At 46.7% G+C, this 57671-nt stretch carries 55 protein-coding genes (1 of these 55 running past the window's edge); 37 read left to right on the plus strand and 18 right to left on the minus strand.

Translation table 11 applies throughout. The features are described 5' to 3' along the window. Positions 1 to 233 precede the first annotated feature (233 nt). From ACFVQB_RS00005 to ACFVQB_RS00030, 6 genes are all read left to right on the plus strand, one after another. Positions 234 to 1238 (plus strand): protoglobin domain-containing protein, encoded by a 1005-nt coding sequence (locus tag ACFVQB_RS00005; protein WP_379434290.1) that lies wholly within the window; start codon positions 234 to 236, stop codon positions 1236 to 1238. 129 nt (positions 1239 to 1367) lie between these two features. After that, complete coding sequence (locus ACFVQB_RS00010) at positions 1368 to 2372, plus strand: LacI family DNA-binding transcriptional regulator (RefSeq protein ID WP_379434291.1); 1005 nt, start codon at positions 1368 to 1370, stop codon at positions 2370 to 2372. A 235-nt stretch (positions 2373 to 2607) separates the two neighbouring features. Beyond that, positions 2608 to 4224 carry a response regulator gene (locus ACFVQB_RS00015; RefSeq protein WP_379434293.1) on the plus strand — a complete coding sequence of 539 codons (1617 nt, stop codon included), beginning with the start codon at positions 2608 to 2610 and terminating at the stop codon, positions 4222 to 4224. Between the two features lie 12 nt (positions 4225 to 4236). Then, positions 4237 to 6006 carry a sensor histidine kinase gene (locus ACFVQB_RS00020; protein WP_379434294.1) on the plus strand — a complete coding sequence of 590 codons (1770 nt, stop codon included), beginning with the start codon at positions 4237 to 4239 and terminating at the stop codon, positions 6004 to 6006. A 118-nt stretch (positions 6007 to 6124) separates the two neighbouring features. Beyond that, positions 6125 to 7786, plus strand: coding sequence for an ABC transporter substrate-binding protein (locus ACFVQB_RS00025; RefSeq protein ID WP_379436189.1), 1662 nt, complete (start codon positions 6125 to 6127; stop codon positions 7784 to 7786). Positions 7787 to 8092: 306 nt separating this feature from the next. Next, positions 8093 to 10564, plus strand: coding sequence for an EAL domain-containing protein (locus ACFVQB_RS00030; RefSeq protein ID WP_379434295.1), 2472 nt, complete (start codon positions 8093 to 8095; stop codon positions 10562 to 10564). Between the two features lie 107 nt (positions 10565 to 10671). On the opposite strand, the gene ACFVQB_RS00035 is transcribed toward ACFVQB_RS00030, so the two are convergent. Together ACFVQB_RS00035 and yhbH are read right to left on the minus strand one after the other, a co-directional pair. Next, positions 10672 to 12108: a SpoVR family protein gene (locus tag ACFVQB_RS00035; RefSeq protein ID WP_379434296.1), complete on the minus strand. Its 1437-nt coding sequence runs from the start codon at positions 12106 to 12108 to the stop codon at positions 10672 to 10674. Beyond that, a complete protein-coding gene (gene yhbH, locus ACFVQB_RS00040) occupies positions 12105 to 13271 on the minus strand; it encodes a sporulation protein YhbH (RefSeq protein WP_379434297.1) in 1167 nt (388 codons plus the stop codon). The genes ACFVQB_RS00035 and yhbH overlap by 4 nt, the downstream gene beginning before the upstream one ends. A 262-nt stretch (positions 13272 to 13533) precedes the next feature. Here yhbH and ACFVQB_RS00045 point away from each other — a divergent pair, with 262 nt between their 5' ends. The 9 genes from ACFVQB_RS00045 to ACFVQB_RS00085 all read left to right on the plus strand — a co-directional run bounded on the left by ACFVQB_RS00045 (position 13534) and on the right by ACFVQB_RS00085 (position 23616). Beyond that, entirely contained in the window at positions 13534 to 14874 is a 1341-nt protein-coding gene (locus ACFVQB_RS00045) for an MFS transporter (protein WP_379434298.1), read from the plus strand. Positions 14875 to 15256: 382 nt separating this feature from the next. Then, entirely contained in the window at positions 15257 to 16525 is a 1269-nt protein-coding gene (locus tag ACFVQB_RS00050) for a sulfotransferase family protein (RefSeq protein ID WP_379434299.1), read from the plus strand. Beyond that, entirely contained in the window at positions 16522 to 18453 is a 1932-nt protein-coding gene (locus tag ACFVQB_RS00055; protein ID WP_379434300.1) for an asparagine synthase-related protein, read from the plus strand. The genes ACFVQB_RS00050 and ACFVQB_RS00055 overlap by 4 nt, the downstream gene beginning before the upstream one ends. A gap of 70 nt (positions 18454 to 18523) precedes the next feature. Next, positions 18524 to 18655: a paeninodin family lasso peptide gene (locus ACFVQB_RS00060; protein ID WP_143805395.1), complete on the plus strand. Its 132-nt coding sequence runs from the start codon at positions 18524 to 18526 to the stop codon at positions 18653 to 18655. Between the two features lie 145 nt (positions 18656 to 18800). Beyond that, positions 18801 to 19748, plus strand: coding sequence for an aldolase (locus ACFVQB_RS00065; protein WP_379434301.1), 948 nt, complete (start codon positions 18801 to 18803; stop codon positions 19746 to 19748). Then, complete coding sequence (locus tag ACFVQB_RS00070) at positions 19745 to 20044, plus strand: lasso peptide biosynthesis PqqD family chaperone (protein WP_379434302.1); 300 nt, start codon at positions 19745 to 19747, stop codon at positions 20042 to 20044. Before ACFVQB_RS00065 ends, ACFVQB_RS00070 begins: the two co-directional genes overlap by 4 nt. A gap of 4 nt (positions 20045 to 20048) precedes the next feature. Further along, positions 20049 to 20531, plus strand: coding sequence for a lasso peptide biosynthesis B2 protein (locus ACFVQB_RS00075; RefSeq protein ID WP_379434304.1), 483 nt, complete (start codon positions 20049 to 20051; stop codon positions 20529 to 20531). Continuing rightward, positions 20515 to 21711, plus strand: a complete 1197-nt coding sequence (locus ACFVQB_RS00080; RefSeq protein WP_379434306.1) for a nucleotidyltransferase domain-containing protein — start codon at positions 20515 to 20517, stop codon at positions 21709 to 21711. Before ACFVQB_RS00075 ends, ACFVQB_RS00080 begins: the two co-directional genes overlap by 17 nt. A 3-nt stretch (positions 21712 to 21714) precedes the next feature. After that, positions 21715 to 23616: an ABC transporter ATP-binding protein gene (locus ACFVQB_RS00085; RefSeq protein WP_379434307.1), complete on the plus strand. Its 1902-nt coding sequence runs from the start codon at positions 21715 to 21717 to the stop codon at positions 23614 to 23616. Between the two features lie 104 nt (positions 23617 to 23720). Here ACFVQB_RS00085 and cysC read toward each other — a convergent pair whose 3' ends face one another. Further along, complete coding sequence (cysC, locus tag ACFVQB_RS00090) at positions 23721 to 24359, minus strand: adenylyl-sulfate kinase (RefSeq protein WP_379434309.1); 639 nt, start codon at positions 24357 to 24359, stop codon at positions 23721 to 23723. A gap of 148 nt (positions 24360 to 24507) precedes the next feature. Between cysC and ACFVQB_RS00095 the strand changes: the two genes are divergently transcribed. Continuing rightward, on the plus strand, positions 24508 to 24906 hold the full coding sequence (locus ACFVQB_RS00095; protein ID WP_379434310.1) for a hypothetical protein: 399 nt from the start codon (positions 24508 to 24510) through the stop codon (positions 24904 to 24906). Positions 24907 to 25062: 156 nt separating this feature from the next. Next, entirely contained in the window at positions 25063 to 25842 is a 780-nt protein-coding gene (gene pdaA / locus ACFVQB_RS00100; RefSeq protein ID WP_379434311.1) for a delta-lactam-biosynthetic de-N-acetylase, read from the plus strand. A gap of 135 nt (positions 25843 to 25977) precedes the next feature. On the opposite strand, the gene ACFVQB_RS00105 is transcribed toward pdaA, so the two are convergent. Continuing rightward, on the minus strand, positions 25978 to 26826 hold the full coding sequence (locus tag ACFVQB_RS00105) for a DegV family protein (protein ID WP_379434313.1): 849 nt from the start codon (positions 26824 to 26826) through the stop codon (positions 25978 to 25980). A 118-nt stretch (positions 26827 to 26944) separates the two neighbouring features. Then, positions 26945 to 27421 (minus strand): hypothetical protein, encoded by a 477-nt coding sequence (locus ACFVQB_RS00110; RefSeq protein ID WP_379434315.1) that lies wholly within the window; start codon positions 27419 to 27421, stop codon positions 26945 to 26947. A gap of 280 nt (positions 27422 to 27701) precedes the next feature. Between ACFVQB_RS00110 and ACFVQB_RS00115 the strand changes: the two genes are divergently transcribed. Beyond that, positions 27702 to 28088 (plus strand): DUF423 domain-containing protein, encoded by a 387-nt coding sequence (locus ACFVQB_RS00115; RefSeq protein WP_379434317.1) that lies wholly within the window; start codon positions 27702 to 27704, stop codon positions 28086 to 28088. Between the two features lie 148 nt (positions 28089 to 28236). Here ACFVQB_RS00115 and ACFVQB_RS00120 read toward each other — a convergent pair whose 3' ends face one another. Next, complete coding sequence (locus tag ACFVQB_RS00120; RefSeq protein WP_379434318.1) at positions 28237 to 28815, minus strand: hypothetical protein; 579 nt, start codon at positions 28813 to 28815, stop codon at positions 28237 to 28239. Positions 28816 to 29046: 231 nt separating this feature from the next. Between ACFVQB_RS00120 and ACFVQB_RS00125 the strand changes: the two genes are divergently transcribed. Continuing rightward, complete coding sequence (locus ACFVQB_RS00125; RefSeq protein WP_047842299.1) at positions 29047 to 29349, plus strand: YunC family protein; 303 nt, start codon at positions 29047 to 29049, stop codon at positions 29347 to 29349. 106 nt (positions 29350 to 29455) lie between these two features. Here ACFVQB_RS00125 and mtnA read toward each other — a convergent pair whose 3' ends face one another. Together mtnA and mtnK are read right to left on the minus strand one after the other, a co-directional pair. Further along, the gene (gene mtnA, locus ACFVQB_RS00130; RefSeq protein WP_379434320.1) at positions 29456 to 30529 is read right to left on the minus strand and encodes an S-methyl-5-thioribose-1-phosphate isomerase; all 1074 of its coding nucleotides are present in this window, start codon (positions 30527 to 30529) and stop codon (positions 29456 to 29458) included. 45 nt (positions 30530 to 30574) lie between these two features. Beyond that, complete coding sequence (mtnK, locus tag ACFVQB_RS00135; protein ID WP_379434322.1) at positions 30575 to 31792, minus strand: S-methyl-5-thioribose kinase; 1218 nt, start codon at positions 31790 to 31792, stop codon at positions 30575 to 30577. A 297-nt stretch (positions 31793 to 32089) separates the two neighbouring features. On the opposite strand from mtnK, the gene ACFVQB_RS00140 reads away from it, so the two are divergent. The 9 genes from ACFVQB_RS00140 (at position 32090) to ACFVQB_RS00180 (ending at position 40040) form a co-directional block, all read left to right on the plus strand. Continuing rightward, entirely contained in the window at positions 32090 to 32551 is a 462-nt protein-coding gene (locus ACFVQB_RS00140; protein WP_053780517.1) for a Dps family protein, read from the plus strand. 127 nt (positions 32552 to 32678) lie between these two features. Further along, entirely contained in the window at positions 32679 to 33254 is a 576-nt protein-coding gene (locus tag ACFVQB_RS00145) for a DUF1802 family protein (RefSeq protein WP_379434324.1), read from the plus strand. Positions 33255 to 33626: 372 nt separating this feature from the next. Continuing rightward, positions 33627 to 34406 carry a Fe-S cluster assembly ATPase SufC gene (sufC, locus tag ACFVQB_RS00150; protein WP_379434326.1) on the plus strand — a complete coding sequence of 260 codons (780 nt, stop codon included), beginning with the start codon at positions 33627 to 33629 and terminating at the stop codon, positions 34404 to 34406. Positions 34407 to 34430: 24 nt separating this feature from the next. Next, entirely contained in the window at positions 34431 to 35735 is a 1305-nt protein-coding gene (gene sufD, locus ACFVQB_RS00155) for a Fe-S cluster assembly protein SufD (RefSeq protein WP_379434327.1), read from the plus strand. Then, positions 35732 to 36952, plus strand: a complete 1221-nt coding sequence (locus ACFVQB_RS00160; RefSeq protein ID WP_379434329.1) for a cysteine desulfurase — start codon at positions 35732 to 35734, stop codon at positions 36950 to 36952. Before sufD ends, ACFVQB_RS00160 begins: the two co-directional genes overlap by 4 nt. Beyond that, positions 36942 to 37373 carry a Fe-S cluster assembly sulfur transfer protein SufU gene (gene sufU, locus ACFVQB_RS00165; protein ID WP_063564289.1) on the plus strand — a complete coding sequence of 144 codons (432 nt, stop codon included), beginning with the start codon at positions 36942 to 36944 and terminating at the stop codon, positions 37371 to 37373. The genes ACFVQB_RS00160 and sufU overlap by 11 nt, the downstream gene beginning before the upstream one ends. A gap of 20 nt (positions 37374 to 37393) precedes the next feature. Then, the gene (gene sufB, locus ACFVQB_RS00170) at positions 37394 to 38791 is read left to right on the plus strand and encodes a Fe-S cluster assembly protein SufB (RefSeq protein WP_379378071.1); all 1398 of its coding nucleotides are present in this window, start codon (positions 37394 to 37396) and stop codon (positions 38789 to 38791) included. Positions 38792 to 39036: 245 nt separating this feature from the next. Further along, positions 39037 to 39756, plus strand: a complete 720-nt coding sequence (locus ACFVQB_RS00175) for a M23 family metallopeptidase (protein ID WP_379434331.1) — start codon at positions 39037 to 39039, stop codon at positions 39754 to 39756. 143 nt (positions 39757 to 39899) lie between these two features. Then, entirely contained in the window at positions 39900 to 40040 is a 141-nt protein-coding gene (locus tag ACFVQB_RS00180) for a hypothetical protein (protein WP_017689533.1), read from the plus strand. An 82-nt stretch (positions 40041 to 40122) separates the two neighbouring features. On the opposite strand, the gene ACFVQB_RS00185 is transcribed toward ACFVQB_RS00180, so the two are convergent. Next, positions 40123 to 41172, minus strand: a complete 1050-nt coding sequence (locus tag ACFVQB_RS00185) for an HD-GYP domain-containing protein (RefSeq protein ID WP_379434332.1) — start codon at positions 41170 to 41172, stop codon at positions 40123 to 40125. A gap of 124 nt (positions 41173 to 41296) precedes the next feature. Next, positions 41297 to 42043 carry a molybdenum cofactor biosynthesis protein gene (locus ACFVQB_RS00190; protein WP_379434333.1) on the minus strand — a complete coding sequence of 249 codons (747 nt, stop codon included), beginning with the start codon at positions 42041 to 42043 and terminating at the stop codon, positions 41297 to 41299. Between the two features lie 121 nt (positions 42044 to 42164). On the opposite strand from ACFVQB_RS00190, the gene ACFVQB_RS00195 reads away from it, so the two are divergent. The 7 genes from ACFVQB_RS00195 to ACFVQB_RS00225 all read left to right on the plus strand — a co-directional run bounded on the left by ACFVQB_RS00195 (position 42165) and on the right by ACFVQB_RS00225 (position 48976). Beyond that, a complete protein-coding gene (locus ACFVQB_RS00195; protein ID WP_379434334.1) occupies positions 42165 to 43595 on the plus strand; it encodes a bifunctional metallophosphatase/5'-nucleotidase in 1431 nt (476 codons plus the stop codon). 69 nt (positions 43596 to 43664) lie between these two features. Next, complete coding sequence (locus ACFVQB_RS00200; RefSeq protein WP_379434335.1) at positions 43665 to 44783, plus strand: HD-GYP domain-containing protein; 1119 nt, start codon at positions 43665 to 43667, stop codon at positions 44781 to 44783. A gap of 222 nt (positions 44784 to 45005) precedes the next feature. After that, positions 45006 to 46142 (plus strand): radical SAM/CxCxxxxC motif protein YfkAB, encoded by a 1137-nt coding sequence (yfkAB, locus tag ACFVQB_RS00205; RefSeq protein WP_379434337.1) that lies wholly within the window; start codon positions 45006 to 45008, stop codon positions 46140 to 46142. A 52-nt stretch (positions 46143 to 46194) separates the two neighbouring features. Then, entirely contained in the window at positions 46195 to 47583 is a 1389-nt protein-coding gene (locus tag ACFVQB_RS00210; RefSeq protein ID WP_379436193.1) for a hemolysin family protein, read from the plus strand. A gap of 225 nt (positions 47584 to 47808) precedes the next feature. Next, on the plus strand, positions 47809 to 48048 hold the full coding sequence (locus tag ACFVQB_RS00215; protein WP_379434338.1) for a spore coat associated protein CotJA: 240 nt from the start codon (positions 47809 to 47811) through the stop codon (positions 48046 to 48048). Continuing rightward, entirely contained in the window at positions 48038 to 48313 is a 276-nt protein-coding gene (locus tag ACFVQB_RS00220) for a spore coat protein CotJB (protein ID WP_063564297.1), read from the plus strand. The genes ACFVQB_RS00215 and ACFVQB_RS00220 overlap by 11 nt, the downstream gene beginning before the upstream one ends. Positions 48314 to 48406: 93 nt before the next feature. Then, the gene (locus ACFVQB_RS00225) at positions 48407 to 48976 is read left to right on the plus strand and encodes a manganese catalase family protein (RefSeq protein ID WP_099854743.1); all 570 of its coding nucleotides are present in this window, start codon (positions 48407 to 48409) and stop codon (positions 48974 to 48976) included. A 71-nt stretch (positions 48977 to 49047) separates the two neighbouring features. On the opposite strand, the gene ACFVQB_RS00230 is transcribed toward ACFVQB_RS00225, so the two are convergent. The 4 genes from ACFVQB_RS00230 to ACFVQB_RS00245 form a co-directional block, all read right to left on the minus strand. Next, positions 49048 to 50040: a 3-oxoacyl-[acyl-carrier-protein] synthase III C-terminal domain-containing protein gene (locus tag ACFVQB_RS00230; protein ID WP_379434340.1), complete on the minus strand. Its 993-nt coding sequence runs from the start codon at positions 50038 to 50040 to the stop codon at positions 49048 to 49050. Between the two features lie 54 nt (positions 50041 to 50094). Next, the gene (locus ACFVQB_RS00235; protein ID WP_379434341.1) at positions 50095 to 50445 is read right to left on the minus strand and encodes a hypothetical protein; all 351 of its coding nucleotides are present in this window, start codon (positions 50443 to 50445) and stop codon (positions 50095 to 50097) included. Between the two features lie 186 nt (positions 50446 to 50631). Then, positions 50632 to 51000 carry a carboxymuconolactone decarboxylase family protein gene (locus tag ACFVQB_RS00240; protein WP_113051693.1) on the minus strand — a complete coding sequence of 123 codons (369 nt, stop codon included), beginning with the start codon at positions 50998 to 51000 and terminating at the stop codon, positions 50632 to 50634. A 12-nt stretch (positions 51001 to 51012) separates the two neighbouring features. After that, complete coding sequence (locus tag ACFVQB_RS00245; protein ID WP_379434343.1) at positions 51013 to 52644, minus strand: thiamine pyrophosphate-binding protein; 1632 nt, start codon at positions 52642 to 52644, stop codon at positions 51013 to 51015. Positions 52645 to 53051: 407 nt separating this feature from the next. Here ACFVQB_RS00245 and ACFVQB_RS00250 point away from each other — a divergent pair, with 407 nt between their 5' ends. Continuing rightward, positions 53052 to 54023 carry a Gfo/Idh/MocA family protein gene (locus ACFVQB_RS00250; RefSeq protein ID WP_379434344.1) on the plus strand — a complete coding sequence of 324 codons (972 nt, stop codon included), beginning with the start codon at positions 53052 to 53054 and terminating at the stop codon, positions 54021 to 54023. A gap of 18 nt (positions 54024 to 54041) precedes the next feature. On the opposite strand, the gene ACFVQB_RS00255 is transcribed toward ACFVQB_RS00250, so the two are convergent. Next, positions 54042 to 54251, minus strand: coding sequence for a CHASE3 domain-containing protein (locus tag ACFVQB_RS00255; protein ID WP_379434346.1), 210 nt, complete (start codon positions 54249 to 54251; stop codon positions 54042 to 54044). Between the two features lie 179 nt (positions 54252 to 54430). On the opposite strand from ACFVQB_RS00255, the gene ACFVQB_RS00260 reads away from it, so the two are divergent. Continuing rightward, the gene (locus tag ACFVQB_RS00260; protein ID WP_379434348.1) at positions 54431 to 55117 is read left to right on the plus strand and encodes an HAD hydrolase-like protein; all 687 of its coding nucleotides are present in this window, start codon (positions 54431 to 54433) and stop codon (positions 55115 to 55117) included. Positions 55118 to 55212: 95 nt separating this feature from the next. Here the strand turns inward: ACFVQB_RS00260 and ACFVQB_RS00265 are convergent, their stop codons facing one another. The 3 genes in view from ACFVQB_RS00265 to ACFVQB_RS00275 are tightly spaced (at most 35 nt apart) and all read right to left on the minus strand, a layout consistent with a single transcriptional unit that may run on beyond the window. Continuing rightward, complete coding sequence (locus tag ACFVQB_RS00265) at positions 55213 to 56409, minus strand: YheC/YheD family endospore coat-associated protein (protein WP_379434350.1); 1197 nt, start codon at positions 56407 to 56409, stop codon at positions 55213 to 55215. A 35-nt stretch (positions 56410 to 56444) separates the two neighbouring features. Further along, positions 56445 to 57551: a YheC/YheD family endospore coat-associated protein gene (locus ACFVQB_RS00270; protein WP_379436196.1), complete on the minus strand. Its 1107-nt coding sequence runs from the start codon at positions 57549 to 57551 to the stop codon at positions 56445 to 56447. Beyond that, a protein-coding gene (locus tag ACFVQB_RS00275; RefSeq protein WP_379434352.1) for a YheC/YheD family endospore coat-associated protein crosses the window boundary here: on the minus strand, positions 57551 to 57671 show its 3' end. It continues 1253 nt past the right edge of the window; 121 of the gene's 1374 nt are visible here — the last part of the coding sequence; its start codon lies beyond the right edge, outside the window — the gene reads right to left on this strand; its stop codon occupies positions 57551 to 57553. The genes ACFVQB_RS00270 and ACFVQB_RS00275 overlap by 1 nt, the downstream gene beginning before the upstream one ends.

Raw genomic sequence — 57671 nt, forward strand, 5'->3', positions numbered from 1 at the left:
AAAAAGATGGAGCGCCGTGTGCGATGAAAGTCGCACGCACGGTGCGGAGAAGGGGAAAAGGCGGTGATCATATCAAATCCTTACCTATTTCTATTAAACTGACAAAGAAGGTTAATTCCATGACAAATTAGTTCTTATGGTATATGTTAAATTAGGTCATTTAGTCTATAATCGATACATATATTTACAATTTATTATTTTTTGTGGTTATTAAGGAGCTGACAGAACTAGTTATGAGTATTGCTATAGCAAGACAACAACAACTTGATTATATTGGATTGACCGCCGGAGATCTGCAATTGCTTGCTGATCATCGACCTGCTTTTGAGAAAGTGGTAGACGAAGTGGTGGACCATTTCTACAATCATGTGGGAAATTATCCGAATTTGGTCGATCTGATTGCCCGCTTCTCTTCCATTGACCGTTTGAAGGAAACACAAAAGTTATACTGGTTATCCATGACCGATGGTGTAGTTGATGATGCATACATTGAACAGCGCATTGCGATCGGACTGGTCCATTCCCGCATTGGTTTGTCCGAAGATTATTATCTGGGCACGTATATGGTTTACCTTGATATTGCAACAAGCATATTCCAGCAGGTCATTCCTGAGCACTGGCATCTGGTCATCCAGGCCCTTAGTAAAATGTTCAACCTCGATTCACAGCTTGTATTGGAGGCTTACGAGAAGAAGGAAAAAGAAAAATTAAATCAACTCGCTGAAGATCAGCAGCACACTTTGCTGGCGATCACGCAGATTACCCAGCAGCTGACGGGCATGATTAGTGAATTGAATGAAAATGCTCAGGCGATCTCTGATGTGGCCAGGGAAACGGCAGCCTCTCAGGATCAGGCAAATGGACTGTTGGAAGAGCTCACCAAAGAGATTCATCAGATTGGCAAAATGGGTGAGATCATTCGTGAAATCTCGGATCAGAGTCATCTAGTAGGTTTGAATGCCGCCATTGAAGCTGCACATGCAGGAGAATTTGGCAGGGGATTCGAGGTGGTTGCCAGTGAGGTTCGCAAGCTTGCGGCTAGTTCGCGTGAGGCTCAAGGGAAAATCCAGTCGAACCTGGCACAGATCATGAAGAAGCTGGGCAGTGTTCAACAGGAGTCGGAGCATACCGCCTCGGGAGCAAGGCGTCAGGCATCCCGTTCAGAAGAGCTTGCGGTTTTTGCTACCACTATGGAGAAACTGGCACTTGATCTAAGGAAATTGGATCATCAGGAATAGGCGGTAATACCGGCTGGAAGCTGTGATACCGTTTCTGGCTGTTTTAAGCTATAATGGGTAGACAAACCTGCCGATGTTATAGTGAATGCAGCCGGAGACAGGGGATTTGAAAGAGGTTGAGGTGATCAGGTGGCTTCTATCCATGATGTGGCCAAAGAGGCGGGCGTATCTGTTGCAACCGTTTCCAAAGTGCTGAACGATTATCCCGATGTAAGTGACAAAACTCGCAAAAAAGTCAATATAGCCATCGAACTATTGAAATATCAACCGAATGTGGTTGCACGTGGACTTGTAAAACGCCGTTCTTGGACGGTAGGTGTATTGTTGACGGTTCCTTTTACCAATCCGTTTGTATCGGAGCTGCTTGAAGGAATCAAAACAGCGCTGGAAAACAGCGGATACGATCTTGTTCGCTTATCTACACGTTTTGATGATCCGACATACTCGTTTATTAAACATTGCCGCAGCCGAAATGTGGACGGCGTTGTTGTATTCGGGGAAGGAAGAGACAACAAGAGTATTCAGGAATTGGTTACTGCGGAGATTCCGACGATGTTCATTGACACCGACTTGTTTGGCAAGCGGGCAGGATACATAACGACGGATAATGCAAATGCCATCGCCATAAGTGTTAAACATTTGCATGAACTGGGTCACCAGAAAATTGCTTATATTTCAGGTACACTTGGGCCTGCCGTAGCGAATCTTCGACTCGATGGATATCGGGAAGGATTGCGTGTCTGCGGCATTCCATATTCAACGGTGTATCTGGAGGTCTGCGACTATTCTTTCGATGGCGGCAGTAAGGCAGCCCGCCGATTGCTTGCATTGAAGGACCAGCCTACGGGGATTGTCTGTGCTTCAGATATGTCTGCTTTCGGTGCGATCCACGAAATTGAGAAGCATGGTTTACGGGTGCCGGAGGATGTATCTGTTGTCGGATTTGATAACACATATTATGCGGAAGTGTTCAAACCTGGGTTGACCACGATTAATCAAAATATTCATTCCATTGGGATCAAATCCATCGAATATCTGATTGCCATGATTGAGAATCCTGCATATACTCCACCAGTCATTACGGAGCCATCCAATCTGGTGATTCGTCAAACGACCGCACCTGCGCAAGCGTAAAGGTCTTCAAACCAGCACAGCCTACGGGCTGTGCTTTTTTGGTATGTCATTTTATTCTAAGAAATAACGGGATCAGAAGTTGCTGTGCAAAGCTGGCAGGAAAAGCTGTTGACTTTTTGCAACACAGACCCTAACAATAAAAGGCAGAATAATACAAAATTTCATGTAATCGCTTACTTTTTACTGATGAACATAGATACACTGCAATTGTCATTCAATGGGAAGGGTGATGGGCATGCATCGGGTACTGCTGGTTGATGATGAAGTATACGCACGCAAAGGACTCCGAAAACTGATCCGCTGGGAAGCATGCGGGTTCGAAGTGGCTGGAGAGGCGAATGATGGGGATGAGGCTTTTACCCGGATCGAACAGCTGCAGCCCGACGTTGTCATTACGGACATACGCATGCCGGAGACGGATGGACTGGAATTGATCCGGCGCATGGTTGAGCGTGATGGGCAGGTTCTAACCAAGGGCAAGCAGCCCTATTTTATCATCGTGAGCGGATATAATGATTTTGCTTACGCTCAGCAGGCCGTGAGGTACGGGGTACAGGATTATATTCTGAAGCCGATCGATGAGATTGAACTGGAAGGGACTTTACGCAAGCTGGCGGAGGAGTTGAATCGCCACAAACATGCTGAACAAACCAGACGTGAGCAGGAATACGTCAGATTACTTGATCAGTTTATCTATGGCGAATCGGATTCGGAAACAGTTGAACAGTGGACTGAACTGACAGGTACACGTGCTGGTGACCCGCTGGCATATCTGCTGTTTGAGAATAACGCGCCACATTTCCGGGTTTCGGATACTCTTCAAGAGGAGGGGCCAGGACCCGGGCAGGGAGAGAATTTTGTCCGGATTGTGCAGTCTGTTTTTGGAAAGATGTATGCAAACCGCTTGTATCTGCATGTAAAAGAGCATGGCGAACGTGTCGGAGTTCTGTTAACTGCGGAACATCTACGCCCTTATTCAATGAATCTTCAAGCGGTTGCCGGGCAAATGCAATCCTGCTTCTCCGAAATGAGCCATGACTCTGTAAGTATATATATCGGGAAGGTTTGTTATGAACCTTTACTCATTGGACATGCCTATCAGACCGCACTGAAGGCGATTTCCTATAAATTTATTTCAGAGAAGAGCGAGATCGTCCTGTATGATGACATGCAGCATGAGCCTGTGCAGTGGGTGCATACCAATCATGAAAAGGAGCAGGAACTCTTATCACTTATGGAGGAACAACAGGTTAAGGCGTTGGAGGTTGCACTGGGTGAATGGTTCACCGGCATGAGAACTGCACATTACGCTCCGATTGCAGTGACATCGGCAATTCACCAACTGATCTCAGCAGTACTATCGATTCTGAAATCGGCTGAGGTGAATGTGAAAGAGATATCTTCGTTCAAACCAATTCTGGTATGGCAAGCCGAGTGCGGAACATTGGAAGAGGCCAGACAGTTGTTGACAGTTTTCATGTTAGATTCAGCGCGGAAACTGGCAGAACAGCGTCAGTACAATCACAGGGGAGCCATGACGAAAATCAAAAATTATATTGAAGCCAACTACAGAAGCAATATTAATTTGAGAAGTATTGCCTCCGAATTTTACATGAATCCGGTCTATTTGGGACAACGCTTCCGTAAGGTGTATGGCATATATTTCAACGACTTCCTGCTTCAGCTTCGCATTGAGGAGGCCAAGAAGCTGCTGCGTCAGACGGATATGCGAGTATATGAAATTGCCGAGAGGGTTGGGTTCGGAAGCAGTGATTATTTCGGGACTCAATTTGAGAAAACGGAATCATGCTCTCCTACGGAATATCGAAATCGCATCCTGGATGAAGGGTAGGTAGATGACGCCGTGAAGCTCAACTTTTTTAATAATATCCGTCTACGAGATAAAATGCTGATCTTGTATCTCTTCTTTGTGCTCGTACCTGTTATTCTCACCAATGTTATTTTCTATCAGGTGACCATAGCGAACGTAAAGTCCCAGCGAATGGCCGACCTCTCCAAAGGAATGGAACAGATTCGAAGTCAATTTATGGGGGAAATTCGCAATGCAGCCGATTTTTCCTCAAGCTTTTATACGGACAGTATATTAAATGACATGCTGGATGTGAATTATACACATCCGGTTCAGTATATCGAAGCCTACGATTCTTATCTTCGCAAGATCCTGAATACCTATTACTCTGGCTACCGCTCCCTCCAAGGCTTGACGATATATGTGGATAACGAAAGTGTACTGCCTTCCGGGGGAGTTGAGTTTCTGACTGAAGAGGTTCGACAGTCCGAGCCATACAGGCTGCTGGCAAACAGTGAACACTCCGCACCCCTTCTGATGAGATCCGGCCCTGAAGGGAATCGACAGACGTTCAGCATTTTACGCAAACTGAATTATTATGAAGCTCTGCCCGGATGGAAAGAAAAGTTCTTACGACTGGATTTGAAGCCGTCGACGATTCGCCAGATTTTCACCAATCTTAACGTACAGGGCAACCTGTATCTGATTAATCCGGCTGGACAAATAGACTACTCGACGGATGCTGGTATCCCATGGACTAGTCAACTCGTGAATTATGGCGATGTCATGAATCAACAAAGTAAGAAAGAGTTCGAAATGGCCTATCCGTTGTCCGGTGAAATGGAGGGATGGAAAATTAATGGGGTGTTCGATGAATCCGAGATTTACAAGGAACTGGGCAAATCCAGTCACCTCGTTGTTGTACTGGCCTGTATCAATCTGATTTTGCCGACCTGGATCATTATCTGGATGACACGCACAATCCACGTGAGGTTGGCACGAATACTGAAACACATGGAAAAAGTGAAACATCAACGATTTGAACCGATCAGACAGCCGGAATCATCGGACGAGATTGGGCAGCTGACAGCCGAATTCAATCGCATGACAATGACGATCCATCGTTTGATTAACGACGTCTACGTAGCAGACATCCAACATAAAAATTTGGAGTTACAGCGGCGACATGCCCAATTAAACGCTTTGCAGAGCCAGATTAACCCACACTTTTTATTTAACGCGCTGGAGACCATCCGCATGCGCAGCCTCATGAAAGATGAAGATGAGACGGCACGAATTATCTATCATATGGCTAAAATTTTTCGAAATGCCCTAACCTGGAATCGGGATAAAGTCAGCATACAGGAAGAACTGGAGTATGTGACGTGCTTTCTTGAAATTCAGAAATATCGTTTCGGTCACAAGTTGAATTATACGATTGATCTGGATCCACAGGCTGCGGATTGTCCCATCCCCAAGATGACATTGTTGCCTTTTGTTGAGAATGCCAGCATTCATGGCGTCGAACCACTGAAGGAAGGCGGGGAGATTCGACTTCGTATTCGGCGAACAGGTACAGAACTGATCTGTGTGCTGGAGGATTCGGGGGCAGGCATGACAGAGGACAAAAGAAAGCAGCTACTCTCTTACATGGAAACGGAAGACTCAATGGGTGATCGCGTAGGTGTACAGAATGTCATCTATCGTCTGAAGCTGATCTACGATAGCCGGTTCCATATTCGGATCGATAGTGCTCCAAGGGCAGGCACACGTGTGGAAATTGGTTTACCCCTTGAAGATTCACCAAATCCACCAAAGCATTAATTATTCTAAGGCAAAAGCCTATAGTTTATCCGGTAAACAAAGTTTATCATCAACCTTATAATAAAAGTGCTTACATTAGTGGAGGGAGAAAGAGGGTGCGTTCATATTGGTTAACAACATGCTAAAGCGCTGGCTGCCGGCAGTATTAGCTTTAACCATGGTGACGGCTTGTTCCGGGGGAGGAAGCGAGATTAAATCAGAAGCCGGAGCAGGGGGAGACGGCAAAGAAAGCACAGAGAAAGTTACATTCTCGTATTTTAAAGCGGGTTCCGGCAAGGACATAAATACAAACGAAACTACAATCGGCAAAAAGCTGGAGGAACAAACCGGGGTTAATTTCAAAATAGAATACCTTGTTGGGGATATCAATACCAAAATAGGAACGATGATTGCGAGCAACAAGTACCCGGATGTGATGGTACCGGACGGGGCAATTGACAAAATCATGGATGCGGGTGCATTTATTCCACTCGACGATCTAATAGATCAGTATGGCCCAAATATAAAACGGGTGTACGAGCCGTACTATAATCTGATGAAAGAGGAAGACGGCAACATTTATTTTTTGCCCATGAGCGCAGTGGTTGGAGACTATCTGCCTAATCCGAATGTGGATCAAGGTGCCTTCTGGGTACAACGTCGCGTATTGAAAGATGCCGGATATCCAAAGATCACCACGCTGGATAAATACATGGATCTGATTAAACAATACGCTGACAAACACAAAGATGAAGGATTAACTGGGTTCCTGTCACTTACGTATGATGATAAATTTTTTGCGATCACCAACCCGGCAATGCATCTTGCAGGCTATCCGAATGATGGAGCCATCATGGTGGATATGCAGACACAGGAAGCGAGGGACTATGGGCTAACCGAAGAGACCAAACAATGGATGCAGAAGCTGAATGAAATGAATTCATTGGGGCTGTTCGATAAGTCCTCCTTTGTCGATAACTATGACCAGTATCTTGCGAAAGTGACCAGTGGGAAAGTGCTTGGATTCTTTGATTATGCCTGGCAGGTAGGGCAGGAAATGAACAATCTGAAGGAAGCCGGCAACGACGACTTGCGATATATGGCACTGCCTATTGTATACGACGTAAACACCAAGGATCAGTACACGGATCCGCCGAGCTTTGTTAATAACCGGGGGATTGGCATTACCGTAAGCGCGGAAGATCCGGTTCGTATCATCCAATTTTTTGATAACCTGTTAACAGATGAGAATCAGATTCTGTCCAACTGGGGGATCGAAGGTGAGACCTATGAAGTGGATGAAAAGGGACGGTTTATGCGCTCAGCGGAAATGATCCGGAAAACGGATTCAGATGAGTTCCGTCAATCGTTCGGATTCAAATACTTTGAGTACAGCTGGCCCCGTTACGGTAATGGATCGACTCTGCCTGACGGTAATTCTGTCGGTGTAGAACGACAACCCGAAGTTGCCCAATTCTCCTATACGGATGGAGATAAGCTCATTCTGGAGAAGTATGGTGTGGAGACGTTCTCCCAGCTGTTCGCAGCGCCGGATGAACGTCCATGGTACCCGGCTTGGAGCATTGCTTTTGATCAAGGCTCACCAGCCCATATCTATGGGCAGAAACGCACGGAGTTACAAAAGAAATATGTGCCCAAACTGGTCCTCTCCAGTCCGGCTGACTTTAACAAGGTCTGGGATGAATATGTGAAGGAATTCAACAAGCTTGATGTGAAGGGCTATGAACAGACGATGACCGAAGAAGTTCGCAAGAAGGCGAAACTGGTCCAAGGCGAATAAGGTTGGCGAGGAAAGGATGGAAAGGGGGGGGGGATAAACGCTTCCAAGGCGCATGGTGGATGGGAATTTGGCGATATTAAACATCCGTTTTTTCTGGAAAAAAGTGTTGATTTTCACGTCTGGGACGTTTAGACTATATACATCAATATTAACGGGGTAGAGATGTATGACTTTGGCTTTTATAACAAGTCGGTGGTCTCCAGACAAATGATGTGGAGGGAGTGCCTGTCATCCAGACAGCGCACTCGCTTCTTTTTTACATTTTGCATACATACAAGGCATTTCCCGGTTGAAAGGACAAAGTGAGTGGAGCACCTACATGGAACGTACAACTTAGAACTGGTTATTTTATCTTACATTATTGCAGCGTTGGCTTCTTATGCAGCGCTTGACCTTGCGGGCCGGGTAAGTCTGGCTAAAGGCATGTCCCGAAATGTCTGGCTTACCTGCGGGGCAGTCTCCATGGGTTTGGGAATCTGGTCCATGCATTTTGTGGGCATGCTGGCTTTTGTTCTTCCCATGCATGTGTCGTATTCCACAGGTGAGGTCTTTCTATCCGTTCTTCTTGCAATTATTGCATCTGGTGTAGCGTTAAATATTGCAGGTCAGCAGTCAGGTGAAATAAGCAAGCTCCTGATCGCAGGAGTGCTCATGACCGCAGGCATTAGCAGCATGCATTATATCGGAATGGCTGCCATGTCGGTTCCCATTACATATGAACCAGGCAGGGTAGTGTTATCCATCCTGATCGCAGCTTTAGCTTCATTTGCTGCCTTATGGCTCATGTTTTTCTTCCGGCAGCATCAGTCACGTTATACATGGGTGTACAAGATGGGCAGCGGACTTATTATGGGGCTGGGTATCACAGGAATGCATTATACGGGGATGTCAGCTGCACGATTTCATCATGCGCATGACGCAATGGCTGGTTCGGGGATGCAGATTGAACCTTCACTTCTCGCGTATCTGATTGCAGCGGGTACTTTTACTGCATTAGGGTTGACCTTGTTCGGTATCTTTATTAATCAGCGTCTATCTCAGAAGGATCGCCGGATTCACGAAAATGAACAGTGGTATCAGGCCCTGTACGAAAACCATTCAGATGCCATTATTTCGGTGGATAAGCAAGGGGCTATCAAGGGGATTAATGCTGCAGTGACACGAATTACAGGGTACCAAGAAAGAGAGATTATTCATCGTTCTATTGATGAGATTTCACAGCATGTTGATATTCATTGGACAAGTGGAATGCAGCATGTAGAGTGGGATGATGATACCCGTGAGCAGCAGCATTTCATGGGGAAAATGAAAAACGTTCAGGGAAATCATCTTGACCTAAGTATCGCTGTAGTGCCTGTACTGATTGACGGTAAACATCAGGGAAGCCACATTCTGATCAAAGACGTCACCGAGGAGAAACAGGCTCAGGAAAGCATCCGCCATCAGGCTCTGCATGATCCGCTCACCGGGCTTCCAAATCGTCGCAAGCTGGATGATGTGCTGGAGGATACGATCACAACTTCTGAGGCAAGAGGAAGTTCATTTGCAGTTATGGTGATGGATATCGACCGTTTCAAAATAATTAATGACTCCCTGGGACATTCCATTGGAGATGTGTTTCTTCGAGAAGTGAGCGGCAGAATTATGAGTGCAATCCAGGATTCAGACCCGAAAGCGACGGATAATGTCATGCTTGCTCGTATGGGGGGCGATGAATTCACACTGGTTGTTACGAATGAGCAGGGGAATGAGGAACGGGTGGCCGAACTGGCAGAACGGATTGTTCGAGCGATTCAGCTACCTTATCGATTAAAGGAAAATGACTTTTATGTTACAGCCAGCATCGGGATCGCGATGTATCCGTATCATGGAACAGGAGCGGATGCGTTGTTGAAGCATGCAGACTCCGCCATGTATGAAGTCAAGAAAAACGGCAAGAATGGTTTTCAGTTTTATACGGCCCAACTGGATTCGGAGCTGTATGAACGAATTGAACTGGAAGGGTATTTGCGCAAAGCACTGGAACGGGATGAGCTGGTCCTGTATTATCAACCTCAGATTCGTACAGAAGACAGCCGTATGATCGGCGTGGAGGCTTTGATTCGCTGGAATCATCCAAACAAGGGCATTCTGTCTCCGAATGTGTTCATTCCACTGGCAGAGGAGACAGGTTTAATCTATGAGATCGGGAACTGGACACTGCGCGAAGCGTGCAGACAGATGAAACTTTGGCATACCAGTGGCGGACCGCTCATTCCGGTATCCGTTAACTTGTCGAGTCAGCAATTTCATCAATCCAACCTGGTGGAGCAGGTCAAAAATGCACTCAAGGAGACTGGCCTTGATGCCCGCTATCTTGAATTGGAAATTACAGAGAGCATGATGATGGATGCGTCGGTATCCACAGGTATTTTGAATGAACTTACAGCGCTTGGGGTCAAAATCAGCCTGGATGATTTCGGGACAGGATATAGCTCGCTGAGTTATTTGAAGCATTTTCCAATTCATAAGTTAAAGATTGACCGTTCGTTCGTGACGGATATTACGGAGAGCCGAAGTGACCAAGCCATTGTAGCGACGATCATATCGATGGCTCAGAATCTGAAGATGGAAGTGATTGCGGAAGGGATCGAGACGAAAGGACAGCTGGATATTTTGATGCAAAATGATTGCCGCGAAATTCAGGGATATTATTTCAGCCGTCCATTGCCGGCAAGCGAAGTGGAGCATGACTTTTTTGTGCCATTGCGGCTGCATGGAGCTCCGTTGATTCTCTAAGTTCACTGAAATGCCAAGCGGCAAGTCCTGCCATATGCCAGGGACTTGCCGCTTTTTTGTCTTCTTATAGGCTAGGATCAGTCTATAAGGCGTATTACAGCTGTTGATTATAAAAACTTGCGGTGGTGCTTCTTGCCATCATATGTGAACCAGATCGGTTTATCTTCAACCCGTGTTTCCACATGGACGGTACGCCCCCAAAGGCGGTATAGATAAGGAAGGGTCCGTTCCATATATTTCAGATCCAGCTCGATGCCCTCGTATTGATGTTTGAGCACGAGTTCTCCTGTTCGCAGATAATCGGCGTCCTGAACGACCAGATACGGAGAACCACCGTTGATGCGTGAAAATACAAGCTGATCCCGTATGTTTTTCCAGGACTTGTCGGTAATTTTCCAGTCCGGGCCTTTTTTCTCGAATACATAGAGGTCGAGGTCTTCGGTTAGTTGCTTGGTCATGTAATTGCGGATAAATGAGGTATCAGAATCGAATTCGCGCACCTCAAACATTTTGGCACGACCCTGCCCTGGTTGACGCCCAAAACGTTCTCTTTCTTCGCGGGATGGGTTATCCCAGCGACGTTCAATATCCTCGAATATTTTCAGCCCTAAATAGTAGGGATTCAAACTTTGCTTGGATGGCTGCACGACGGAAGAGTTCAGTTTGGCAAATTCAATCGTATCCTCACTGTTCAGGTCCAGCTCCCGTATAATACGTTGATGCCAGTAGGAGGCCCAGCCTTCATTCATAATTTTCGTTTCCATCTGCGGCCAGAAATAGAGCATTTCCTCACGCATCATACTCATAATATCCCGCTGCCAATCGGTCAACACTTCAGAAAATTCCTGGATAAACCACATGATATCCTTTTCCGGTTCTGGCGGGAAGTGATGTACCTGTATTCCCTCCGCAGGTGTTTCCTCGGTATGGATGTCATCAAGTGACCACAAGTCATCATAGCGACCTTCCGGCCTTGGCGTTTTCTCCCCACGCTGCTCCCGCATTTTCATCTCCATATAACGTTGTTTGTCCAAATGGCGGGGTTTGATCAACTGTGGATCGACGTGTTCCTGAATGGCTATAACGGCATCAATGAACGCTTCAACAGCCTCTGTACCATATTCCATCTCATAGTTGCTGATCCGATCAGCAGTCGCTGCCATGCTCTCCACCATATTGCGATTCGACATGGAGAAGCGGGCATTGTTTTTGAAAAAATCGCAGTGTGCCAGCACGTGTGCGACAATCAGTTTGTTCTGGATCAGCGAGTTGCCATCCAGCAGGAAGGCGTAACAAGGGTTGGAATTGATTACGAGCTCATAAATTTTACTGAGTCCAAAATCATATTGCATCTTCATTTTATGAAAAGTCTTTCCGAAGCTCCAGTGACTGAACCTGGTCGGCATACCATATGCTCCAAAGGTATAGATGATATCGGCAGGGCATATTTCGTAACGCATCGGATAATAATCCAGGCCGAATCCATCGGCAATCTCCATAATCTCGGCAATGGCGTATTCAAGGTCACGAATTTCATCTGTCATCTTACGCTGCCTCCTTCCCGTTTCTGGAAAAAGCTGCGCAAAGCTTTGTACACTTCGCCTTTTTCTTTGATCACATAATACATGAACTGGTCGATCTTGATATGACGATAGGCGGACATGAGTGTGCTGCTGCGGTTGTACTGGTTCACCTCGCCATAACCAAACATGTTGCTGCGCTTCATCAGTTCCCCAATCAGTTTGACACACCGCTCATTATCCGAGGTCAGGTTATCCCCGTCCGAGAAGTGGAAAGGGTAGATGTTGTAGCTGGAAGGCGGATAACGGCTATCAATAATTTCCAGTGCCTTCATATATACAGAGGAGCAGATGGTGCCTCCACTTTCGCCGCGGGTGAAAAATTCTTCCTCGGTCACTTCCTTGGCTTCGGTATGATGGGCGAGGAAAACAATCTCAACCTTCTCATACTGACGGCGGAGAAAACGGGTCATCCAGAAGAAAAAGCTGCGTGCGCAATATTTCTCAAAGGAACCCATGGACCCGGAAGTGTCCATCATGGCAATAATGACCGCATTGGACTGTGGAATGATTTTGTCTTCCCACGTCTTGTAACGCAGATCATCCGGGCTGATATGGTGAATACCCGGATTGCTAGTAGTGGCGTTGCGGCGCAAGTTCTCCAATATGGTGCGTTTCTTGTCAATATTGGACTGCATACCTTTTTTGCGAATATCGTTGAATACCACCGTATGTGTCTCAATCTGATCCTTGTCTTTTTGCTTCAGATCCGGAAGCTCCAGTTCCGCAAAAAGCATATCTTCCAATTCCTCGATACTCACCTCGGCTTCAACAATGTCATGCCCAGGCTGATCTCCGGCCTTTTCACCTTTGCCTGGTTTCTTCGAAGCGGGATCACGACCGATAACATCCCCGACCTGACTGTCACCGTCTCCCTGCCCCACATGTTTTTGCTTTTGGTAGTTATACACAAAACGGTACTCATCCAGACTGCGGATTGGTACCTTGATGATTTGTTGTCCGTCGGACATAATGATGTTTTCTTCGGTAATCAAATCAGGCAGATTCTGCTTGATGACATCTTTAACCTTTTGCTGATGGCGTTGCTGGTCCTGGTACCCTTTGCGGTGAAGCGACCAATCTTCCCGGGATACGACAAACGAGTAAGGCTGGTGTGAATTTGACATGTAGGCACCCCCCATTGATTACGCGGCACAGTTTGGCCTGTCGGTAATTAAGTATATTCACGGGCGGGGACGATATGTGATGCGTGAGTAGATAAAATGATACAATTACGCGAGTTTCCCTTCCGGGATCATCTAAAATTGTACAGATCGTCCGGAACTTTTTTACAGAAACGATGAACAAGTGTGACGAACTTCCTTTACAATAGGGACAGGTGTTTACTTGGCATCCCTTTGAGGGATGTGTGCAAAGGAAGGATACCATTTGGATAAACGGGCAGTTAAGGCATGGATTATGTATGATTGGGCCAACTCAGCCTATGCAACGACGGTACTTGCAGCCGTTCTTCCCGTCTTCTACGCTTCCGTGGCTGCAGCTACACTGGATGCAGATACTGCAGCATCTTATCTGGCGTACACCCATTCCATCGGCATGTTATGTGTAGCGCTGTTAACCCCTTTGCTGGGCACATTAGCGGATTTGTCGGGGCGCAAAGGTGATTTTCTGCGAGTATTCTCCATCATTGGCATCGTCGCAACACTCGGATTCAGCATCATTGGGGAGGGAGACTGGCTGCTCGCTTCTGCGCTTCTGGTCATTTCGACTATCGGTTTTGCAGGTGGTAATACGTTCTATGATGCAATGCTGCCCGATCTGGTACCAGCCGATCGAAGAGATATGGTCTCCTCCAAAGGTTATGCCTATGGTTATATTGGTGGGGGACTGCTGCTTGCGGTCAATATGCTGATGATTCAGCAGCCTGGGTGGTTCGGGATGGGAAGCACACTTGCGGGCACAAGACTTGCTTTTATCTCTGTAGCGTTGTGGTGGCTGTTCTTCTCCATTCCGTTATTTCGCCATGCACCGCACCGTCCTGCAGCACCGGATATGCCCAATTCATGGAAAGAATATGCCAGTGTGGGCGTACGCAGACTTGGCCAAACTTTTCGCCAGATACGGCGTTTTCCGCAGTTGATGCGAATGTTGGTTGCTTTCTGGTTTTTCAATGACGGCATTAACACGATTATTCTGATGGCAACGATCTATGGAACAAGCATTGGGATCGGGACAGCGGATCTGATGCTGGCCTTGTTACTGACCCAGTTTATCGGGTTTCCTTGCACATTGTTGCTGGGGGCATGGGCACAGCGTTGGGGCGCGAAGCAGGTGTTGATGGTAAGCTTGTCCATTTACATATGCATCGTTATCTTGGGGTATTTCATGACGTCAGCCATCCATTTTTATCTGCTCGCTGGGCTGGTTGGTGTAGTGCAGGGCGTAAGTCAATCGACAGCGCGTTCCTTGTTTAGCAATTTGATGCCTGCTGGCAGAACTGGAGAGTATTTTGGATTTGTGAATATTACAGGCAAATTCTCTTCCATTTTTGGGCCGTTTGTATTTGGTTGGGTGGGCCAATTAACAGGGTCAACCCGATGGGGGATTCTGTCTCTGATTTTCTTTTTTGCTGCTGGGATTGCAGTGTTGTTAACGGTTAAAGTGCAGCAGGGGATGTCGGATGCGATTCAGGCGGATCAGGAAGAAGAACAAGGCTGGATGCATCATCCCATTTCGGGGAAAGGCTCAGAGGCAAGATCAACCGGATGAGTGGTTAACCATGTTTTATAGCTAATGTTCATCATTAATAATAGTAGCTCCGTGGGTCTGTTTATTCGTAAACTGCTCCGGAGCTTTTTCATGTTTATGCAACAGTTATAAATGATGAGGGTCGAAGAATAAGTATAAGTGCTTAAACGACAGAGAACCGAATAGAGTGGATAGAAAGATATTATGAAAAGGTGAAAATAAAAGATTGACATGATACATTTTGTATCATAGAGTAAAAGAAAGAATACATATCGTATCTAAAGATTGTCGAAAGTACATCATCCATTTTACCTATTTCCGTTTGGGAATATTAGAGGATATTGATATTAAAGAGCTATACCAACTGCATGCTTATTTTAATTTTACAGAGGAGAGGCTGCCATTGGTAGATGTTCATGGTAACGGACTTGTCTTACTACTATGTGTACCTCGCAGTGGAAGTTCGCTATCCACCGTGATGCTGCAAAATCACAGCCGTGTATTTGCCACACAGGAGATGTGGTTTCTGATGAATCTTGTAGATTTGCAGAAGGCTGATTCCCGCCCCTACGGCGGAAGTGCAATCATCCGTCAGTTTTACAGCGCTATGGTATCAGACGAAGGTTTTGAGAAGGCGTGCAGAAGCTTTGCTCTTGAAATCTATAACGGATTTCTGGAGGGGAGCGGGGCAGACTTCATCGTAGATAAATCTCCTCGTTACTATTATATGCTGGAATGGCTTGATCGACTGTTTCCACAGTCCAAGCGCATTCATCTCCAGCGTAACCCCCTTGCCATAGCTGCTTCCTACAAAAAGGTAAACCGCCATACAGGAGAAGGATTTGAACTGATTGGCACCTTGCAGAGTCCGAACCTTAATATGAAAGCAGTTGATCTCACGCTGGGTATGCTCCGTTTAAATGATTATTTTGCGGACAAACACGTGAACGCCTATGAAGTTCAGTACGAACAACTCGTCTCCAACCCACGGAACGAAATGGAAAAGCTATGCGGTTTTCTTGGCATCGGATATGAAGAGGGAATAGAGCAATATGGACGCTTTGTGGATAGTACAAAGTCCAATATGTTCTATAGTATGGGTGTAGGTGATCCGTTCCTGTCCTCGCATCAGGAAGCCCATAAAGATTCTGTTAACAACTGGAAAAAAATACTCGATCCACAGGAAGTTGAATTCTATTGCCGGGTGATAGGCGCAGATCTGTTCCATCGAATGGGCTACAGTGAACAGCTTGAAGAAGCCGAGCAATGGACGGGTGTACGTTACGAAGCCGGCCCGGATGAGGAAGTCATATCCAAGCTAACGCGTCAATTTTCAGAAGCAACGGGAAGCAGCTGGCAGCAAGATTACCGGATGCAGCCTGTAAACCTAGCGGGCAATACTCCAGATGGAAGCGGGGATAATCGGGCAGCGAATGAACCGGATGCGATTGACCCGACACTGGCCGCACTGGCAACGATCAGGCAGTTGGAAGCCGCGCTGCGTGCAGCCGATAATCGGCTGGAACGAGGGTACAATGAGCGGGAACGATTGAAGGTACAGCTTGCCTCTGCTCACAGCAAGATTCAGCGTATCAAATCCTTGATTCCGTTTGGTAACCAGATAAGCGCCTGGGCTTCACAGCGCAAGATACTCCGGGGAGGAAAGTCATGAGCGCTATAGCAGGAATTGTTCACACCGATGGTCAGCAAGCGTTATGGGAGGACAGTTGGCGTCTATATGCCAGTCTGGGCCACGTTCCGGCGGATACAACGGGGGTCTGGAAGGGCAATGAAGCCTTCCTGAGCTGCCATGCCCAGTGGATTACGCCGGAGTCGGTCAGCGAGCAATTGCCCTTATATGATGAAGTGAGCGGTCTGACTATCACGGCGGATGCCATTTTGGATAATCGGGAGCAACTGGCAGATCAACTGTCCATATCGAGGGCGGAGTTAGCAGGATTGTCGGATAGTGAACTGATCCTGCGAGCCTATCAGCGGTGGGATGAACATATGGCCGAGAAACTGCTTGGCGATTTCGCCTTCGCAATCTGGGATGATCGCAAGCGTAGACTCTTCGCTGCCAGAGATATTACTGGCATGAGATCCTTTTATTTTCGGCATGATGGTGAGCGGTTTGCCTTCTGTACCTTAATGAATCCCTTGCTGCAATTGGAGGGTGTACATAAAGAACTGGATGAAATCTGGTTGTCCGAATTTCTTGCCATTCCCGATATGCATGACTCGGCAGATATCCATTCAACCGTCTATCGCGGTGTGAGTCAGCTGCCCCCGGCCCATACGCTTAGCTTCAGGGATGGGAGACTGGAACAGAAACAATATCATCGCTGGGACGAAGTGGAGCCTCTAAGACTCAAGTCCGACGGGGAATATGTAGAAGCATTCCGGGAGGTATTTGGTCAAGCTGTTGGATCGCGATTGCGAACGCATCGACAGGTGGCTGCTGCTTTAAGCGGAGGACTGGATTCTGGGGCTGTGGTTGGATTTGCCTCTGGAACACTGCGGAGTCAAGGCAAAATGTTAAATGCGTACAGCTATGTTCCGGTGTCTGACTTTACGGATTATACATCGAAAACACTATTAGCAGATGAACGTCCGTTTATCCAGTCTACGGTTAATCATGTCGGTAATATCACCGAGAATTATCTTGATTTTGAGGGAAGAAGCCCACTTAGTGAAGTGGACACCTGGCTTGATATTATGGAGATGCCTTATAAATACTTTGAGAACTCCTTCTGGATTCGTGGTTTTTATGAAAAAGCGAGCCAGCAGGATGCAGGCATTCTATTGACTGGAGCGCGGGGCAACTTCACGGTCTCCTGGGGCCCAGCACTTGATTACTACGCCAGTTTACTAAAAAGCGGACGCTGGTTCCGGTGGCTCCGGGAAATGCAGCAGTACAGTGAACGTACCGGGATGAAATTCTCACGAATTGCCAAAATTACGGGTCGTAAAGCGTACCCGGAATTGTTCAAATCCATGTCAAAGGGCGCTGCCCAAGCCGCATCGGTGCAATTAATCCATCCGGAGTTTGCTAGCCGAACAGGCGTATTGGAACGGCTCAAATCAATTATCGTTCTGCAAGGCGGTGCGCAGGCAGATGCTCTCAAAGTACGGGCTGAGAAATTCAATAACCTGGCCATTGCGAACAAAAATGGTGCTGTCGCCACCAAATGCTCTCTTCGTTATCGGGCGTGGGAGCGTGATCCTACGAGTGACGCCAGAGTGATTCGTTTCTGTCTGTCCGTACCGATTGAACAATATGTTAATCAAGGGACGGACCGTGCCTTGATTCGGCGGGCTACATCACCTGAGCTGCCTGACAAAGTGAGGTTAAACCAGCGAGTGCGCGGTGTTCAGCCCGCGGATTGGTTGCACCGCATGATTCCCAATTGGGGCGATTTTACTGCCGAATTGCGTGCGTTATGTTCTGACAGCCGGGTCGCTGGCATATTGAACACAGAGCGAATCAAGTCCGCACTTGCGAATTTTCCAAACCCCCGGCCCGAGCTTGCTTCCCACCCGGACTTGCGGTTGATGATGCATAGCCTGATCGTATATCGATTCATCCGAAAGTTCTGATGCAGCGATATGAACCGGGATATGAGTTCATTAATCAGTTGACTCATGAGAGGAGGTGAACACGATGCAAATGGAAAAAAAGGAATGGCAAGCACCAGCACTGGAAGTATTGGAAGTGAACCAAACGATGGCGGGAGTAGGTTACAAACAGATCGACTGGATTACTGTCCACGATGCTGATCTCTACGATCCAACTTCCTAAGTTGTTTAGTTTTAACATGTGCCATCATACTTAGAAGGGCGGAAAGGGCAATATTCCAACTTTTCGCCTCCGCCCTTATATTGAGCAGTGCGAATATAAGGGCTTTTTTTACTTACATGCAGAATTGCGAGGGAGGAATCATTCATTGTTGCCTGTGCAGTATGAAGCGTATGGCTTGCGTTGGTTGAGCCAATTCCCAATGCCTGAACTCCAAATCGTACAGAACGGTACAGATTCTCTAGCTGCCCATACGGACGTACACATTGAAATAGCTGATTTGGCAGCACAGTGGGAAGAGTGGGATATGGGGAGCGATAACTTTGTATCGCGAGATGGCAGTCTTTTTTTTCGGATCGAGGATACGGGTCTGTTTCTCATGGAAAAAGGACGCCGTATCGTGGTATCCCCTCAAGCGGGAGCAGATGACAAAAAGGTTAGATTGTTTGTGCTGGGCACATGTATGGCCGTCATTATGATGCAGCGTGGCATTCTTCCGCTGCACGGAAGTGCGGTGGTCATTGATGGTTGGGCTTATGCATTTGTTGGACACTCGGGCGCAGGCAAATCCACTTTATCAGCTGCACTTGCTTCACGCGGCTTTCCACTCTTAACGGATGATGTCGTGGCGCTGACATGGGATGCAGGGGGAAGAGCAATCGTATCACCGGGTTATCCACAGCAAAAGTTATGGCAGCCTAGCCTGGACGGATTCGGCATGAAGGAACAGGATTATGCAACGGTTCATGCGGAGATTACGAAATATGCGATACCTGTTCGGCACTATTTTCATGATAGACCCGTTCCGCTTGCCGCTGTTTTCGAACTTGATCCGAAGCCGGAAGAGATGCTGAAATCCGTACAGATAATGGAAGTTGCCGGGTTGGAACGCCTTCACATGCTGTGCTCTCATACATTTCGTAGTGGACTTGTTTCCAGACAGGGTCTGGCACAATGGCTGTTTGAGACGGTCTCACGGCTGTCCGCCGGTATTGAAGTTTTTAGAATCACGAGGTCAGGCTCTGATTTTACTGCATTTGAGATGGCTGACCGGATTACAGAACATGCACGCAAAGGAGTGTATACGGGACAATGACAGCAACGAAGCCAATGAATGGGGAAGACCGTGTGTTGCGGAAGGAAGGCAATCTTGTCAGTGACATGGGCGGGGAAAAAGTCATGATGAGCATCCATAACGGAAAGTACTATAATCTGGGCAGCACGGGTGGACGAATCTGGGATCTGATCAGTGAAGAACGAACATTGACCGAATTGGTTGAAGTGTTAGCCTCAGAATATGAGATTGAACCAGATCTATGCCGTGAGCAGGTTGTTCAATTTCTTGAGCATCTGACGCATGAAGGATTAATTGACGTTACCCGCGGAGAGTAAAGCCATGTTGCGAAAAATAAAAGCATATCGTTCACTGCCTCGTGAAATTCGTGGATTGGTATGGGAAGCGTATGTCCACCTTGGATGGGCACGAATACTTAAGGCGATGCCTTTTGCCAAAATTGCTCCAGGTCTCGGAACACCGATGTACGAAACGCCGATGACGGGACTCAATCGAAGTGATGTGACCACGATACGAAATATTTCTAAAGCTATACTCATTGCCAGCAGGTACACATTATGGGAAAGTCGTTGCCTTGTCATGGCAATCGCAGCGATGAAGATGCTGGAACGCCGTAAAGTGGAGAGTACTCTTTATATGGGTACTGCACGGAATAAACAAAGCCAAATGATGGCTCATGCATGGCTGCGCAGTGGGAAATTGATTGTGACTGGAGCAGATACAATGGACCAATATACGGTTGTCGGCGTGTTTGGCAAGCGGTGTCCTGAGAAGGGAGCTGGGGAGGTTGTCTACGATACATGAGTGGGAACAATATACAGCGGATTTTCCGCAGGAGCTTAAGCTGATTTTGAGCATGATTAAAGGCGATCTAACAGCAATAACCCCTGAGGATGCCCAGATACGGCTGAAGGGGATGGACTGGAAACTCTTTTTGCAGCTCGCCCATCATCATCGACTGTACTCTGTTCTCTATCTGAAAATAAAAGAGTTGGATTCAGCGCTTATTCCCGCTTTTGTAGTGGAAAACTTGAGGCAGCAATATACAGCCAATACGTTCCGCATGTTACATCTGACAGCCGAGATGGAGCACGTGTGTGGTGCTTTTCGTGAACGAGGCATTCGGAATATTACGCTCAAGGGGCCCACGCTGGCACATGATCTTTATGGAGATATATCCTTGCGGACCTCTAAAGACCTGGACATTCTCATTCCCTTTGATGATGTGGAGTCCGCGGAAGAGATCCTTGAATCGCTTGGTTATGAATCGAAGGAAGGCAAACGAACGCCGACCGTTGCCAGCTGGAAATGGCGGGAACATCATATCTGTTACAAACACCCGGTCAAAAGAACCCAAGTGGAGATCCATTGGCGGCTTAACCCGGATTCCGGACGAGAAACTGATTTTGAATTACTGTGGAAACGCAGTCGATTCAGCACCTATACCCAGACACCTGTCCGTATGTTGGAAAGGGAGGATCTGTGGGCATATTTGGTGACGCACGGCGCAAGACATGGATGGTTCAGACTGCGCTGGTTACTGGATATCGACCAGATGATTCGTTATATGCCCCTAGACGTCAAAAAAGTGGAGCGTCGTCTAAAAGCAGAAGGCAGATTATCCATTGGTGCACAAGCTCTTCATTTGGCTTCCATATTACTGAACACTCCTTTGGATGCGAATTATCTTGCTATGTTGTCTTCGCACGAACGCGCGGGAGAGAAATTAGCCATACGAGGCGTAGTATTCATGAATGAGATGATTGAGAGCCCGGCGGATGTAAAGACTTATCGTTCCTATCTGTTTGCACTTCGAAGCACAAGGCAGAAGCTGTTTTTCTTCATTGAACGTTTGTATCCAAGTACCTGGGATGTAGATCAACTACGGCTTCCGCGTTCACTGCATTTTTTGTATTTTCCGTTACGTCCGTTTCTCTGGTTCTGGCGGCGAATCAAAAGGAACACGATGACGGAGAGGGGATAACGTATGATTTCGGAATTGCAATTTTTTATGCGCAAGCTGCATCGTGTGACAGGCCCAGTGTTATATTGGAACCTGCTGGGCATGATCTGCATCAGTCTGATGGAAGGAATCGGCATATATATGCTCGTTCCAATGTTAAGTCTTATTGGTATTTTTGAAATGGGTACAACAGGTCTGCACTTACCCTGGATATCTGAATTTTTAAATCGTTTTCCGGAAAATGGCCGGCTGCTGCTGGTGCTGTTGACCTTTGTCCTGATTGTCTCTGGACAGGCTTGGCTTCAACGTCTTCAGACGATTCGCAACACTCGAATTCAGCAGCAATTTGTTCGAACGCTGCGCATGGAAACCTATCGTGCCATCATTATGGCGCAGTGGTCTTTTTTTCTCCAAAAACGAAAATCCGATTTTAATCATATATTAACGACCGAACTCGCCCGTGTCAGTCAGGGAACAAATATTATGCTGCAAATGGCGGCTTCCTTGATCTTCACCGGCATTCAAATCGGCCTGGCCTTCTGGTTGTCTGCCAAGTTAACCACCCTTGTCCTGGTCTGCGGATTGGTATTGTTTATTGTCTTGAGAAAATTTGTGAAGCGGGCAAAACAGATTGGGGATCAGACCTCGGAATATTCACAAAGCTATTATAACGGTATTACTGAGCACTTTAATGGAATCAAGGATATTAAGAGCAATATGCTCGAAAAATCACATATTAGCTGGTTTGAGCGTATGTGTGGGCGGATTGAACAAAACGTAATTCAGTTCAGCCAGTTGAACAGTGGTACACAATTGATTCATCGAGTATCGGCGGCTGTCATTATTGCTGCTTTTATCTATTTATCCCTGCATGTGCTCGCTGTACCTCCGGCAAGTTTGTTGCTCATCATTCTGATCTTTTCACGGTTGTGGCCACGTTTCACGTCCATTCAGTCCAATCTGGAGTATATGAGTTCGATGCTGCCCGCGTTTCAGATTGTGAGAGAGTTACAGACAGAGACCGAGAAAAGCCGTGAGATTAGCGAAAAAGCAGTTCATGCTGGTGAACCATATGATCCTGAGTTAACAGTTCCCGGTCCGCGTTCGGTTAGAATGAAGGCTCAGGTCAAGCCGAATGAGCAGGAAGATGGCGATGTGCGGCCCATTGAACCCTTGGTGCTTAAGGAGTCTATCGAGTGTCAGCAAGTCAATTATCGCTACGAAGGCAGTGATACCTACTCGTTATTTGAAGCGTATGCATCCATCCCTGCGAAAGGCATGACGGCCATTGTAGGCAAATCGGGAGCTGGGAAGAGCACGATGATAGATCTGATTATGGGACTCATACGTCCGGAGAGTGGTCAGATTTTGGTGGATGGTGTGCCGTTAACCGAAAATCGACTATTAGCCTGGAGAAGTTCAATAGGTTATGTCTCTCAGGACCCTTTTCTGTTCCATACGAGCATTCGTGAAAATTTGCGCCTGGTTGACCCAAATGCCAGTGAGGAACAGATGTGGCATGCATTACAGTTCTCTTCGTCTGCAACGTTTGTCCGCAAACTTCCGCAAGGACTGGATACCATTATCGGTGATCGGGGCATCCGCTTATCCGGCGGTGAACGTCAGCGTTTGGTGCTTGCCCGCGCCATGCTTCGGAACCCTTCTGTATTGGTATTGGATGAGGCGACAAGTGCGCTGGATAGTGAGAACGAACAGCATATTCATGAGGCCCTTGAGCGCCTGAAAGGGCATGTTACTGTTATTGTTATCGCGCACCGATTATCCACCATTCGAACAGCGGATCGAGTGATTGTATTGGAGGAGGGCCGGGTTATCCAACAAGGGGGTTATCAGCAATTGTCTACTGATCCGGTAGGCACGTTCAGCAAACTTTTGAATATGCAGGCGGGGGTCGTGGGGCAATGAAACTCTCGGTAAATTCGGGAAATGAACAAAGCAAAAAGGCGCGCCATTTGAGGCAGCGCCTTTGATCTATGTGTAGTAGGAGAAGTAATTCAATATGATTGCCTTTAGTGAACGATGGCATTGTTAACAGGCTGCGGCAGATGAAAAGCACCAACGCGTTCCAGATGCTGCACAATTTCATGCACGGCTTCTTCGATAGACAGCTCTTCGGTATCAATGATCAGTGTAGGATCTTCTGGAATATCATAAGGGGCAGAAATTCCTGTGAAATGTGGAATGGCACCGCTGCGGGCCTTTTTGTAAAGCCCCTTCGGATCACGGCGTTCGCACTCTTCGATCGAACAACGTACATAGATTTCAATGAAATCATCAGCTTCAAAGAGCTGTCTAACCATATTCCGATCTTGTGCATCTGGCGAGATAAAGGCGGAAAGAACAAATAACCCGGCATCTACCATCAACTTGGATACTTCACCAATCCGGCGCAGATTTTCTTGCCGATCCTCGGCCGTGAATCCAAGATCCCGATTCAGTCCATGACGTACGTTATCCCCATCAAGTACGTAACAATGAACCCCTTTTTCGTATAGATACTGCTCCAGGGCAAATGCAAGCGAGGATTTCCCTGCGCCGGATAAGCCGGTGAACCATAAGGCACGACTGCGATGACCGTTATGTTTCTCCCTGTCCTGCCTGTTTAAGCTGGATTGCTGCCAGGTAATGTTACGATCTTCCTTTGACATGGATATCCGCCTCTTCCTACTTATGATATGTATAATATTTTAACATATTTACAAGATTATAGCACCTTCTGAATTTGACGGAATATAGCGTGAATCAACGAAAATTCGGGTATAGATGTAGTACATACATAGCAGGAGGAACACCAACATGAACAATAACATACACAACATACAGGTTTATTTCCAGTGCGCGGATTGCGATCAGGATATCCGGGCAATCTTTGCTCAAGAGCAGGTCAGTGCGGTTCGCTGTTCAGGATGTGGTAGGGGATACACATTGATGAAACCTACCATTGGTGACGAGATTTTGCTTGATTGGGAGCAGGAGGCTTTATATCATAAATTGCGGGCAGATCGGTCTGAACATGATAACCACAATATGTCTGCCCTGATTATTAAAGTTATTGAGCTGCTTACCTGGCGGGACAGTGGGGATGGTCAGACACGTGCCATAGAAATGGTGAGAGAGTGGCTGGCTTCCAGTGGGAAACCTCAGACATTACTTGAATTGTTTCATCATCCGGAGCGAGACAATAAACGGTTTTGAACGCAGAAATGAGAAGTGGGGCCCCATTGGTGTATGTATGTGAAATGATCTGTGATTGAAATTTACATACATTAGCTGTTCCTGTGGCATATTACCTGAAGGTGTTCGTGATAGGAAACGACAAACCGAATTTTTCAGGAACAGGAGCGGATATCAATGAAGCGAATGGTTCTTTACATGCTGCTGGCTATATTGACTTTCGGTGTACTACCGGCACATACTGAAGCATCGCCAATAAATGGAGCCTATCACTTTGGTTTCAAAAAAAGCCAAAACGGCCAGTTACCTTCCATTGACCAGGAAGGATTTAAGGAGATATTGCAGCATAACGATGCCATTTTCCTGGGGGATACAAAACAGAAAGAGCTGTATCTTACGTTCGATAACGGTTATGAAAATGGGTTTACGCCAGCCATCTTGGATGTTCTGCGGGATAAGAAAGTGCCAGCTGCTTTTTTTGTCACCGGACATTATCTGAAAGACCAGCCTGAATTGGTTAAGCGAATGGCGGCAGAAGGACATATAGTGGGTAACCACTCCTGGAGCCATCCCGATATGACCCGAGTTTCCAATGAAAAAATAAGAACAGAGCTCGATCAGGTACGGTCTGAGGTCAATCGATTGACTGGACAGCAAGCGACCTTCTTACGGCCACCACGTGGAATATTCAATAACCGAACACTCGCAGAGAGCCATGCGCAAGGTTACGTTAATGTGTTTTGGTCCGTTGCTTATAAAGATTGGGATACCAAAGTGCAACGAGGGACAGAGTATGCACGTCAGCAAGTCCTGAAACAGCTCCATCCGGGAGCAGTGATTCTGCTTCACTCTGTGTCGAAAGATAACACGGAGGCGCTAGCCTCCATTATTGATGAGGCTCGTAAGCAAGGATATGCGTTCAAGAGTTTGAATGACCTAAAAACAAAAAGTTATTAATGTTACATGTTTACAATAGAAAAAGGGCATCCTGAGCTACGGTAGCTTGGGATGCCCTTTCTGGCTTGGTTTTTGATGGTTTAAGCAGGCATGATTCTAATCGTTAAGGAAACATGCTGTGTGATGAGAGGCCTTTTATAGAACCGTGTTATAAATGATACCAATCGTTTTGGGACCACAATGACTACAGATAACGCAACCAGCCGTAGTTAATTCCACTCGTGCTCCAGTCTGCTCCTGCAGAGACTTTTGCAAATCAAGCGCATCTTCCTCGGCCATGGTGTGCACAACGATAACGAGATCGCGGTCGATCTGTTCCTTATGGTTAAGTGTGTTTTGCAGCATTTGTTCCAAGGCCTTTTCCCGTTTGCCACGGACTTTGTACGCAGGTGACATCTTGCCATCCGCTACCCGAATGACGGGGCGGATTTTCAGCAGACTGCCAATCAGGTTTTGCATGCCAGAGCAGCGTCCACCTTTGTACAGATACTCCAACGTATCGATGACAAATTCAGTTCGCACATTCGGTTTGATGGCTTCAACGAGATGTGTAATTTCCGTCAGGCCCTGACCTTTTTCAGCTGCATGCACTGCCTTCATGACCATCAGGGCAATCCCGGAAGAAAGATTCAAAGAATCCACGACAGAGATGCGACCTTCCGGAAACTCGGAACTGGCTAATCTTGCATTTTGGTAGGTTGAGGAAAGTTCAGAGGACAAGCTGATATATAAGATATCATACCCTTGTTCAATGTAAGGTTGAAATGCCGTCATGAAATCAGCAGGTGAAGGTGCTGCCGTTTTGGGCAGACGCCCATCCCTGCTTACACGTTCATAGAGCTGCTCCGGCTTAATTTCAGCACCGTCCTTCAGTGATTCCTCACCGAACACGACATATAAAGGGATGATACCGATATCGTGCTGCTGGATCCATGCTGGGGCCAGATCACTTGTGCTGTCCGTGAAAATTTTAATTCGTGACATGTCAATCTCCTTTGGATACGAAAATTTGGCAATAGAATGGATCAAATGGATCATGTTGAGATGGATCAGTGTTATTTCATTATCATTTTTGAAGAATGAATGTGAAGCGGATACGCTTTTACATCATATAGATACCTGCAATTATAAGCCCTGCAAACGCCAGAATCATGACTCCACTGAGAATGGTTCCAATAATAGCAAAGACTTTTTTTCGATTCTTGAGAATAAGCCCAATCACGCCGAGAATGAGTCCAGCCAGATTAAGAATCAGACAAACCAGAATAGCCAGAGAAGCTAGAACAACTGCCGGATGCAATGCAATCTCTTCCACTTGTATCGGTGTGGTTACGACGCCAATTGCACTGTTGATAGCCATCGTGGCAATAAATAAAGTCAGCATGTAACCAATGATCGAGACCAATCCAATCACAAAACTTGCAATACCAGGCCCAGAATGTTTCAATCGACCCACGGATGGGTCTTCCAGGGCGGAGGGGTAAGGTGTAAACAGGCTATCATGATTGGGATCTGAATAATCCGTACTGGAACCTGATTGATAAGGATGATGGTTATTCTGGTTATTTTGATTATCCATAAATGATTTATCCCTCCCTTAATCGTGGTCATGAGTGTAATTAACCTAATCCGGGTGTTATGATTCTCATCAAGAGAATGAAGGCATTCCTTTTTACTTTTCCATAAAAATCGATAAAAATCAAGGTTTCACGCCAGTTTTCGTCGATTTTGAGGCAAAAGCGAAGCAAAGTATATATAACCAGACATATGAATGCCTTCCGCATTGTACCTTACTGGTAAACACTGCAAGGATTCGCTAAAATGAATAGTTGAGAGATGAATTAAGGGAGAGAAGGCAAATGCAACGGAAATGGATGATGCTTGGTGCTGTACTGACAATGCTTTCTGTAGCTATTGGTGCGTTTGGTGCACATATGCTCAAGGGGAAAATTGGTGCAGACGCCATAGCCGTGTATGAAACCGGAGTGCAGTACCACATGATACATGCAATCGCACTGCTGATCATTGGTCTTACAGCGGGCCAACTTGGACCGTCCACCAAGCTCAAGTGGGCAGCACGCCTGCTGTTTATTGGAATTATCATATTCTCGGGCAGTCTGTATGTACTGAGTATTTCAGGTATTAAAATATTGGGAGCCATCACGCCAATCGGCGGGGTAGCCTTTATTGTCGGATGGTTGTTATTAGCAATAGACGTATGGCAACGGGGAAAAGACCGCTTATAATGCGTTTACAAAGCTCAACAAAAGGCCTGGTCACAACTCGAGTTGTCCCAGTTACCTGTTAGCAGAAAGAAAAACTAAAAAAGCAACTTGCCTGGGGAATGTTAAGGAATTCCCCCGTAAGTTGCTTTTCGTTTGAATGCTCATTGAATTAAAGAAACTCATCAATTTCATTGGTTCGGAACGTATACACTTGTTTTTCATCCACATGGTAGACGCTTACAATGCTGTTATCCCGATCGAAATTCAATATTCGGCATGGAATACTCTGATGCCTGCCGTTTTTGTTGTTCACAACGATCCGAGTAAGACGGTTTTCTTTGATAAGGGTATCAATCCATACATCGAATGAATTTCCGTTGGTAGTGTTGGATGCTTCGGTTGAAGGAACTTTCTGGGAAGCAGGTGTTTCGATTTCACTTTGTGGTTTGACTGGAACGGTTGAAGCCGTCGCTTGATTTGGTGAAGAGTTCTTCTGTCTTGCATTGGATTGTGATTTTTTTCTTTCTTTATGAAGAAAGGCGAATGAGTCCTTTTTGGACTGCAGTGTCACTTCAATAATTTTGCCTAGCTCTATGCCGGATTGAATCCGGAAGTCTGCAATTTGTTCCTCTTTGTTAATGAACTCCAACAGGGACTGCAGTGCCAATGCATTCGAGCGGCTCTTAATAAGAATATCGACATTGAATAAAAAGCCGATTTCTTCTTCGTTGGATAAGGTTTCTTTCATTCATCCCAGCCCCGTTAAAAGATATGTCAGCAAAAACATGCTTCAATACACTATATCATTAAAAAGGCAAAAATCATAGTGCTGGAGACATAGAAAATGAGCGAACCACTTAGGCTAATTCAAGTAAAACCATATGCATTTCCAATCCTTCTCCGCAGGTGTCCACACGGCTATCCAGAATGAGGCATACAATTATCGTGACCTGTGGAAGAGGAGGTGTATCGGGAAATTATGGTGACGATGGAGCCGATTGTGGTTGGAGAACATGTTCTGGTCGGGGTAGAAGTGAAATTGCCCAAAACGACATTACTGACGATTAATACATCCAAAGGATATATCATGTGCGGAGCACTCGATGTGGGATTACTTAATGAGAAGCTTGGGAATCGCAAAATTATTGCAGCTCGGGCGGTTGGCGTGCGCACATTGGAACAGCTGCTGCATGCACCTATGGAGTCGGTGACCACGGAAGCCGAAGCTATGGGCATTACGGTTGGCATGACGGGTGTAGAAGCATTGCTCAAAATGATCTAATCCCTGAATAATCAACGATGAAAGAAGGGCTCCCCAACTGGGAAGCCCTCTCTTTTAATTTACATGTACCCATCCTATATCAAACGATTAATCTTACTTCCACTAATTATGCTTCATCCTTGGCAAACAAGGCAGCCAGATTCTCTTTGAAAGGAGCGCGAACCACGCCTTTTTCCGTAATAATGGCCGTTACATATTCGTTAGGAGTGACATCAAACGCCGGGTTGAATACTTTCACACCTTGCGGTGCCGTACGTTTGCCAAAACCTTCAGTTACTTCCTCCGCAGCACGTTCCTCAATCGGAATAAGATCTCCGGATGGCGTAGACAGGTCAATGGTGGACAGTGGGCTGGCAACATAGAAAGGAATGTTGTGCGCTTTGGCAAGGACCGCTACGCTGTAAGTTCCGATCTTGTTAGCTACATCCCCATTGGCAGCGACGCGGTCTGTACCGACGATAACTGCCTGAATCCAGCCTTTGGACATGACCATGCCTGCCATGTTGTCGCAGATCAGAGTAACGTCAATACCGGCTTGCTGGAGCTCGAAGGCCGTAAGGCGTGCACCCTGAAGGACAGGGCGAGTTTCGTCTGCGAATACTTTCAGGTTGATGCCGCGCTCGTGAGCGAGGTACATCGGTGCAGTCGCCGTTCCGTATTTCGCGGTTGCAAGTCCGCCTGCATTACAGTGTGTGAGGACACCCATACCGTCTACGAACAAAGGAAGGGCATTTTCACCGATAAGGCGGCAAACTTCTTCGTCTTCTTTCTGAATCAAGAGAGCTTCCGCTTCAAGAACAGTATTGCTATCGTCGATATTTGCACCGGATTCAGCGAGGTCACTGGCTTTTTGCATCATGCGATCCAGCGCCCAGAACAGGTTAACAGCCGTGGGACGGGAAGTAGCGAGATGAGCACAGATGGATTTTACATGATCCAGCCAACCTTGTATGCCAAGTCCGTCATATGCCTTGGCACCTAGTACGACGCCAAATGCAGCAGCGATCCCGATTGCGGGAGCACCGCGTACTTTCATTGAGTGGATGGATTCCCATACTTCCTCGGGCGTGTACAGTTTCAGCATCAGAATCGTTTCAGGCAGCAGACGCTGGTCAAGCATTTCAAGCTTGTCCTGTTTCCATATAAGGGAGGACAGAGGCTGATGTTCAGGGGTTGTCATGGATGTTCCTCCGTTCCTTGAGTTAAGCCTTATGCATTCTTTAAGTTAAACTTTAATAGAAGTAACCGCAGTAGCTACAGTATCTAGAAGTTCACCAATGGTATTCAGATTGCGATTACGCTTGATGAGTGCTTTACCAATGGCCAGCGCTTTGCGCTGAGCACGTTCACGTTGTGTTGCATCTTCAATCGTATCGATATCTGCGACATGCGCAAGTCCGACAATACGGCGGACCATTTTCGCGCCAGCAAAGCCAGCAGAATCTCTGAATAATTGTTGTACATAAAGATCTTCGTATCCAGGAGCCTTAGCCATAGGATCAACCAAATCGGAAGCCCACAGACCGCGGAAGCGGGATTCAAATTCAGTCCATACGTCACGAACCATATCCAGCAAAATCGTTTCACGCTTATGAAGAGCCGTCTGATCCTGGAATCGACCTGGCAGCGAGGCGTAATGGAGAAGCAGATTGGCAAGCACGGCTCCTACATCAAATCCCATCGGGCCGAAATAGGCAAATTCGGGATCAATGACTTTGGTGGATTCAGGTGTGACAAAAATACTGCCTGTGTGCAAATCACCATGAAGTAGAGCTTGACCATGGGTGAGAAATTTCTCGCGCAGCAAAGCTACTTCAAGATGAAGTTCTCCATCTGTACGAAGTGCTTCCGCTTCGTCTTCAATGGAAGCCTCATAATTATTTTTCTCCGCAATGCGATACGGTTCATCAAAGATCAGATCTTCGGTTATTTTACATTGATCCGGATTGACGAATCGTCCCTGTTTCTCTTTCTTCAGTTGCTGGTTCATGCCAAGATCTGAAGTGAAAAACAATGTTCTTGCCATGAACTCCCCAATATGTTGTGCAAAAAGAGGATATGTTCCGCCATCGATGAGGCCTTTACGCATAATCACATGATCGCTCAAATCTTCCATCACGGTTAAGGCGAGATCATCATCATAATGGTACACTTCGGGCACCATTCCCGGACATAGACGATACTCTTCCTGCAGGATTTCCCGTTCAATTCTGGCACGGACCAGGGAGAGTGGCCATGATTCTCCGACCACTTTCGCATAAGGAAGAGCTTGTTTGATAATGATACTTTTATCGGAGTTCTGATCCGTGATATGGAAGACCAAATTCAGATTGCCGTCACCGATCTCACGACATTCCAGATTCGCATCTGCCACAAACGGACCCGGTAAAGTTTTGGCCAGTTCGATTGCATCCTGGGGTGTTAAAGGGCGATATTGGGACAAGAATGCCACCTCCATATATATGAAGAAACAGGAAAACCCACTTCTTTGCTTGGTATATGTCAGTATATCGGAAATAACTGTGATTTTGTACCCTTTTTTTGAGACAACCTATACCTGACTTGTTTCGAACTTCCGGTGTACGGGTAAAAACAAATAGGCCGGACGGTTGACAGAAATACCGCCGACAAGGCTCTCCACCACTTGGTGGTGCCGCAATGTTAAATCTCTGTCATTTACGCAGGATAACCTGCTTATAGTGAATGTCAGACTAATTTATAATAAAAGGATGGGATTAAGATGGCTACAAAAAACAAAACGGATCAAGCAAAATCGGTGGAACAAGTACTTAATCGTCAGGTGGCAAACCTGAACGTCCTGTATGTAAAAATCCATAACTATCACTGGTATGTAAAAGGACCTAACTTTTTCACACTGCACGTGAAATTCGAAGAATTTTACAATGAAGTGACTGTACAAATGGATGAAATTGCTGAACGCATTCTTACCCTTAAAGGCAGCCCAGCAGCTACAATGAAAGAATATCTTGAGCTGTCCTCCATTCAAGAGGCTGCTGGTGGCGAAGATGCCAACACAATGGTACAGAATCTGATCGAGGATTTTGCTACCTTGTCCAACGAGTACCAGGAAGGTATTGAAGTGGCAGACGCTGCGGAAGACCAACCAACATCCGATATGCTGACAGGCTTTAAGGCTGATCTGGAGAAACATATGTGGATGCTGCGCTCTTTCTTGGGCTAATTACATTCTCACTTACTGAGTTCGTTGGCTTATAAACCATACAGTTACTCTAACCTATCTTTCACGTTGTCAGGACGACGCCGAGCGTCTATACTGCTGACAAGACTGACTTTGGGAGGAGAACGTTATGATAGGCACAACTGTACCGGCATTAAAAGAATGGGCCTCCGCAATCAAAGCGCTGGAAACGGGTCGCCAGATTATGGTGATGCGCAAAGGCGGGATTGTGGAGGAAACCCGACGTTTTGAGTTGAAAAGTCCAGCGTTCTATCTGTATCCGACTTATGAACATCAGCGTAAAGAACTGATAAAGTCCTCTGATCATTTCTATGTTGAGGAATCACTGGCCGAATGGGTGCCTGAAGCCTCGACGATCCGTCTAACAGCATATGCTGAAGTGACACAGGATTTGGAGATCAGAGATCAGGAGATGCTGGATCGACTTCTTGACTTTCATATGTGGACTGCAGATTTTGCCGAAGACCGCCTAAAGTGGAAACGCAAAGATCCACTCCACGTATTGATACTCCGAGTGTACCGTTTGAAGGAACCGATGGAGATTCCCGTATTACCTGAATACAACGGATGCCGTTCATGGATTTCCATTCCGAATGGTCCGGTGCCGCGCGAAATGACGCCGGTGGTGGACGTTGCGGATTTTGACGAACAGGTACAGAAGATTAACGAGACGCTCAAAATGTAATGTTATTTATCGGAAGGACTTGTCCATGATATGGATAGGTCCTTTTTTCGGTTGAGAGGAGCAGATTTGATAAAAGGTTGAATCCCTGTGATTTTTCTCACTGTCTATTTATGACGAAGATGTTTTGTCATTTGATTCAATCTGGCTTTTATTATAGAATCAGATAGAATAATGTTCCCTGTAAGGGACAAGAGTTCTCAGGAAATGACTTGATAATCATTGAGAATCAGTTTAGAATTATTCTAAAGTGATTCTTGCTTTGGAGATTGGAGTACAGGAGAAATTCAGGGGAAGCCCTGTTCAGATATTAATAGGCGCTTTTTCGTTTTCGACAGTAAACATCAATTTAATCAATGGAGGGAAACAATACACATGGCTACGAATTTCGTCATTGAAGGTCTGAAAGCGACGATCGAAGGTAAGGAAATCCTGAAAGGCATCAACTTGGAAATGAAAGGTGGAGAAATCCACGCTATCATGGGTCCGAACGGAACTGGTAAATCAACACTGGCTTCTGCACTTATGGGGCACCCTAAATATGAAGTAACAGACGGTACGATTACACTTGATGGTGAAGATGTATTGGATATGGCAGTAGACGAGCGCGCTCGTGCAGGTCTGTTCCTGGCTATGCAATATCCGAGTGAAATTGCTGGCGTAACGAATTCTGACTTCCTGCGTAGCGCAATCAACGCACGTCGTGGTGAAGGCAACGAGATCTCCCTGATCAAGTTCATTCGCCAAATGGAAGGTAAAATGAAAGAGCTTGACATGAATCCTGAATTTGCTCACCGTTACCTGAACGAGGGTTTCTCCGGTGGTGAGAAAAAACGGAACGAGATTCTGCAAATGATGTTGCTTGATCCAAAAATCGTAGTACTTGACGAAATCGACTCCGGTCTGGATATCGATGCTCTGAAAATCGTGGCAAACGGTGTAAATGCAATGAAGAGCGAAGATCGCGGATTCCTGATCATCACTCACTACCAACGCCTGCTGAACTACATTACTCCTGACTACGTACACATAATGATGCAAGGTCGTATCGTGAAGTCTGGCGGACCTGAGCTGGCTCACCGTCTGGAAGCTGAGGGATATGACTGGGTTAAGGAAGAGCTGGGAATCACAGACGAAACTGTAGGTCAAGCGTAAAGACAAAACGGAGGAGGATAATCAATGACTACACAAACAATTCTTCCGGTTGAATCTGAAGCGCTTCGCGCCTTGTCGGAAAGCAATAATGAACCCGGCTGGTTGACCGAGCAGCGGCTCGAAGCCCTTAAGCTTGCAAGTGGGCTTGCGCTTCCCAAACTGGAAAAACAAAAAATCGAACGCTGGAATGTCAGCGAGTACGGCACGTATAAAGCTAGTGAAGCGATTGCTTCCCTTGAGGAAGTACCAGCTTCCATTAAAGATCTGGTTAAGGACCAAGCGGAAGGCAGTCTGGTTATCCAGCGTAATTCCGGTACAGTATATTCCAAGTTGTCTGCTGATCTTGCAGCAAAAGGAGTTATTTTCACGGATCTGGCTACAGCAGTTCGCGAACACAGTGATCTGGTAAAACCATATCTGAATACGGCTGTGAAAGCAGATGAGCATTCACTTGCAGCACTGCATGCAGCACTTTGGAACGGTGGGGTATTCCTCTATGTTCCGAAAAACGTAGAGATTGAAGTTCCCTTACAAGCGGTCCTCCTCACAGATGATGCATCTGCAACGTTTGCACCGCACGTGCTTGTTGTTGCTGAAGCAAACAGCTCTGTAACTTATGTGGATAATTATGTATCCGGCGAACTGTCTTCACCTGTTTTCCATAACGGTGTTGTGGAAGTATTCGTGAAAGCCGGTGCCAAAGTTCGTTTCGCTTCGGTTCACCAGCTGAGCACAAGTGTTACTGACGTATCTTTCCGCCGTGCAGTAGTTGAGAACGATGGTTCGATTGAGTGGATCGTTGGCGAGATGAACAACGGCGATACGGCAAGCAACACGATGACGGTTCTCAAAGGAAATGGCTCAAGTTCTGATTCCAAAGTCATCGCTGTAGGCTCCGGTTCCCAGAAAATCAACTATACTACAGAAGCTCGTCACTTCGGCAAAAACACGCCAAGCCAGATGATTACACGTGCAGTTATGCGTGAAGAAGCTTCTGCAATCATTAACGGAATTACGAAGATTGAGAAAGGCGCTACCAAAGCGGACGGACAGCAAACAGAGAAAGTACTGATGCTGAGCCCGAAAGCTCGTGGAGACGCCAACCCAATCCTTCTCATTGATGAGGATGATGTAACAGCAGGTCACGCGGCTTCTGTAGGTCAAGTCAATGTAGAGCAAATTCACTACTTGATGTCGCGCGGGATTAACCGTACGGATGCGGAACGCCTGATCATTTACGGCTTCTTGGCTCCGGTGGTGGCGGATATTCCTCTGGAAGCACTGCGTACCCAATTGCAGTCTCTCATCGAACGGAAACTGGGACAATGAACCCGTCCATTCGCGAGCAGTTCCCGATCCTCCACCAGGAAATCAACGGACACCCGCTCGTATACCTAGATAACGCAGCGACTTCCCAGAAGCCGCTGGCTGTAATCGAAGCGATTAAGCATTATTATGAATATGAGAACTCCAATGTGCATCGTGGTGTTCATACGCTTGGAAGCCGTGCAACGGACGCTTATGAAGGCGCACGTGAGAAGGTTGCCAAGTTTATCAACGCACGGCGCACACAGGAGATTATTTTCACCCGTGGGACAACGACCGCTTTGAATTTGGTGGCTTCGTCCTACGGACGCGCAGTTTGCAAAGAAGGCGACGAAATTGTTATTACTCAAATGGAACACCATAGTAATCTGATTCCATGGCAGCAGGTTGCCAAGGAAACGGGAGCAACATTGAAATATATTCCGCTTCAGCCAGATGGTAATATTGATCTTGCCGATGTGGAGAAGACGATTACGAACAATACCAAAATTGTAGCAATCGCGTATGTATCCAATGTTATGGGTGTTGTTCATCCGGTAAAACAAATCGCAGAAATTGCTCACCGCAATGGTGCTGTCATCGTAGTAGATGGCGCGCAGAGCACACCGCATATGAAGGTGGATGTGCAGGATCTGGACTGTGATTTCTACGCATTATCCGGCCATAAAATGTGTGGACCAACCGGGATCGGTGCACTTTACGGCAAAAAGGCGCTGCTGGAGTCCATGGAACCGGTTGAGTTCGGCGGTGAAATGATTGATGATGTCGGTCTCTATGAATCCAATTGGAAAGAGCTTCCTTGGAAATTCGAAGGCGGAACTCCGATTATCGCAGGTGCGGTTGGATTGGGTGCAGCTATCGATTTCCTGGAGCAGATTGGCATGGATGAGATTGCTCATCATGAAAGTGTGCTGGCAGCTTATGCAACGGAACGTATGGCCGAGATTGACGGACTGACCATTTATGGACCAGCCAAGCGTCATGTCGGAGTGGTTACATTTAACCTCGGTGATGTACACCCGCATGATGTGGCAACTGTGTTGGATGCGAGTGGCGTAGCCATTCGTGCCGGACACCACTGCTGCCAACCGCTGATGCGCTGGCTGGAAGTCAGTTCAACAGCTCGTGCCAGTTTCTATCTATACAATAATGAACAAGATGTGGACCGGCTTGTCAGCGCCTTAATCCAGACAAAGGAGTATTTTGGCGATGCAACTTGATGATCTGTACCGGCGTGTCATAATGGACCACTACAAAAACCCGCGCAACCGCGGAACGTTTGATAATGAAGCTGTCACGGTGAATTTGAACAATCCAACGTGCGGCGACCGGATTTCACTGCAACTTTTGCTGAAAGACGGAATCGTTCAGGAAGCCAAGTATACGGGGGAAGGTTGTTCTATCAGCATGTCTTCGGCATCGATGATGACGGAGGCAGTCAAAGGCAAAACGATGGATCAGGCACTCGATATGGCTAACCGTTTTTCCTCACTGATGAAAGGGGAAGAAGTCGATTTCGACGATTATGAAGATCTCGAAGCCCTATCCGGTGTGAACAAGTTCCCTGCACGCATCAAATGTGCCACATTGGCCTGGAATGCATTACGCAAAGGAATTGACGAAGAGGACAATGTACAATAACGATAGGGAGGTAGAGCAAGATGGCTAAAAAAGCACCAGAAATGGAAGAGTATAAATATGGTTTTCGCGATGAACACAAATCCATCTTTCAAACCGGTAAAGGTCTGACTGCAGAAGTCGTTACCGAGATTTCCAAGATTAAGAACGAACCGGAATGGATGTTGGAATTCCGTTTGAAATCCCTAAAACAATTCGAAAAGATGCCGATGCCGAAATGGGGCGGAGATCTCGACGGTTTGGATTTCAACGAGATTCAGTACTATGTTCGTCCTTCAGAGAAGCAAGGGAAAACATGGGAAGAGGTACCTTCCGAAATCAAGGAAACTTTTGATAAACTGGGTATCCCTGAAGCGGAGCAAAAGTTCCTCGCAGGTGTATCGGCTCAGTATGAGTCCGAGGTTGTATACCACAACATGCAAAAAGAATTGGAAGATCAGGGCGTAATCTTCATGGATACGGATACTGCACTTCGAGAGCATCCGGAAATCCTGCGCGAATATTTCGCAACGGTTATTCCACCAGCAGATAACAAATTCGCTGCATTGAACAGTGCCGTTTGGTCCGGAGGAAGCTTCATCTACGTTCCTAAAGGCGTAAAATGTGAAGTACCTCTGCAAGCCTATTTCCGGATTAACTCCGAAAATATGGGACAGTTCGAGCGTACACTCATCATTGCAGACGAAGATAGCTTCGTTCACTACGTTGAGGGCTGTACAGCTCCAATCTACAGCACGAACTCACTGCACAGTGCGGTCGTTGAAATCATCTGTAAGAAAAATGCCCGCGTTCGTTACACAACGATTCAAAACTGGGCACCAAACATCTACAACCTGGTTACCAAACGTGCGGTTGCTGAAGAGAATGCAACGATGGAATGGGTCGATGGCAACATCGGTTCCAAACTGACGATGAAATATCCAGCAGTTGTACTGAAAGGTCGCGGAGCTAAAGGTTCGGTTCTGTCCATCGCTGTAGCTGGTAAAAACCAGCATCAGGATGCAGGCGCGAAAATGATTCACTTGGCTCCAGATACAACATCAACGATTGTATCCAAGTCGATCAGTAAACATGGTGGTAAAGTAACCTACCGTGGTCTGGCTTCCTTTGGTCGCCAAGCGGAAGGCGCGAAATCCAATATCAAATGTGATACACTCATTCTGGATAATGAGTCCACATCCGATACGATTCCTTACAATGAAATCATGAATGATAACATCATGCTGGAGCATGAAGCTACGGTATCCAAAGTGTCCGAGGATCAACTCTTCTACCTGATGAGCCGTGGTCTGACCGATGCAGAAGCAACACAGATGATCATCATGGGCTTTATTGAACCGTTCACGAAGGAACTGCCGATGGAATATGCGGTAGAGATGAATAGATTGATCAAATTCGAGATGGAAGGCAGTATCGGTTAATACCGCTGCCATGGCCCGTTTCGAAAACGTGAATTCTGATTGTGGCGAAGTTATGCTGAATCAGTTTCACGTGAGCTAAATAGAAGAGTATCAAGAAAGATCGAGGAGTTCATCCCTCGATCTTTTTTTATTGCAGTAGAAACGTGCTCGGATGCTATCCTTGGTTTTTTTGTAATAAAATAAGATCAATAGCACAAGCCATTTACTAGATTTAAGCATCTAATGATAGAAAAGGATGTGAATACATGAGCAACAATCCGTTTAAGGGATATCGGATTACGAGTTCATTTGGCTACCGTATTCATCCTGTTTCTGGCGGACAGACATTTCATCGTGGAATCGACCTCGTCACAGAGCCATGGAATGGGCCCATACATGCATTTATGGACGGGACTATACGTTTTGCTGCTGAAGGAGCTACAGGCTCAGGATTCGGTGGTTACGGGCTTACGGTTGCGGTACAGGATCACAGAGGCTACTTGCATTGTTATGCTCACCTTTCCCGAATTGCAGTAAAAGTTGGACAGCAAGTGAAACAAGGGCATCTTCTTGGCAACCAGGGGAGCACGGGGGAAAGCACGGGTCCGCATGTGCATTATGAGGTACGTAAAACCAGTACCCCTTCGTATGGATACACGGCTAGTGAGAATGGTGTTGTTGATCCAGGGATCTATTTGCAATCTGAATATAGTTCAACGGTTGAAGGGCAGGAGGGGACCCCGATGACGATGGAGGAAAGAGAGCGGTTAACAGCGATGGAGAAGATACTGGAATCCCAGTCGACCTGGATCCAACAGCAGAAAAACATTTATAGTATGGCTTGTCCGTCTTGGGCTGAGGAAGCTTATCATTATTACCAACCATTTATAATAAACGATACAGGCAGTTATGATTTTTGGAGATTGCTTGTCATCATGTATCGTAAGGAGAAGGGAATCAAGGTCTCTTCCACTTCCTCAAGTTAATTAACAGATAAGGAGTAAAAGTGAAGCTTGTTTTTTAGGCAAAGCAGGCAGACAACCATTTATTGAATGTTGCCAGTTCGCCCGGTTCATTCAAACGCAAACGTCATATGTTAGGGTATACCTGATGAAGAGGAGGCAATCACATGAGCGAAGTTGGATATGGCTGTGGTGGCAACGTAGGCGGCGTAGGCGGCGTAGGCGGATACAATATGTTCACAAACACGGGTGCGATCTTGGTACTGTTCATTCTGTTGGTTATCATCACTAAAGCATTCTGCGTTTAATCTGATATGAACGAAGTGGAATACAAAAGGGAAGCTTTAACGGCTTCCCTTTTTTTCACGTGCATACCTGAATGCTAATGACTTACTGGATATAAATTTCAACGATAGCTACATCTCTTTCCTTCGCTAAATCAATGAAGGCTGTAGAGGTCTGGACGAGTGGGCGGAAGTAATCCGCAGGGTTGTTCAAGACGATCAGACCGGTTTCGCCGGTCGTGAGAAGAACCCTTTTGCCAATAAAATTGGGTAGCATGTGTTTGATGAGTTCCTGCGTAACTTCAGCATTCAACTGACCGAAGCTGAGGCTGTACAATTCGCATAGCACGGAGATTAGTTCTTGCTTGGTCTGATACACCCGATTGGTCGTCATTGCGCTGTACACATCGGCTACAGCCGTTATACGGGCAAATGGGTGGATCTCATCGCCTTTCAGTCCGTAAGGGTAGCCGCTTCCATCCTCGCGCTCATGATGCTGGAGGGCAACGGTTGCAAGGATCTCGTCCTGAGTGGACTCTTTGACAATCTCATAACCATATAACGTATGTTTCTTCATTTCTTCGAATTCTTCGGGCGTTAACTTGCCCGGCTTATGTAACATTTCAGAAGGAATCTTGGACTTGCCGATATCGTGAAGATACCCTGCTTTGGCTACGGTGAGACATTCCTCAGGGTTGTAGCCCATCCAGCCGGCGATATAAAAAGCGAGCATTCCGACTTGTAAGGAATGGTTGTAGGTGTAGTCGTTATCCCCGTCAAGCATCAGCAGCAAGGAGACAACGTCCTTTTGTTTTTCAAGCTGTACCGTTAGGGTTATTAAAATCTCATCGACCTGAGTCTCATCAATAAACCCCTTCTCTATCGCTTGTTCAAACAGAGATTCTGTACCTTTGATCGTATCGTTAAACAGGTTAGTTAACAGACGGGTTTGATCGGAAGGTAAGGTTTGTGCATCAGAGTGTAGGTCAGATGTTGTATGTTCTACATCTGCGTAATCGATTCCGTGCTGCAGCAGCTTGGCAATATCATCGTCGCTGAGTGAGGAACCTTTCATCAGCATGTGGAGACCCGAACTGTTGTACACATCATTTTTTAACAGGTCGCCAGTTTTAAGATCAGTAACATGCACTCTCACGTATAAACCACCTTTTCCTCGACTAATATCGACACATATGATTATAATAACAAGAAAAAAATGGGTTGACAACGACTTATTTACTAATTTCGTCACCCATCGAACAGGTCGAATGACTAGTTATTTAATTGTCCGTGGGGTTCCAGGGTCCTAGTTGATGACCTTTCCACTCGGAACCATCCTCCCATATTTCTTTTTTCCAGATGGGGACATTCTGTTTGAGTCTTTCGATCGCGTAACGGCTTGCATCGTAACAGTCATTGCGATGAGGGGAGGAAACGGCAATAACAACGCTGATCTCTGCTATGTCTACCTTCCCAATCCGATGGCTAATCGCACATTTTACGCCTGGCCAGCGTTCATTGATTTCACTACCGATAGCTGCCATCTGAGAAAGTGCCATAGGTACATAGGCCTCATATTCAAGATAAACCGTTCGTTGTTGTCCGGTCATTTCACGGGTGGTGCCAACAAAGGTAAGGGCTGCTCCATGGTTTGCAGTGATGACGAGCTCCGTTGTAGCTTCCACGGACAGTGGGGACTGAGTGATCAGGAATAATCCGTCATCCGTACGATGCTCAGGATGGGAAGAATGATGTCCGTCACCATTCAAATGGGTACCATCTCCTCCCGATACAGGGGGGATTAAGGCGAGTTCATCCTGAGCCTTGATTATAATATCGGCAGAAGCATACTGCTGGTTTACTGCCAGAAAAGAAACACGTATTTGAGCAGCCGCTTCAGGGTAAGCAAGGCCCAGTTTTTCTTTTAATTGCACAGGAGTCGGATCAGTCCCGGGGTATTCATATTCAAGCAGGGATGTGCCCAAACGTTCAGCGATCCCTGCAAATAGTTGAATTGTTAATTTCATGGGAATAACTCACCTCTTTTTAATTCTCTAAACCCTATAAATATATCATAACGACGCGGAAAATGTTATGCTTATCCATTAGAGGAATGTACGTTATCGACGATAAGAGGGAGGCGGTGTGATGAGCACCAAGAAGACGCAAACATTAACGATTCTACACACCAATGACATCCATAGTCATTTTGGCTCCATGAGCTCCATCGCCGCCATGATCGGACACGAGAGGGAACAGGCTGGAGAATTTCTGGTAGTGGATATCGGAGATCATATGGACCGGATGGCAGTTGAGACGGAGGGTACCCTGGGGGCGGCCAACGTGGATGTCATTAATCTGACCGGTTATGATGCGATAACGATCGGAAACAACGAAGGACTAACATTTACACCCGAACAACTGGCGCAGTCTTACTCTGGACTTCTGTGTCCTGTTGTCTGTGGAAATGTTGTGGACCAGGCTACGGGCCGGCCACCAGTCTGGATGAAATCCTCTCTCATTCTGGAGAAGGGGCCATTTCGCATCGGTCTGCTTGGCGCTACAGCACCCTTTACCGCTTTTTATGAATTGTTGGGTTGGGATGTATTGGAGCCAGTAGAATCGCTGAGCGAGCAAGTTGAAGCTTTGCGTCCTCAGGTGGATGTAGTCGTTATCTTGTCCCATCTGGGGCTCTCAACAGATCGCAGATTGGCCGAACAGATCCAGGGCATTGATGTCATTCTGGGTGGACATACACATCATGTACTGGAAGAACCATTAGTCATTGGTCAGACGGTGCTTGGAGCGGCAGGCAAGTTTGGCCAGTGGCTCGGTAAGGTGGTACTGAAGCGGGAATATGAAGCGAACGAAATAACACTGGTGAGCAGCGGCTGTGTTCCGGTCCAGAACATGTTGCTCGAAGAAAACGTATCGCTGGCTATAGATACACACCGGACGGAAGCCGAGCGTGTGCTTGGTCAAACAGCCGTTATTACGGACAGGACGCTGACCATTGATTACGATCATGAGTCTCCGTTTGCGTCATTGCTTGCCCAGGCAGTTCGTCAGTTCACTGGAGCGCAGTTGTCTCTTGTTAACGCCGGGCAACTCCTTGGAGATCTTCCGCAGGGGAATATTACGAAGGGAATGTTACATTCCCTATGTCCATCTCCCATTAATGCCTGTACAATATGCTTGAATGGAATTCAGATCCGGGAGGCAATGGAGCAGTCCTTGTTGTCAGAGTTTTCACGTAAACCGATAATCGGATTTGGATTTCGTGGGGATATTTTAGGAGCATTGTGCATGGATGGAATGGATGTGGAGTATGACCCCCATTCGCCTCCACACGAGAAAATCCGTGCCATATATATTGAGGGCGAGCCGATCCGTGATGAACATGAATATGTGGTAGGAACACTCGACATGTTTACGTTTAACGTAGGTTATCCGTCTCTTGCTCTTGGAACGGATACAGCGTATCGACTTCCTGAATTCATACGTGACCTGCTCGAAACGGAATTGAAAAGGCCAGGGGCGCTGGATGATAGCCTGCGATCCCGTTGGCATGAAATCTAACAAGTACTTGCCTTCTGCTGAAGCGGCGGCTAGTGGAAATTACATCTACGGAGCGGGAGAGGATAGGCTGTGCGTTTAGTACATATAAACCTATTGCAGCCTGGCATGAAGCTGGGGAAACGAATTTATAGTGAAGAGGGTTTGGTTCTGCTCAGTGAGGGAGTGGAGCTGACCAGTCGGTTGATTGGACGCCTAAAGGACCTGGGAATTGGATATGTGTATATTTCGGATGCCGCAACAGAGGATATTATCATTCCGGATATGCTGCAGGAAGAGACCAGGCGCAGAGCGCTGGTCGAGATCAAACAGCAGTTTCAGAGTATGTCGGGTCTCAAAATCAAAAGCCGAATCCCACACTTCGGAAAAGCACTTAGCGGGTTAATGAATACGATTCTGGACGACATCGGTAGTCAAAAGGAAGCGATGATTATGCTGATGGATATGAACGCCAGTGATTTTGATCTGTATAATCATTCTCTCAATGTATGTGTGTATACGCTGGTTCTTGGTGTGGCATCGGGCTATACTCGGCAGCAGCTAATGGAGATTGGACTGGGAGCTCTGTTGCATGATATCGGTAAAACACAGATCGCTCCAGAGATTTTGCACAAGCCTGCCAAATTAAGCGATGAGGAATTTAAAATCATACAGCAGCATACTACATATGGACATCGTATTCTCAAAGATGAACCGGGTATACCGCTTCTTGCTGCTCATTGCGCATTACAACACCATGAACGGATTGATGGCAGCGGCTATCCTTTTGGTTTGAAAGACAAAGAGATTCACGAGTATGCCAAATGGCTGGCCCTTGCCGATTCGTATGATGCGATGACAACCAATCGGGTATACAAACAAGCCTTGCTGCCACATCAGGCCGTGGAAGTATTATACACGGGTTCAGGGACACTATATGAACAGCGAATGCTGGAGAAATTCCGTGACTGTGTAGCCATTTATCCCTTGGGTATTTCCGTCACGCTAAGTACGGGAGAGATCGGGGTTGTTGCAGACATCCATTCGCGCGTGCCACAACGACCGCGTATTCGTGTTCTCAAGGATGCAGATGGACAGACATTAAGTGCACCCTATGAGATCGATCTGTCTACAGCGTTGTCTGTTATGATTACAGGTGTGGAAGGTGTGGAAGACACTACGCCAGCTCCGGCTCGTGGTGATTTATTTTGATATCCTGACGTCTAATGGATAATGGGTCAACGCTCATATCGTAATATCAGAGCCTAGCCGGCCTGATATTACGCGGGCGTTTTTTGTCATGTAATGGTCAGAGCATGCTCATGCCAGAGCGCAAGAAATTGTGCTATGATTAAAATTAACTCCAAAAGATGAAGACGGGGTATGTTGTAAATAAAACTTTTTAGGTTAATAAAAGGAATAAGGTGAAGAACAATGACCATGCTAAACTCAGGATCGGTAGAGCCGATGCCTTTATCGCCGACTAATGATCCTTGGGATCCGATCGGCTCTTTGCGTACATATGGACGCCATGTGCTGACCAGTGTAGAAATGACCGTGACTCATCTGTGCAATATGCGCTGTGAGCATTGTGCGGTAGGAGATATGTTAACGATGCGCGAAGCACCTGCGCTTCCGTTGCCTTTGATGCTTAAAAGGCTGGATGAGGTTGAGCACCTTCAGACGATCAGTCTGACAGGCGGTGAGCCGAGCTTCAGCCAGAAGACCGTGGATGAGATGATCATTCCGCTCCTCAAATATGCCAAGGAACGGGGCATTCGTTCCCAGATCAACTCGAATCTGACGCTGGATTACCGTCGGTACGAGCAACTTCTGCCTTATCTGGACGTTATGCATATCTCATTCAATTATCTGAATGCCGATGACTTTCACCAAGTCGGGTTTGCCAACAGTGGAAGACCTGTAAAGCGGGAAGTCGCGGTGAAGATGTATGAGAAAATGATTGAAAATTCCCGTAAACTCAGTGAAGCGGGCATGTTTATCTCTGCGGAGTCCATGATTAATTTTCGTACCCATGACAAGCTTGAGGGCATTCATCAGTTGATCCGAGAGATGGGCTGTGTCCGTCATGAAGTGCATCCGATGTATAATTCGAATTTTGCTTCTGCGCTGCCGGTGCTTTCTCTTGATCATATGAGAGCGGCTATTCATCGTTTGCTGGATGTGCGTGACAAGGATATGTGGATGCTGTTTGGTACACTTCCGTTCTTTGCATGCAGTGCAGCGGAGCAGGATCGCGAACTGATCAACCGCCTGTATAGCGAGCCTAAAGTTACGGTTCGTAATGATCCCGACGGTCGTAACCGTGTTAACGTCAACATGTTCACCGGGAACGTGTATGTTACCGACTTTGCCGACATCCCGGCGTTTGGCAACATTCGTGACCGGAAGCTGGATGACGTATTCCATGAGTGGTCGGCGGAACATCCCTTGAATCAGACAGTGAACTGTCATTGTGATGCTGCTTCTTGCTGCGGTCCGAATCTGCTGGTTGCAGATATGTATTATAAAGGTGTGGATTTCAAATCGAGAAAAGCAATTACACGTTGATATTCCAGGTGTATTCCTGAAATAGATAGAAAAGGGGAGTTTCGACTTGGGTATTCATACCGAATTTCATCTCGGGCAGTTGGTATTTAATCTGGTCTGTGTGTTTCTGCTCGTATTTTTGAATGGCGTATTTGTCGCAGCGGAATTTTCTCTGGTCAAAGTTAGACAAACGCGCCTCACTCAATTACAGAGTGAAGGGAATAAGTTGGCTGGTTATGCACTGAAGGTGAATGGTAAATTGGATGCCTATCTATCGGCAACCCAATTCGGAATCACGCTGACATCGCTGGGGCTTGGTTGGCTCGGTGAACCGGCCATTTCCGAATTGCTGGTCGAGCCTCTGATGTTCAAGCTTGGTGTAGCGGATACAGGACTTATATCAACGGTATCGGTCATCATCGGTTTCTGTATCATTACGTTTCTGCACATTGTGCTGGGTGAGCTTGCGCCCAAATCTCTGGCGATTCAAAAAACAGACGGAGTGGCTTTGCTGCTATCGGCACCGTTGCTGTTATTTTATAAAATTTTCTTCCCATTCATCTGGGTACTGAACGCATCAGCCAATGCACTGCTGCGTTTGGCAGGCATTGAACCCGCCAGTGAAGGGGAGGCCCATTCGGAAGATGAGCTTCGCATCTTGATGAAGCAAAGTGCGAAGAGTGGTGTCATCGACAAAGATGAAATCAAACTGATGGATAACATCTTTGATTTTTCGGATATGCTGGCACGTGAAATTATGCTGCCACGTACGGATATGGACTGTCTGTATACTCATATGTCGCTGGAAGAAAACCTGAAAATCATTAATGCAACGAAGCATTCTCGTTACCCTGTGGCAGTTGAGGATAAGGATGAGATTATCGGATTTATCCACATTACCGATCTGCTTCTGGCTGAACCAGACCAGCAGCATGATCTGGCTGCGCTTGTTCGTCCGATTCTGAATGTTCCTGAATCGATGGAGATCAGTCATGTACTTCGTCTGATGCAGAAAAAGCACTCCCAGATGACACTGGTGGTCGACGAATATGGCGGTACAGCCGGCTTGCTGACTGCTGAAGAGATTTTGGAAGAGATCGTTGGTGATCTGTATGATGAGTTCGAAGATGAACGTCCGCATATGGAGCGTATTGGAGAAGCCTTTTCCATCGATGGTCGTTCCCTGATTGAAGAGGTCCATGAATGGACTGGAGCTGTCATTGAGGATGAGGAAGTCGATACGATAGGCGGCTGGCTGTTCAAGGAATTGGAAGGCAGTGCGATCAAAGGCAAAACACGGGAGCAAAACGGTTATATCTTTGAAGTGGAAGAATCGACCCGACTCCGAATTACCCGAGTGAAGGTATATAAGCGACCTGATTCTGAAGAAGATAAGGTGGAAATGGGAGAGAAGGAACTAGGTTCGATGCAGGATGATGATCGTGAACGTAACAGGGACTGAGTATTGATGAAATAATTATTGATGCACATGGCCGCCATATCCATTGAAGTGACCTTTGGACACTGCCCAGCGGGGTGAGTCGTTCGAAGGTCTTTTTTTGCGTTCCGCTAAATATGGAATTAACTTGGGGGACAGCGGCATATGGTTATAGAGACGGGAAATGAAAGCTTGTAAAATAATGCGATGTGGAATGTACCAAATCAGTGATGAAGGAGGCGTTGTTCTGTGTCAGATCCGCAGCTTCGTGCTTACGCCCCTTTTGTGGGGCCGTTTGATCCATGTCCACCGAAGGCGATTCGGACGTACCTGGTTCCTCCGCAATTGTTTATCCCATTTCAGCCGATGGGCTGGCCGCAGTTTAGTCCTGCAGAAGCCTTAAGAATTGGAACGTTGTGGCCTGCTTTATACAGTCCTTATACACCCGCGAGCTCGAAGGGAAGGAAGGTGGAAGGAGATGGAACCTGAAGCACCCAAAGCCTGTGATGCAAAATACTATGAACTACTGGAGGAACTTCAGGCCCTGGATTTTGTATTGGTTGAGCTGAATCTGTATCTGGACACTCACCCGGGTGACTATCAGAGCATTGAGCAATACAACAAATTCAGCCAGGAGCGGATGAGGGTGGCGCATGAGTTTCAGCAATTGTATGGACCGCTGATGAACTTTGGGCATGCGTTCTCCAAATATCCGTGGGAATGGTCTCAGACGCCATGGCCTTGGCAAGTGTGATATAACATCCTCGGGTTTCCTTGCAGTCGTTCCAGGCTGGGAGCTCGAGGGATCGTAACAGGTTGGATTTGATTTAAAAGAGGAGGCGTCTGCATGTGGGTGTATGAGAAAAAATTGCAATATCCCGTTCGGGTCAGCAAATGTGATCCTCATATGGCGAAATTGCTGGCGGAACAGTATGGGGGCGCAGACGGAGAACTGGCGGCTGCCCTGCGGTATTTGAACCAGCGGTATACGATTCCGGACAAGATTATCGGGCTGTTGAACGACATAGGCACGGAGGAATTCGCTCACTTGGAAATGATTGCCACCATGATCTACAAGCTGACAAAGGATGCGTCTGTGGAACAACTGGAGGCAGCGGGGCTTGGGCCGAACTATGCACAGCGCGACTCTGCCCTGTTTTATACGAATTCCTCAGGTGTTCCGTTTACGGCAGCCTATATTGCTTCAAAAGGGGATCCTATCGCGGATTTGTACGAGGATATTGCAGCGGAAGAGAAGGCACGGGCTACATATCAGTGGTTGATCGATCTGACCGATGACGTGGATCTGCAGGACAGTCTAAAGTTTCTGAGGGAACGGGAGATTGTACATTCCTTGCGTTTCCGAGAGGCGGTGGAGATTCTGAAGGATGATCGGGAGACAAAGAAGATTTTCTGAAAGCAGGGAGAACCTTTTTTTGGCTAAAAAGGTTCTCCCTGCTTTTTTTTTGTATTTAGCGTACCAAACTCTCAGTATTCAACGACCATGGCAACATTTTGCCACCCGGCGCCAACGGTCCAGAACAGCACTTTATCACCACGCTGAATTTGGCCGGATGTAATGGCTCGATGCAATGCAATAAACGGACTGCTGGTTGAGGTGTACCCAAACTCGTCTCCGATGTAGACGGCAATATCTTCGCCGATGCCAATGTTCTCGGATACAGCACGTATATTGCCAATGGATAATTGGGAGAAACAAGCGGCTTTAATCTCGTCTGCTCCGATCTCATTACGACTCAGCAGCGTGCGAATCGATTCAGAGGCAGCACCTACACAGATGGAATCATCAAACGGTATGAATTTTACATGGAAGGCACCTGCGTCAACACCGGTTTGGCCCAGTTTGGCAAGACCTTGTGCCGGGAAGAGGGAATTGCCGTACACACAGGTATCGGTCTGATAGATCGAGTCAATAAAACCGACAGCCTGTTCGTCCCGTTCAACAATGACAGCTGCTGCTGCGTCCCCGAAGTTGGCGAAGTATACAGGATCGTCTGGACTGGCATGTGGAGCAACGTAATCTGAGCCGATAATTAAAGCACGACGAATTCTGGGATTGCCTAGCATCTGGCGGCTAACCTGTTCAAAGGCTGCGGTCATGCCCGCGCAGTTGGCATTGCTGTCAATGCAGATCGCATGGGATGCCCCGTTAATCAGACGATGAATCATTAAGGAATTCGTAGGAAAGATGTATTCCGGCGTTTGACTTGCATAAGCAATCAGATCGATATCGGCACCGGTGAGTCCGGTTTTCTCGAGGAGATTACTGGCGGCCTCGAAGGCCATGCTTAGTGAGTTTTCATCATCGTTGTCAATTTTGTAACGTGTATCACGCCCAAGTGCCTTTAACAATCCCCGGATATCTAAACCTCTCGCATCAAAATGTTCAATGTAAAAATCATTGCCTACCTTGTTCGTTGGATGATAGATATCGATGTCTACAATACGAATTCCGGCCATCTTCATTCTCCTCCTGAGCGGATGGGTGAACCCACAGCTTGTCCGCCTGGTTTATTAAGTAGTAACCGTGGAGATAATCTCGAGGTTGTCCAGTCCGACAGACCGTCCAAGACGGGACAGCTGCATTTTCAGAATGGCGTTATTCTCAAGCGTCAACACCACTTTTTTATATTCGTCTTTTTTGAACATCTGCAGGCAGCCCTCAAGAAGAGGTACAATTTCAGGAGCAGTGACATTTAACTTTTTGCAATCGATATTCAGATGATACTCCTTGGTGTTGAGGGGAGCGATCGTATCCTGATAAGCCGAGATGGAACGCAATCCGTCTTCTTGAGAAAAAGAGCCCTCCAGTTCAATGTTTAACACCTTGTTCGGAACGTCAGTCTTCAGTATAAAATTTCCCATGTGTGTTCTCTCTCCTTTAAATGAGTTAAGGCTATCCTGCTAACAGAGACACAGGCCATAAGGCCCTTGCTGAGTGCTTCTGAGATGTGAACTGATTCGTAGGATAATTTAACCATATTATAAAGGTAGGGATGTAATAAGATCAATAAAAAAGTCGAATTGTGTATAAAAATGTAGAAGAGTGAATTATTGGATTTCATCCAGTGTAGCGAGCAATATATTAAAAGCACTGATGATTCGTGGAGCGCCAACACAAGGCGCCAGATGCAGCAAAATCCCTTTGAGCTGATCCACGGTTACACCCACACTTAGCGCCATTGCATAATGAACCCCCAACTGCTCATACTGCCCCTGTGAGATCAGTGAGGAGATAATCGCAACTTCCTTCCATTGATCGGTAATGGTTGTACGCTGAAAAATATCCCCGTAAGCCGTTCCCATAATAAACTCGGCGAGCTCAGGGAACTGATCCTTTATCGGTGCCAGTGCTTTTGCACCATATTCACCGGAAAGTTTTGCAAAACGCTCCAATCCTTGAGTCACTTGTTCACTCATGCTATGTTCCTCCTAATTCAAAGTCACGGTACGGTGAGCCGTGGGTGGAATCTCGTCGCGATCGGTAAGAAGCTCAATTACAGTAACCTGGTTCAGCTGCTGCGCGGTCTGGAGGGCAGAGGTGAATTCGGCTCGTGTTTCCGCTCGAAAAGCAACAGCACCGAGGGACTCGGCAAACTTTGCTGCATCCACGGGAACTTCAAATAAAGTACCGTCGATTCGGCCTGTTGTTTTTTCCATGCCTTTCAGTGCCATATCCAGCTGTTTATTGTTTACGACGATGAAGATGACTGGCAGATTGTTGCATACAGCTGTGTTAATCTCAGTTCCAAGCATCATAAAGCATCCGTCACCAGTAATGCATACGATGGTTTCTTCCGGCGCGGCAGTCTTGGCCCCAATAGCCATGCCGATGGCATTGCCCATGCAGGCAAAGTAGGCGTCAAACACAAAGCTGCCGGGTTTCTTGACTTTATATCGTTGAACCGCATGAAAACCATGACTGCCATCATCTACAAACAGCTTATGATCATATGGAAGCAGTTCACTCATTTCTTCCAGCACGGAAGCCAGGGAAAGGTTCGGCAGATCCGGGAGAGGTACGGTGTAATCCACAGTTGGCGTTTCTCTTGGAACAACAGGTTGTTCTGTCAGTGTACCGAGCAAAAACTGCAAGTTGTCCTTCAAGTCGCCAGTGATATGTAAGGTTTGAGCGTTAAGTATTTTACCAACGAATGTAGGATCAGCGTCGAATTGAATCAGATGTGCAGGATGGTTTTCAGGCTTCAAATTACAGATTGTCATATCACTTAGACGTGAACCGAGTACGATATAGAGATCACTTTGATTCAGTAGTTCATCTGCATGAGGGAAGCCACCAACACCGCAAGGCCCATGATAAAGGGGATGATCCCAGGCAATGGCACCTTTTCCTCCAGGAGAAGTAATGACAGGAATATTGAAATGTTCGGCAAAATGGAGCAATTCATCATGAGCTCTGGCGCGGCTGACACCTTTGCCTGCAATAATTAAAGGATGACTGGACTGTTGAAGTAAGGGGAGGATACGATTCAGGTTAGATACGCTAATCAGGGGTTCAGGTTCCGGGATAACAACCCGGAAGTCAGCAAGCTGTTCGGTTTGTACATCAAACGGAAGACAGAGATGGACCGGACCTTTGTTGGGACCGAGTGCAATGGAAAGGGCATGATTCAATATGGTGCTGAAATGATCACCACGCTCCACCAGTTTGCTGAAGAGGGTGGCAGGACGGAACATCTCCGCCAAATCAGCCAAGTAGGAAGAGGAGTCCTGACATTGCGGAAGCCCCAATTCCTGAATGGATTGATGACCCGTAATAAACAGGACAGGTAAGTTATTGGCCTTGGCATGGGCTGCGGCGGTGAGCAAGTTGGTTCCGCCCGGACCAGAAGTAGCGAAGGCCACACCCAGTTTTCCTGTTTGGAGGGCATAGCCCGATGCGGCAAAGCCTGAACTGGATTCATGGCGACCTGGAATGAATTCCAAACCGTAATCGACCATTTTCAGGACAGCAGGACATATGGATTTTCCGATAATACCAAAGACATGAGTAACGCCTAAATTACGTAGAGCTTCTGCCAAATAGTCCGCAACTGTTCTCATGCGGGACACCTCGCTTCACAGAATAGGTTTTTGGACCCACAGGTCAAGTTCCACTTTTGGAGTGTATGTCGTTGTCTAAGGTTGTAAAAGGAAATAAATCCTTGTTAATAGGAAGAGTAGCTTTTTTTGTGGTTTTTTGTCAACCGATTTTATGAGTATAAGTTCCTGATTCTTAGGTTGGAAACGCTTAATGTCCTGTCCCATATGAGAAAATAAATTGGTTATATATTCCTGCAACGAATTCCTTATTAACATTATTTGTGTAATTAAATGTAAAATAATGTAGAATGTGATGGATTTATTTTGTGTGGATTCAATTAGGATCGTGTGCTTTTCATTTCGCATCCGTGCAAGGATTGGCAATGTTATGCTTTCTGTTATACTGAAATTTGATGGGAGTGAATTGAATGACAAAGATAAAAATGGCCGTAATTGGACTGGGCAAAATGGGAATACATATGATACATCAGGCAACAGAGGCAGAACTATCCGAAAAAGTAGAGATTGTAGCGGTGTGCGATTCCAGTGAGGGAAATTTGACATCGTTTGCTTCCTCTCATCCTGAGACGAAGACGTATACGGATTTTAAGCAATTGCTCGACACACATCCGGTTGATCTGCTGTACATTGCAGTTCCACCTAAATATCATTATTCCGTCGTTATGGAGGCACTAAAGCGCAAGATTCATGTATTCTGTGAGAAGCCACTGGCAAACAGCGTGGAGGAAGCGAGAGCAATGCTGGAGGCGGCCGAGAAGGCCGATGTAGTACATGCAATCCATTTCTCCATGCCGCATGAACCGTCAGTAGTGAAGTTGCAAGAATTGATCCGTCAGGAAACGATTGGTGAGATTCGTAAAATCGATCTGATCCTGCAATTTCCTCAGTGGCCTCGAGCGTGGCAGCAAAATGCCTGGATTACAAGCCGCGAGCAGGGCGGATTTATTCTTGAAGTGGGGATTCACTGGATTCATATGATCCAAAATGTGTTTGGTGCTATACGCGTGATTAGCAGTCAGGTTCAATTTCCTGAAAATACAGGTGAATGTGAACATGAAGTTCAGGCTGCGATGGAACTGGAGGATGGAACACGAATCCAGTTAAATGGGATTGCTCATTTTGCAGGTGAAGAGCGTGTATCCATGGTGGTTTACGGTACAGAAGGGACGATTGCTTTGGAAAACTGGGATCAACTATGGATTGGACGCATCGGAGAGCCGCTTGATCCCGTCGTAGTCGAGGAATCCTTAAGCCAGCTTCCGGTACTCAAACACGTTATTGCTCGTATTCAGGGCCAATCTGCCAAAATATACGATTTCAACGATGGCTATCATGCACAGCTTGTCCTTGAAGCGCTGCGTAATCCGGATCAATCCTGATCCCAAGAAGGTGCTAAGCTATAAGAGGATTCGTGTTAAAACTGATGCGGTATCCTCAACTACGGCGGTTACTTCGTTAGTAATAACATAACCCCGTTGGCCTGTTTCCATATCCACCATGTTCTTTTCAATCTCATAAGTCAAGGCGTGTTTATTCATATTGTGATCTACGAGAAAATAGCTCAAACCAATCTTATAAAAAATTTTGAAGGTCCTGTGCTTTTTCATGTTTGTTATTCCTCTCCTTGGGGTATATGTATTTGTCGAAAAAACCTGAATGTAGATGTTGTATAACGTTGATGACAAAGATGTTTTACATTGCGCGGTTTACACTGCTAAACGTTTATGTTTATCATGGAAGGGGAACGATTCCGAATACATATCCCAATCCGAAAGGAACATTGGACATGACTAAAGAGACAGTATTGCGTAAACCGGAAGCAATGATTTTTGATATGGATGGTACTTTGTTTCAGACGGAAACTTTGTTGTTGCCAGCCTATCATCAGCTGTTTGATACATTGCGTTCCGAAGGGCATTATGAGGGAGAGACTCCTCCTGAAGAACGAATGCTGGGAAGCCTGGGGATGTTGCTAGAAGATATATGGAAAGTGGTTATGCCCGAAGCTTCAGTTGCGGCCCATCGACGTGCAGACGAACTGCTGCTTCAGTTGGAGATTGAAGGGCTGGATGGGGGAAGCTCGCAGCTGTACCCACAAGTAAAAGAGACGCTGGAAGCGTTGAAAGAACAGGGCGTGCGGTTGTTTGTCGCCAGCAACGGGCTGGAGGACTACGTTAAAGGTGTGGCCTTTGCCCATGAGATCATGCCGCTCTTTGAAGGCGTGTATAGCGCAGGACAGTACATGACCCCTTCCAAAGTTAACTTGGTTCAGATCCTGCTTGAGAAGCATCGGATTCAGGATGCATGGATGGTCGGGGATCGCTCTTCTGATGTGGAGGCAGGCAAAATGAACAACCAGACCGTCATCGGCTGTGCCTATGCAGGTTTCGGACGGGATGAAGAACTTGCAGGATCAGATGTACTAATCTCTGATTTTACGGAACTGCTTCGTTTGTATCGGGAAGCTGATTAGAAAAAAAACTGACCACCCCAAGTCCATTCGGATGTTGGAGTGGTCAGTTTTTTGGTTCAAGTAAAATTCGTTTAATTACCAATGAAGTCTGACGGTCATAACCGGGATCTTCTGGTCCTTTTGAGGGTGGCAGATTTACCTTTTACACGTTTGACTGGTTTGGTTACCTTCACGCCACGAGGGGGACGGCTTGCATTTGCATGGTTGTGGTACACCCACAAGGCGTACTCCAGTGGTTGGGTGATCGATTTGGAATAGATATCCTTCTCATCAATGCGGGCAAACACCTCACGCGCAGGTTTCGGATTCACTTCAAGCAGATAGATGTGCCCACTCTTATCAATCGCCAAATCCAGGGCCAATTCACACAAGTTGCCATAGGTATTTTCCAGAAACGTGGCTACATCAATCCCGAATTTCTCGGCCGTTGCGTTAATTTCTGCTCGCTGCTTCTCATCCGTGATCCATTGTTTCATCAGTTTGTGCATCGCTATGGCCTGACCACCGCCATGCAGATTGGAGGTAACACTTTTCTCCGCACCCATCCGTCCTGCACATCCGGTCAACTCCCACTGTCCTTCACCGTTCTTCTGGACCAGCATTCGATAATCATGAACACGGCCATTCGGAAGCTGGAGTTGAATACCCTGTTGAACCAGGTATTTGTCTTTCATATTCCAGTTCTGGAGAAGTGAACCCAGGCGTGACAGATGGACTTTGCGCGGGGTGATGATCCGTCGCTTCTGGTCCCGTCCCTGTACCAGAACCGTGTTGGCCTCACTACCACTGCGTTCGATACGAAGAATACCTCGTCCTCCCGTTCCATTAATAGGTTTCAGATAGATGAGTGAGGAGGCTTTCAGCATTCGATTCACATCGGACATATCCTGAAACAGAACGGTATCTGGCAGATGTTCACGAAAGGCTGATTTTGCCGAGAGTGTCTGATGAATCGTCCATTTATTACGTAGTGGACGGTTTAGAAAGAGAAGATGCCCGTATTTTTCCCGAAAGGCAAGCAATTGCTGGAATCTGCGATTGCGCTGTATGCGGCAGCGGTCGAAGATGACATCCGGGAATGAACGCCATTCCCGGGACCAGCCTTTTTCCGAATGAAAGACCATTGCCTCAATCTGTTTGCCTCCTGGATGTACATCGGCAGGTGTGAACACATAAATATCGAGTCCCCGCTTGCGCCCTTCAAGGATCATTCTGCGGTATATGCTCCGTTCTTCCAGAGCGCGATGTTCATTTAAGTACAACGTCATAATGCCCAGAACAGGTGAGGACACAAACAATCACCTTCTTTAGCTGTTATTCCTGTTCATCATCGTTTGGACTGACGGGCAAGGTAGGCGCTGTACTGGAAAATACGTTCCAATGACCTCCGCCGAATCTGCGGTTCATCGAACTTCATCGGCTTCGCATTCGCTTCAAAGAACCAGATCTCGCCCAGATCGTCAACGCCCAGATCCATAGACATTTCACCAAGCGTATGCCCTGAGCCTCGTTCCACTTGTCGCGCGATCAACAATGAAGTGGATTTCACACGTTTCATCAATGAATCCGACATTTCTTCCCCAAACAGATCAGTGAGCAGCTTTTCAGGGTCCTCCACAGTGCCTCCACGCGGAACGTGGGTGGTAATGCTTCGAGAGCCGGCGAGACGGGCGCCAATGCCGGTTACGCTCCACTGACCTTTGCCGTTTTTCTGCACGAGTACCCGTAGATCAAATGGACGCTTGTGTGATGATGCCAGTTCAATGCCCTGTTGCATGATATAAGGCGTGTGTCCGGTCTCCTTGCGAATCCGGGTCCATAACTTGGCGATTGTAGTTGTCTTGTATGTGGTACTCTTACGGGTGCTTTGTATTTTAAGTCGGTAAGGCAGGCGCTCTTTCGCCTGGAACTTGAGCATCATGATCCCTTTGCCAGCCTTACCGCTCTCGGGTTTCAGATACAGGTAGGGATGTGACCTCAGCACCGTACCCAGAGCGGAGGCCGTTCGCATCCGGCGAGTATAGGGGATCAGGTGCTGGGTGGATTTGGATTTCTTAAGCCATTCGAACAGATTCCATTTATTGAAGAAAAACGGGTTATACAGTTCAATGCCAGAATGCATGCATTCTTCAATCTTGCGCTGTACTGAAGGTTTGCGTTCATCTTCCCGGTTGGGAATCCGATTATAGAGCACATGGGGAATAGGGAAGGACTGTGAAGTCCATCTCCCGCTTCCATTGTTGTACGTGTATCCTTTTACAGTGGGGCCGCTCACGTTTAAATCCCGTACAGTCACGACGTACACCACATATCCCATATTTTCGCCCGTCTGCACAATATCCAGGAAGTTTTGATGGTTTCCTCTGAACATCCGTCGATCATCATGCATGGTCAGGATAGCAATAACGGGTCTAAAATCATCCTGCAAGCTCATCAAATGCCGTCTTTCTTCCGGAATTTGCTCAAATACAGGCAATGTTCCAGGATGTGCTCCACCGATGATTTTCCTTCCAGCCGCAGTGAAGGGTGACGGAAAATGGAGCGGCCGGGTTTG

Source organism: Paenibacillus sp. NPDC057886 (assembly GCF_042796655.1).
GTDB lineage: Bacteria > Bacillota > Bacilli > Paenibacillales > Paenibacillaceae > Paenibacillus.

Coding starts and splice junctions, on each gene's coding strand:
- ACFVQB_RS00005 (WP_379434290.1), top strand. CDS start 234: ATGAGTATTGCTATAGCAAGACAACAACAACTTGATTATATTGGATTG.
- ACFVQB_RS00015 (WP_379434293.1), top strand. CDS start 2,608: ATGCATCGGGTACTGCTGGTTGATGATGAAGTATACGCACGCAAAGGA.
- ACFVQB_RS00025 (WP_379436189.1), top strand. CDS start 6,125: ATGCTAAAGCGCTGGCTGCCGGCAGTATTAGCTTTAACCATGGTGACG.
- ACFVQB_RS00035 (WP_379434296.1), bottom strand. CDS start 12,108: ATGACAGATGAAATTCGTGACCTTGAATACGCCATTGCCGAGATTATG.
- yhbH (WP_379434297.1), bottom strand. CDS start 13,271: ATGTCAAATTCACACCAGCCTTACTCGTTTGTCGTATCCCGGGAAGAT.
- ACFVQB_RS00055 (WP_379434300.1), top strand. CDS start 16,522: ATGAGCGCTATAGCAGGAATTGTTCACACCGATGGTCAGCAAGCGTTA.
- ACFVQB_RS00060 (WP_143805395.1), top strand. CDS start 18,524: ATGGAAAAAAAGGAATGGCAAGCACCAGCACTGGAAGTATTGGAAGTG.
- ACFVQB_RS00070 (WP_379434302.1), top strand. CDS start 19,745: ATGACAGCAACGAAGCCAATGAATGGGGAAGACCGTGTGTTGCGGAAG.
- ACFVQB_RS00075 (WP_379434304.1), top strand. CDS start 20,049: ATGTTGCGAAAAATAAAAGCATATCGTTCACTGCCTCGTGAAATTCGT.
- ACFVQB_RS00085 (WP_379434307.1), top strand. CDS start 21,715: ATGATTTCGGAATTGCAATTTTTTATGCGCAAGCTGCATCGTGTGACA.
- cysC (WP_379434309.1), bottom strand. CDS start 24,359: ATGTCAAAGGAAGATCGTAACATTACCTGGCAGCAATCCAGCTTAAAC.
- ACFVQB_RS00095 (WP_379434310.1), top strand. CDS start 24,508: ATGAACAATAACATACACAACATACAGGTTTATTTCCAGTGCGCGGAT.
- pdaA (WP_379434311.1), top strand. CDS start 25,063: ATGAAGCGAATGGTTCTTTACATGCTGCTGGCTATATTGACTTTCGGT.
- ACFVQB_RS00105 (WP_379434313.1), bottom strand. CDS start 26,826: ATGTCACGAATTAAAATTTTCACGGACAGCACAAGTGATCTGGCCCCA.
- ACFVQB_RS00110 (WP_379434315.1), bottom strand. CDS start 27,421: ATGGATAATCAAAATAACCAGAATAACCATCATCCTTATCAATCAGGT.
- ACFVQB_RS00115 (WP_379434317.1), top strand. CDS start 27,702: ATGCAACGGAAATGGATGATGCTTGGTGCTGTACTGACAATGCTTTCT.
- ACFVQB_RS00120 (WP_379434318.1), bottom strand. CDS start 28,815: ATGAAAGAAACCTTATCCAACGAAGAAGAAATCGGCTTTTTATTCAAT.
- ACFVQB_RS00125 (WP_047842299.1), top strand. CDS start 29,047: ATGGTGACGATGGAGCCGATTGTGGTTGGAGAACATGTTCTGGTCGGG.
- mtnA (WP_379434320.1), bottom strand. CDS start 30,529: ATGACAACCCCTGAACATCAGCCTCTGTCCTCCCTTATATGGAAACAG.
- ACFVQB_RS00140 (WP_053780517.1), top strand. CDS start 32,090: ATGGCTACAAAAAACAAAACGGATCAAGCAAAATCGGTGGAACAAGTA.
- ACFVQB_RS00145 (WP_379434324.1), top strand. CDS start 32,679: ATGATAGGCACAACTGTACCGGCATTAAAAGAATGGGCCTCCGCAATC.
- sufC (WP_379434326.1), top strand. CDS start 33,627: ATGGCTACGAATTTCGTCATTGAAGGTCTGAAAGCGACGATCGAAGGT.
- sufD (WP_379434327.1), top strand. CDS start 34,431: ATGACTACACAAACAATTCTTCCGGTTGAATCTGAAGCGCTTCGCGCC.
- ACFVQB_RS00160 (WP_379434329.1), top strand. CDS start 35,732: ATGAACCCGTCCATTCGCGAGCAGTTCCCGATCCTCCACCAGGAAATC.
- sufU (WP_063564289.1), top strand. CDS start 36,942: ATGCAACTTGATGATCTGTACCGGCGTGTCATAATGGACCACTACAAA.
- sufB (WP_379378071.1), top strand. CDS start 37,394: ATGGCTAAAAAAGCACCAGAAATGGAAGAGTATAAATATGGTTTTCGC.
- ACFVQB_RS00175 (WP_379434331.1), top strand. CDS start 39,037: ATGAGCAACAATCCGTTTAAGGGATATCGGATTACGAGTTCATTTGGC.
- ACFVQB_RS00180 (WP_017689533.1), top strand. CDS start 39,900: ATGAGCGAAGTTGGATATGGCTGTGGTGGCAACGTAGGCGGCGTAGGC.
- ACFVQB_RS00190 (WP_379434333.1), bottom strand. CDS start 42,043: ATGAAATTAACAATTCAACTATTTGCAGGGATCGCTGAACGTTTGGGC.
- ACFVQB_RS00195 (WP_379434334.1), top strand. CDS start 42,165: ATGAGCACCAAGAAGACGCAAACATTAACGATTCTACACACCAATGAC.
- yfkAB (WP_379434337.1), top strand. CDS start 45,006: ATGACCATGCTAAACTCAGGATCGGTAGAGCCGATGCCTTTATCGCCG.
- ACFVQB_RS00220 (WP_063564297.1), top strand. CDS start 48,038: ATGGAACCTGAAGCACCCAAAGCCTGTGATGCAAAATACTATGAACTA.
- ACFVQB_RS00225 (WP_099854743.1), top strand. CDS start 48,407: ATGTGGGTGTATGAGAAAAAATTGCAATATCCCGTTCGGGTCAGCAAA.
- ACFVQB_RS00230 (WP_379434340.1), bottom strand. CDS start 50,040: ATGGCCGGAATTCGTATTGTAGACATCGATATCTATCATCCAACGAAC.
- ACFVQB_RS00235 (WP_379434341.1), bottom strand. CDS start 50,445: ATGGGAAATTTTATACTGAAGACTGACGTTCCGAACAAGGTGTTAAAC.
- ACFVQB_RS00240 (WP_113051693.1), bottom strand. CDS start 51,000: ATGAGTGAACAAGTGACTCAAGGATTGGAGCGTTTTGCAAAACTTTCC.
- ACFVQB_RS00245 (WP_379434343.1), bottom strand. CDS start 52,644: ATGAGAACAGTTGCGGACTATTTGGCAGAAGCTCTACGTAATTTAGGC.
- ACFVQB_RS00250 (WP_379434344.1), top strand. CDS start 53,052: ATGACAAAGATAAAAATGGCCGTAATTGGACTGGGCAAAATGGGAATA.
- ACFVQB_RS00255 (WP_379434346.1), bottom strand. CDS start 54,251: ATGAAAAAGCACAGGACCTTCAAAATTTTTTATAAGATTGGTTTGAGC.
- ACFVQB_RS00260 (WP_379434348.1), top strand. CDS start 54,431: ATGACTAAAGAGACAGTATTGCGTAAACCGGAAGCAATGATTTTTGAT.
- ACFVQB_RS00270 (WP_379436196.1), bottom strand. CDS start 57,551: ATGAGCTTGCAGGATGATTTTAGACCCGTTATTGCTATCCTGACCATG.